We start from the raw sequence: 56,704 nt of genomic DNA, 5'->3' as shown, positions 1-56,704 counted from the left end.
CGTGGTTCAAAGGCTTTAAGATTTCGTACAAATCTTCGCGATGCGCTGCAATTTCGATACCCAATGCGCCTTGTCCGGCGGCAGGCAGGCTGTCGGATTCCGACAAAATCATGCGGATGCGTTCGTCCAATTCCAGACGCTGCAAACCGGCGGCAGCCAAAATAATCGCGTCATATTCACCGTTATCGAGTTTGGACAAACGGGTTTGCACATTGCCGCGCAAAGGTTTGATGACCAAATGCGGATAGCGCGCGCGCAACTGGGCTTCGCGGCGCAGGCTGGATGTGCCGACGATGGCACCTTTGGGCATTTCTTCCAAACGCGCGTATTGGTTGGACACAAACGCGTCAAACGGATTGGCGCGTTCGCCGATGGCCGCAAGCGCGAAACCTTCAGGCAAATCCATCGGTACGTCTTTAATCGAATGCACGGCCAAGTCGGCTCGACCGTCATACAAAGCCTGTTCCAACTCTTTGACAAACAAGCCTTTACCGCCGACTTTTGACAAAGTTCTGTCCAAAATCTGGTCGCCGCGCGTGGTCATGCCCAAAATCTCGACTTCGCAATCGGGATACAGGGCTTTCAGACGGCCTTGGATGTGTTTTGCCTGCCACATGGCAAGCAGGCTTTCGCGACTGGCGATAACGAGTTTTTTCGGGTTCATAATGGTTGCCTGAAAGATGGAAAACGGCATGAAGTCTATCATATTTTGGGCGGTTTTTCAGACGGCATGGGGGTGAATATGTTATATTTACGCCTAAAAACCAAATTTTCTGGACAACATGAAACGCGCCAAACAATATCCTTTTTTATCCTTACAGCGGCAACGTTTTCATCTGAACTTTGAAAACGCTTCTTCCGCCGCCGACCTTCCGAGCGAACGCGACTTCTACCGCTGGGCGTGGTCTGCTTTGAAAAACGAATACCGCCACGCTGACATCAGCCTGATTCTTCTGGACGAAGAAGAAGCCCGCGCCTACAACCGCGACTACCGCGGCAAAGATTACGCCACCAATGTATTGAGTTTTGCGCTCAACGAAGGTGAAATCCTGCCCGACCAGTTTTCAGACGGCCTGTATGGCGATTTAGTAATTTGCCCGCAAGTGGTTTTAAAAGAAGCCGCCGAACAAGGCAAAACACCCGAGCAGCATTTTGCCCACCTGACCATACACGGTACTTTACACCTGATGGGCTACGACCACATCGAAGACGATGAAGCCGAAATAATGGAAGCCGAAGAAATCCGCCTGATGCTGGCGGCAGGCTTCCCCAACCCCTACCAAGAGGACGAATATTAAAATGGACGGTACGCAGTCGAAACCCAAGTTTTTCGAACGCCTAATCTCCCGACTTGCCGGCGAGCCCGATTCCGCCGAAGACGTATTGACCCTGCTGCGCCAAGCGCACGAGCAGGAAGTTTTTGATGCCGACACACTGACCCGGCTGGAAAAAGTATTGGACTTTGCCGAGCTGGAAGTGCGCGATGCCATGATTACGCGCAGCCGCATGAACGTATTGAAAGAAAACGACAGCATCGAGCGCATCACGGCCTACGTCATCGAAACCGCCCATTCGCGTTTCCCCGTCATCGGCGAAGACAAAGACGAAGTTTTGGGCATTTTGCACGCCAAAGACCTGCTCAAATATATGTTTAACCCCGAGCAGTTCCACCTGAAATCCGTCTTGCGCTCTGCCGTTTTCGTCCCCGAAGGCAAATCACTGGCCTCCCTTTTAAAAGAGTTCCGAGAACAGCGCAACCACATGGCGATTGTTATCGACGAATACGGCGGTACATCCGGCCTGGTCACCTTTGAAGACATCATCGAGCAAATCGTCGGTGAAATCGAAGACGAATTTGACGAAGACGACAGCGCCGACAATATCCACGCCGTTTCTTCCGAACGCTGGCGCATTCACGCCGCTACCGAAATCGAAGACATCAACACCTTCTTCGGTACAGAATACAGCAGCGAAGAAGCCGATACCATCGGCGGCCTGGTCATTCAAGAGTTGGGACACCTGCCCGTACGCGGCGAAAAAGTCATCATCGGCAGCCTGCAATTTACCGTCGCACGCGCCGACAACCGCCGTCTGCACACCCTGATGGCCACACGAATTAAAGAAAACACGGATAAACCATGATTATTCTGGATCACGTCTCCAAACACTATCAAACACGCGACAACAAAAACTTTGTCGCCGTCGAGCCGACCAGCCTCGAAATCAAACAGGGAGAAATCTTCGGCCTGATGGGCTATTCCGGCGCAGGCAAATCTACCCTGCTGCGCCTGATTAATTTATTGGAACGTCCGGATACAGGTACCGTCAGCGTATGCGGCCAAGAGCTGACCGCGCTCAACGCCACGCAACTGCGCCACACCAGACAAAACATCGGCATGGTGTTCCAACAGTTCAACCTATTGAGCAACCGTACCGTTGCCGAAAACGTCGCCTTTCCTTTAGAAATTGCCAAATGGCCGTCTAAAAAAATCCAAGCGCGTGTTGAAGAATGTTTGGAAATTGTTGACTTGCAAGACCGTGCCAACCATTACCCGTCCCAACTTTCCGGTGGTCAAAAACAACGTGTCGGCATTGCCCGCGCACTGGCGCCGCAACCTCAAGTCATCCTCGCCGACGAGCCCACTTCCGCCCTCGATCCCGCCACTACGCGCAGCGTTTTGAAGTGTTTGGAAGACATCAACCGACGTTTCAACGTAACCATCGTCATCGTTACCCACGAAATGAGCGTTATCCGCCGCCTGTGCGACCGTGCCGCCCTCTTGGACAAAGGCCGTCTGCTGGAAATCGTTGAAGTACACGGCAACCAAATCCATGCCCAATCCGAAATCGGGCAAGAGCTGATTCGAGAGGACTAATATGACAGATTTAACATTTGAAAGTGCTGTTGAGACCATTGTCAGCATGAAGGGCGAAATTATCTAAGCCTTGGGCGAAACCTTTATTATGGTCGGCCTATCGACTACTTTTGCCGTTATCTTCGGTACGATTTTAGGCGTATTGCTATTTGTGACATCAAGTCATCAGTTGCACTACAACAAACAGCTGAATTTGTTTTTAGACAACCTGGTCAACCTGATGCGTGCATTCCCTTTCGTCATCCTGATGATTGCCATGATTCCTGTTACACGCGCCATCATCGGCACGACCATCGGCCCGGTTGCCGCCTCATTGGTATTGAGCGTATCCGGCCTGTTCTACTTCGCCCGCCTGGTCGAGCAAAACCTGCGCGAAGTACCCAGAGGCGTGATTGAAGCGGCCTCCGCAATGGGTGCCTCACCCATGAGCATCATCTGCAAAGTGCTTTTGAATGAAGCGCGCGCAGGTATGGTTTCCAGCATTACCGTACTGGCTATAGGCCTTTTGTCGTACAGCGCGGCGGCAGGTATGATTGGCGGCGGCGGCTTGGGCGACCTTGCCATCCGTTACGGCTACTACCGCTATCAAATGGAAGTCATCATTTTCATCGTCGCCATCCTGGTTTTACTCGTTATCCTGATTCAAGGTATCGGCAACAGATTGGCGCGCAAACTGGACAAACGTTAAGCAAACAGGCCGTCTGAAATGGACTTACTATTTTTCAGACGGCCTGTTATCTGTTTAGAACATATTAGGATATATATTCCAAATAAATTTACAAAAAACATCCTCATATTTCCAAAATAGATTTACAATCCCTCTTTTTTTGACGGCGGCAGCTTGAGGCCGTCTTAAACCGTTTTATCATCCATCAGGAGCAAAATATGCAAACCAACACATTCTTCAAAACCCTTTCAGCCGCTGCGCTGGCCATCGTACTGGCTGCCTGCGGCGGTCAAAAAGACAGCGCGCCTGCTGCTGCTTCTGCTGCTTCTTCTGCCGACAACGGCGCAGAGAAAAAAGAAATCGTCTTCGGTACAACCGTCGGCGACTTCGGCGATATGGTTAAAGACCAAATCCAACCGGCTTTGGAGAAAAAAGGCTATAAAGTCAAACTGATCGAGTTCACCGACTATGTGCGCCCCAACCTTGCTTTGGCTGAAGGCGAATTGGACATCAACATCTTCCAACACAAACCTTATCTGGACAACTTCAAAAAAGAACACAAACTCGACATCACTGAGGCCTTCCAAGTACCGACTGCACCTTTGGGCCTGTACCCTGGCAAACTAAAATCTTTGGACGAAGTGAAAGACGGCGTCAGCGTTTCTGCACCTAATGACCCATCTAACTTTGCCCGTGCATTGGTTATGTTGAACGAATTGGGCTGGATTAAACTGAAAGCCGACGTTGATCCACTGACTGCTTCTAAAAACGATATTGCCGAAAATCCAAAAAACATCCAAATCGTAGAACTTGAAGCCGCCCAACTGCCACGCAGCCGTGCCGACGTTGACTTTGCCATCGTTAACGGCAACTACGCCATGAGCAGCGGCATGAAACTGACCGAAGCCCTGTTCCAAGAGCCAAGCTTCGCCTACGTTAACTGGTCTGCCGTCCGTACTGCCGACAAAGACAGCCAATGGCTGAAAGATGTAACTGAAGCCTACAACTCTGACGAGTTCAAGGCCTACTCACAAAAACGCTTTGCCGGTTACAAATATCCTGCTGCATGGGGTGAAAACGCAGCTACAGGTGCTCAAGCTGAAGCTGCTTCTACTGCTTCTGCAACCAAATAAGTAACTTTTTGAAAAAAGGCCGTCTGAACATTCAGACGGCCTTTTTCTATTGATTATCTCTTCTCAAAGCTCAAAACAAGTTTTTTGATTAACGCCAAATACTTACGTAATTCCCTTTTTAAAACCAAATCAATATGTTGTAAAAAAGTTCAATAAGAAATCATGTTTTTATTCAATATAATCAATACCTAAATGAATTATTCTACTTTTTTATAATATTCACTAGTAATGTTCCGCTTATCCTGATATTATACCGCTCATCTAAAGACATCCGGTTATCTGCATTACAGACCGTTCATCTGAATTGCTTCAAACCACTTTGTCGGATTTTCCCATATATGTTGTGTTTCTCCGTATCGAAGGGGTTTGAGCGGTCGAAATACCGTTTTGCTTAGATATTAAAGCTTCGTGCTTTGAAATGAGTGAATTTTTGTTTTAAGTGTCGTAATCTCTTGCTAATTACTCCCAGCTGCAAGAGTTTCAGGGTTGCCCCCTTGGGCAGCCCTTCTTTTTTATCTTCCATTTTTTTAGCAATCAAGCCTTCCCTGCCCTATACACATAGGCAAAATCGCAGGCAAGGCCGCCCTTCCCTCAATCTCAAATCTTCTTCAATTCATTATTCGGCATCACCAGCCAAACCTGTGCCTTTTTAACTTGGGCCGCTGCTCGGATGGCCGCTTCATCCATAATAGAAAATGCGGTAGAAAAAGCATCGGCAACTGCCGCACTTTCCGCCATAACGCTCATGCTTTTATAGCGCGGCTGGCTTCCGCCTGTGCGCGGGTCAAACAGATGGGTAAATTTGCCTGCCTCGTCCATTACCGTGCCATAGCCGCCCGATGTGGCAAACGCTTGATTTTTCATGGCAATGGTGGTCAGGATTTGGTCTTCTTGGTCAGGATTGCGGATGCTGACATTCCACTCGCGCTGGTTGGCATTATCAAAGCCGTAAATCTCCCCCATATCAATCAATGCCTGAGAAACGCCTTGCTGCTTCAACAATTCAGCTACTTTGTCGGTGATATAGCCTTGGGCAATGCCGTTAAGCGACAAGCCCATGCCTTTTTGGGCAAAACGGATTTCTTTAGTATCAAAGTCGACTTTATTGAAGTCCACCAATTTAAGCGTATCTTTGATGCTGCGTTCGGACGGCGGCGTTTCGGTTTTCGGATTTCGTCTGAAATGGTCGGCATACAGATTCCACAAAGGCTGAATGCTGGGATCAAATGCACCTTGCGTCAGCTGATGAATATCCCGGCTGATACTGAGCAGCTGCAAAAAATCGGATGGCGGATTTTTCAGACGGCCTTCTCGGTTTAAACGACTAATCAGGCTGTCGTCCCGATACAGGCTGAAGATTTTTTCCAACCGTAAAACTTCCGCCAATACTTTGTTGACCAATATTTCCGCCTGCTTGCGCCCAACGCCGAACAAACGCAACTCCGCGCCCGAACCCAATGCAATGCCTCTCCAGATAACTAGCGGCTCTTCTTGATTCGGACTAGCCGGATGAGTCGGCTGATTGATTTTACGGCTGATGGCAAAAGGAATGCCGACACCAGCGGCTAGTGTGGCGGCTATGGCAAGGAAACGGCGGCGCGTTAAAGGGGGGGACATAAAGTATTCCTTGGATTTTTTATCTTTACATTGAAAGCCGCATTCATTAAATCATCAATCGGCAGCTTCCAACACAAAGGCCGTCTGAAACAGTTTCAGACGGCCTTTATTGGTTGTTTTATTTGAAAATGTATTCGTCGGGCATCTCTGCAAAACCGACTACTCTGCCGCCTTTTTCTTTGGCGAATTTTTCAGCCTGAGCCTTGTCGGCAAACGGAAGCGCATCTTCCGCTCCCATGCCGCCGATAAAGCTGCTTTCAATAACGTAATAGGCCTTTTTCGCATCTATCCATTCAGTGTCGGCATTGGGTTTTTCCCAATCTTTGACTTTACCCATATCGGTAACATAGATGACATGAATGCCTTTAGGCTCTTCGGGCAATTTGGTGTAGCCGAACATCTGCTTGATAGTGGAAAACCAAACCGGTTTGTCAGGTTTGCCGTTCAAGAAGATTTGCGCTTTAGGGCCGTTGTGTTCAGTCAAATTCATGCTGCAGTAATGACCGACCGCGCTGTCGCTGATTTGTTGGGGCGCAGGCGGAGGACTGTTGTCCTGCTTGCTGCAGGCTGCCAATGCGATGAGTGTGAAGGTTGTCAATAATATTTTTCTCATATTTGTCGCTTTCCGAAAATCCAGGCGGCTAAAATCAAAGGAATGATAACCCATAATACCTGAGCCGTCAGCAAAATAGGCATACTCAGGCTGATTTGTTCGCTCAAACCTGCCATGCCGGCATACATGGCTGTATTTTCGTAACCCGTCAGGTTCAGCAGGCGATAAATGTCTGCGGGGTTGAACAAAAGAACGGTTTCCACTACAGGCGCGGTAATGACTTGTTCGGTATCAGCAACCAAAACACCCAAAAGCGCCATATCGAAAATCACCACAAAAAACAGCCATACGCCGATGGCGATACCGGCGGCGGTACCGCGTTCTTTGACTTTCGCACTAATCAAATAACCCATAGACAAAAATGCTGCACCAAGAATCACGCTGGCAACAATCAGGAGGGCAAAAGGTTTCCATGCGGCAAGATCAAAGCCGCCGTTGGCAAGCTGGAGGGTAATGCCCGCCAATCCGTAGCCTGCCGTGGTGGCAAGGGCAAGGATGATGAGATGGCCGATAAATTTGCCGGCAAGGATTTGGTTACGCGAAATCGGATAGCTCAACAACAGTGCCATCGTGCCGCGTTCGATTTCGCCAATCAGCGTGTCATAAGAGAGCAACATCGCAATCAGCGGAATCAGGAAAATCGACAGACTGGAGAGGCTGACAACGGTAACGGTCAACGGATCGACTTTGACTGTGCCGGTGGGCGAGCTGCCCAGGAAACCCAATGACAGGGCAAGCGCAGCAAGCAAAAGTGCGGCGGCGAGTACCCAACGGTTGCGCAGGCTGTCGCGGACTTCTTTGCCGGTAATAATCCAAACGGGGTTCATACGTCTTCCCTTTTTAAGAATTGTGCGTACATATCGTCAAGTGTCGGGGTATGGATATCGATGTAGGCAAGACTGCCCAAATCACCCAATTCGCTCAAAAGAGCCATGCGCTCTTCTGCTTTACATTGCGCTTGGTATGACAGGCCGTCTGAAAGCGGATGCCAACGCTCGCTCAACGGGCGCGCTTCTTTCAAGCGGACGTTGACGGTCAACGGCAGACCGCTTTGAACATGCAACTCATCCATGCTGCCGTCGGCAACTTTCACACCGTTTTTCATGACGATGATGCGGTCGGCGTGTCCGTCCAGCTCGGCCAGTGCGTGGGTGCTGAGCAATACGGTTGCGCCGCGCCCATTGAGTTCGCGCACAACTTCATAAAACATTTGACGCGAAGCCGGATCAAGGCCGGTAGTCGGCTCGTCAAACAGTAAGACTTTAGGTTCGCCCAACAAGGCTTGTGCCAAAGCGAGGCGTTGGCGCATCCCTTTAGAGTAAGTACCGACACGGCGGCGTGCGGCCTGGGAAATGCCGACACGCTCGAGCAATTCGCGGTTTTTACTCAGGGGCTGTTTTTTAAGTTTGGCATAGAAATCCATGGTTTCGATACCGGTCAATGAAGGGTGCAATGCAACAGTTTCAGGCAGGTAACCGATTTGGCTGCGACGCTGCGCGCCTGCTTTACTGCCGGTCGGCTCTCCCAAAAGCATCACTTCGCCCTCGGTCGGCGTAATCAGGCCGAGTATCAGCTTCATAATGGTAGATTTGCCTGCACCGTTGTGTCCTGCCATGCCGACGCTCTCGCCAGCCTTGAGAACCAGATCGACTTGGTTGACGGCCTTTTGGCTGCCAAACTGCTTGGTCACGTTTCTTAATTCAACGTGGTTGGTACTGCTCATGGATATTCCTCTAGTGAATGTTTCAGACGGCCTTTGATATTGGGCCGTCTGAAAGGTTACATATTGGCATTTCCGCCTGTCAGCGCACCGTTTTCGGCATTACCCCATTCGGATTGGTGCGTTTTTGCTTCATGCAGCAATTCGTCCTTCATAGCTTCGTATTTGGTTGTCGTTTTATTGCGGACAGGGTTCATCAAAGGCTTGCTGTCAATTACGCCGCCAGGCAGGATGGCGGGAAATTGCGATTGCGCCCATTTGACAATGCTGATGGCAGGGCTGTTCATCAATAACCGGGCGACGGGTGCGCGCCAGATGATTTGGTCGATAATCCCGTTGGGACGGTAGGCACTGTCGCCGAAGCCGTCGCCGTCAAGGTCAAAGGCGCTGTTATCGCTCCAATAGTTGCCGCGACCACCCTCGCCCCAATCAAGGAAACGGGTGCTGACGTATTTGACTTGGCTTTCGTTGTTGATAAACGAATTATTAAACAGGCTTGTGCCTTCAATGGCCGCGGTAAAGTGAATACCGATTTGACAGTTTTCAAAATGGTTGTCGAAAATTTTATTGTAGTTGGCATTGTAGGCAAACACGCATTTGCCTGCCTTGTTGATCACATTATCGTGAATTTCGGAATAATTGACGTAGTTGAGCATAATGCCTTGGTCGCGGCTGCTAACGGCAATGTTGCCATACACTTTCAGGCGTTCGGAAAACATCAGCACATAACCCATGTTGTTGCCGACGGAGATATTGTTGCTGACTTCGCTATCATTGGTGTACATATAATGGACGGCAAAGCGTAAGTCGCTAAAACGGTTGCCCTTGTAGGTATTATGGGTACTGGTATTTGAAAAAATACCGTCACGGCCTTTGGAAATATCGTTATCGACCACTTGCGCACCGGGCGCATTCCAGACGGTTACGCCGTTGCCGCGTTCGTTGACGCGCAGGGTTGCATCGCCGATGATTTTATTTTCCCGCACCATGGATTCTGCCGCACCGTGAATATACACGCCGACGGAATTGTCGATGATGTTGTTATGCTCCACCAGCGCGCGCGTTGCCGTCTCTTCTAAATAGATACCGGCATCCATTGCCGGCAAACTCATGCCGGAATGGGAAACAGTCAGATTGCGCAAAGTTACATCAGGCGCATGAACGGCAACCGTCCTCCCGCTCCGGTCGCCGACAATCTTGGCGGAACGGTCGGCAGGGCCTTCGATGGTAATGGGTTTATCGATATAGAGTTTGGTTTTGTATGTACCGGAGGCAAGCTTGAGCGTATCGCCGGCTTGGGCGCGCGCCAAAGCATCATTGAGATTGTCTTGTGCGGATACGTTGATGACTGAGGCAAAGGCCGTCTGAACCATGCTGCCAAGCAGCAATACGAGTGCGGCACGTTGCCATTTGGAACGATGGATTTGTGTGTGCGTCATAATCATATCTCTGTTTCAGACGGCCTGCTTGCCGCATGATAAACCGATGCGGAAACAGGTATTTTGGTGTTATAGCAAAGCTGTCTGATGATGGCTTTCATTTTGTGGCCATATCGGCCGACAAACAACTTTGCTATAAAGGCCGTCTGAAAGAATGTTTTTTCAGACGGCCTGAAGAATTAAATCATCAAACCGAAATTATTTTGGTTTAACAATCATTTGGCCAGACATTTCCATGTGCAATGCGTGGCAGAACCATTGGCAGTAGTACCAGTGTACACCTGGACGGACAGCCTTGAAGGTTACAGAAGATGTAGCTTGCGGGCCAATCTCCATAGCAATGCCATAACCTTCCAAAGTAAAGCCGTGAGTCAAGTCTTCAATGGTCTCAACGTTGGTTACATATACGGTAACTTCGTCGCCTTGGTTCACTTCAAATTGAGGAACGCTGTAAGCAGGCGCAACGGCAGTCATGTACACGCGTACTTTGTTGCCTTCACGTACGACTTTGGCAGCTTTTTCCAGCTCAACACCGTCTTTTTGAGCTTGTTCCAAAGCTTCTTGCCAGAACCATGGGTCTTTGCGGTCCCAAGTTTTGCTTGGGTTCACTTTAGACGCAGCAACCAAGCACAAGTCGTGTGGTTCGGCAAAAGTCGGATTGTCATGCACCAGACGCATTTCGTCGCCGGAGATGTCGATCAATTGGTCACACTCAGGTTTCAAAGGACCGGCATTCAAGAAGCGGTCTTTAGAGAACTTGTTCAAAGATACCAACCATTTACCGTCGGCTTCTTTGGTTTCGCCCATGGTAGTGTGGTTGTGGCCAGGTTGATAGTGAACGTCGAGTTTTTGTTTGATCGGATCGATTTTCTCGCCTTTATAGGCTTTAATCGCATCGTCGATGTTCCATTTCACCATTTGGCTGTCGATAAACAATGTAGTATAGGCATTGCCGCGACCGTCAAATGCAGTGTGTAATGGGCCAAGACCCAGTTGAGGCTCGGCTACGACAACATCGCGCTCTTTGATTTTACCTGCAAACAAGTCATCCAGTTTGCTGACATCCAATACGGTAACGGTTGGAGACAGTTTACCGTTAAGCATGATGTATTTGCCGTCAGGGCTTGCATTACAGCCGTGAGGAGAGTTAGGAACCGGGATGTAACGAGTGTATGGAGAGTTGGCTTCCGCACGACCGTCCAACATTTTCACACCGTTAACTTCTTTGAAGTCGCCTTTTTTGATGCCTTCTTCGATAGCGGCCAGGTTAAATACTACACACCAGTCTTGCTCGTTAGAAGAAGCACCTTGTACAGTCAGAGCGCGTTCAGAGTTATAGCAGGTAGAGAAAGAGTATTTACCTTGGTAGTCGGCATCGCCGTTGTCCAAGTTACCGTCTACCAAAACTTGCCATGCGATTTCCATGGTTTCGCCGTCAATTGCGGTATACACGGCATTCCAAGTTTTCGCATCATCCCATTTGCCTACGCCGTCAACTGGAACAATGTGTTCGCCGTTGGCAAAAACGTAACCGGTTTTCGGATAACGTTGCGGACGCAGACCGTGGATACCTGAAGCATTAGGAATATCGATGATTTTATCGGTTTTCATTACATCCAAGCGGACGCGGCAAACACGGGTGTTTGCTTTATCGTTGGCGTAAGCATAACGGCCATCGTAAGTTTGGTCGGTGAAAGACAAGTGCGGGTGGTGCAAGTCGCCGTTAGGGTAGCAACGCAGACCGCTGTCTTGCAGGAATTTACGGGTTTCCGGCGTAATTTTTTCATTCAAAATACGCAGGCTCTCGTTGGTACGACCCCAACCGGTAGCGCTGTCCATATTGAATACAGGGATACGCATCAACTCACGCATAGAAGGTACGCCGATCAAGCGCATTTCGCCTGATTGACCGCCTGACAAGAAACCGTAGTATTGGTCAAGTTCGCCTGGACCGACTTCGGAAGTTTGTTTGCCCGGCTCGGCAGAATGAGCAGCGGCTTTTTCGGCAGGTGCAGCACCGGAAGCAGCAGCTTTATCACCCTCGCCGTTAGAGCAACCGGCCAAGCCCAACAAACCGGCACCGGCAATACCTGCACCGGAAGCAGCGGCAGTACCTAAGAATGAACGACGGCTTAAGCCGTTTTGTTCTAATTTTTCGTCTGACATACGACACTCCTTGGATAAAATCCGGCGGCCGATTTTTCAGACGGCCTGCCGATGAAAAATTTTCTAAGTCGGGCTGCCGATACAGCCTTCTTTTTTTATTGATAAATTACTACTTGTCGACACTGATTGCCGATTCTTTTTTAACAAACTGGACGACTTGTTCTTGGGCATTTTGCGTCGCTGCCGCATCATGCTGTTCAGCTTTTGCCGCCGCTTGTTTTTGTTTTTTCTTATTCGTTGCCACTACTTGAGGACAACGCGTATCGTGATGATACATTACCTGACAATGCAGACATTGGATACATTCGTTCGGATGAATGTCGCCTTCAGGTGCGATTGCCTGTACGGGACATTCGTGTGTACAAATCTGGCATGGGTTACCGCACATTTTATAACGGCGCAGCCAATCAAACACACGGAAGCGACCCGGCAATGCAATACCTGCACCCAAAGGACACAGATAACGGCAGAAGAAACGTTCGATAAACAAGCCTGCAATCAGCAAAGCGGCGGCGAACAGAACAAACCACCATTCACGCATGAATTTCAAAATAATTGCAGTTTTGAAAGGCTCAATTTCAGCAAATTTTTCAGCCGTACCCAAATCGTACAGGGAAATTGCCAACAAAGCGAAGAAAATTACATATTTAATCGCACTCAGACGGGTATGCAACAAGTGTGGCACTGTAATTTGTTTCAGACCCAATTTTTTAGCGATACGGTTGGTTAACTCTTGCAATGCACCGAAAGGGCACAGCCATCCACAGAATGTACCGCGGTTCCACAACAGCATGGTCGCCGCTGTAAAGAGCCACAGAATGAATACCAGCGGATCCATCAGGAAAAATTCCCAGTGGAACTCAGTCAAAACAGCTGAGAACAACGTCAAAGTATTCACTACCGATAATTGTGCCTGAGCATACCAGCCGATATAAAACAGCGTAAAGGTCAGGAAACAAAGACGGAATCGGTCATACCATTTTTCGTAACGGACAATCCAATCTTGGAACAGGAATACCAACAGAAGAATTGTCAAAGCAATACCGACAACCACAATTTGACCTTGTTTGGCTTTCCAAACCTGTTTCCAAAGTTGGTTGGATACGCCTTCCTCAGCCGTTGCATCTTCTGCAATACCTGTACTTTCTTCCGGAGCAGAGGCTGCCACAGCCACCGGCTCAACCGGTGCGCTGATTTCAACCGGCGGTGCTTTAGGATCGTCAACGTAGTAGCCTTTTGGCAATTCATAATCCAAATCGGCAGTTACAAATGCCTTATCATTTACGCTCAATACGCGTTGAATCATCAATTGCAAACGCCATGGTTCGGCACCATCAAATTCCACACCTTCGGGGATGGTGAACCAAGAAACCTCTTTAAATGCGGGCGCACCTTCAGCGGATAAAGCAACTACACGTTCATGTTGCGCATCGGTAAAGCGGAAGCTGGTATCGCCTTGAATCATTTCAATACGGTCAAAGATACCGCCGCGGACATAACCCGAACCTTTCCAAGAATAGCGACCCTCGCCGGCCACCATCACGGCTTCTTGGCCAGGTTTCAAACGTTTTTGCAGGTTGTTCCAACCGGCTTCACCTAAAAGGCTTTTACCGATGGAAGGCTGGCTGACCAAAGCAACATACAGATCAATAAATGTATCGTTACCATCACCCTGCTCCGCATGATCTGCCACACCTGCTTTACCGCTTTTCTCAAACAGTTTATTGATTTCGTCGATAGAAATATGCAGATGACCGACGGCTTTTTGTTCCAAAAGCGCATTCCATGACAGAATATCTTGTTTGTCTTGATTGGCAACACGACGTGGACGGGTTTGAACAGCAGGTTCGGCAGACTGTTCGCCGGAAGCAGCTGCTGTACCGGCTTGAACTGCTTTATCTGTACCCAAATGATATTGATGGATTACTGCTTTAACAGAGCGCTGAATACTGTCATTGATGACCATCAGGGTTACAGTCGCACCACTAATAATATCCCCCGGTGCAACACCTGGCTGAGGCGGGTTTTTAATAAAATTTAAGCCGATATATTTGTCAATGAATTTATCGACACGGGATTGCGGGATACCGATCAGCATAATCGGCTCATGGTGTTCAACCAATTTTGCGCCGGCAATAGTGCCATCATTGGCTAAAGCAACCATCGTATCGATCGGTTTACTCGAATAACCGCGAGTATTAACCACGTCAGTCGTGATATAAACCAAGCCAAGCTGCTCTTCGCCCTTGTATACGCGAGCAACCAAAGGTTTACCTTCAGGCTTACCGTAGCGGTCAGCACCTGGGAAAATTTCAGACGGCTGAACTTTTGCCAAGAAATCAGGCAAGCGTTCCGCGTAAGCAGGCAGGCTTACCATCATCACGAAAAATACAGCAAACAGCATAAGGATTCGTTTCCAAATGCCACTTAAACACTTTACTTCAAGGCAGGACATGGCTATTCCCGATATATCGATACTCTAAACACTGATATTATATGAATCATCCATCGGCAATAATTTGATTAAAATCAAGTTTACAAATCTTAAAACCAAATTCCATATGCTAATAATACTTTAGAACTATATTGAACAATCACATCTTTCGCAGACATGAAACATAGGAAAATCAACCCGATTCAACAAATCTTCTTATATTATTAATTTATTTATAATAATACTCAAAACAATTCCCAAAATTCTATTTGGCATATATTAAAGCAGAATACAAAGATTCGATTTTAATTTCAATAGGCCGTCTGAAAATAATCTCAAAAACTTTAGTCCCCCATTCTTTCAACACAAAATATACTTTCCGTACAAACAAAAAGAGCCTGTATAACACAGGCTCTTTTTCAGACTAATCTTAAGTCAGATTAGAATTTGTGACGCAGGCCAACAGTACCAGCAGTTTTCTCGTATTTATCACTACCTACTTTTTCTTTCAACCAACCGGCTGACAACAAGGCAGAGGTGCGTTTAGAGAAGTCGTAATCAGCACCAACGATAACTTGATCGTAAGTATGGTCAGTTTTGTTGCCATTCACAGTAGGTTTGAAACCGTGAGCGTAAGAAACACGAGGAGTTACATTACCGAAGCGGTAAGCGGCAGTGGCAGCAACTTCAGTATGTTTGTTTTTCTTACCATAGGCAGTATTGCTAGCATTGGCATAACCATTTTTAGATGCATCATGTTGAGCAGCAACAGCAACCAACAGATTGTTTGCATCATAGCCGGCAACTACGCGATGAGTTTGATGATCTTTCAAATCACCAGCAGCAGTGCCATTAGTCAAAGGAGTATTTACAACCTTACCATCAGCATCGGTTGCCAAATCATGTTTAGCAAAACCACCTGCATAGCGAGCAAAGAAACCAGAATTTTCATAATTCAAACCAGCATAGTATGCATCACCATGCACACGCTCATGCTTATATCTATCATCATGATTTGCATTGTCACGAGGTTGGTATTGTACGCTTGCACTAAAACCAGCGAATACAGGAGAGTCATAGCGTACAGATACTTTACGAGAATCTACACGTTTTAATTTACCTAATTGCAAAACATCAGAGTTAGCATCACCAGATTCCCATGGATCGATGCTATCGCTGCTGTCTTTCAGGGTAGTATTCAGGTTACCGGCACGAACTTTACCGAAGCCACCTTCCAAGCCAATGAAAGATTCACGGTTAGCAAAACCAGAGTTACCACCGGCGATAGAAGTATTTTGCTCAACTTGCCAGATAGCATTCAGGTTGTTACCCAAGTGCTCGTGGCCTTTGAAGCCGATACGAGAGCCGTAGTCAGCAATCTCAGTAGCAGTTTTAGATTTAGTAGTTTGACCTGAAACTTTCGTTTTGGTTTGAGAAACTTCTACACCAGCTTTGATTTGACCGTACAGAGTCACATCAGCCATAGCTGCAACAGGCAGAGCTGCCAAAGTCAGAGCAATCAGAGATTTTTTCATTGCTGTATTCCTTTTCTATTGTGAAGAAATAACTTAAGCAGACCGGACAATCCGCTTAGGCTTACATTATCGCTGGAATCAGCGATTCCATGACTGTTACTATAATTGCTCCTCTCTAAAAAAACAAACTTTATTCAAGCCACCCCCACCACCATTGCAACCCAGTAAAGGCAAACACAGCCTAAAAAAAGGAAATTTATTATTTAAAATCAATGATAAATTTCTTATAAAACCAATTGTGCATTTTTACAACACTTTATTAATTTACACATCAATCACGCTATTTTGTTGCTTTTATACCAACAATCCGTCAATTAGGCCGTCTGAAAAACATTACCCGAAACATCCATCCACTCAGGCAGAGGCAGTTTTACCACCCCAAACTCATCAGGATAATCAACGCCTGTCAAATACAGGCCGTCAGACATAAAGGTCGGAGGCGCTTTCAATCTGCTTCTTGCATGAAAGATTGACTGAAATTCATCCACACTGATCCTGCCACTTCCCACATATACCAATGCGCCCATGATATTACGCACCATATGATGCAAGAATGCATTTCCATGCAAATCAAGGCACAAATAATGAGGAGTCCCACTAATACTTACACTATACAGCGTTTTTATAGGCGATTTTGCCTGGCACTCAGCCGCACGAAAACTGGAGAAGTCATGTTCACCCTCCAATAAAGCAGCAGCCTGCCTCATTAGATTTAAATCTAATTTCAAATGCGTCCACCCCACCCTGCCGACCAACAACGGAGAGCGAACCGGAGATGACTCCAGTAAATAACGGTAATGCCGGCCATAAGCATCAAATCGGGCATTGAAATGCGGTGCAACTTTTTGTGCAAGCAATACAGCCACACCGTCAGGCAAATGCGCATTGACTCCACGCACCCACGCCTGCTCCGGACGGCTTACAGATGTATCAAAGTGTACAACCTGAGCTGTCGCATGCACACCCGTATCCGTCCTTCCTGCAACAATCGTATTAATCCGCTCTCCTGCTATTGAAGTTAATGCCTGCTCTAAGGCCGTCTGAACAGTCGGCAGGTCTCCGACCTGTTTTTGCCAACCATAAAAACGGCTTCCGTCATAAGAGAGGGTTAAAGCCCAACGCTGAACGGAACGTCCTGTTGTATTCGTTTGTTCGGTCATTTTTGATACTTCTTATAAATTGATATTGTTATCCACGCTCAAATAACAAATATTAAAAGGCGTGATCATCACACGCCTCTCATCATATATTTCAGACGGCCTTTATCTTCGCCCACCATATAGAACTGCCATGCAATACTGTCATATCTAAAAATGGATTCGGCCCAAATCTCATCTTTTAATTTACCATAAAAAAGATGCCGTCTGAAACGGCATCTTCATTTGATTGACACTTATGCACCAAGTTCTTTCATCAGTTTTTGGGCTTTATATAGAATATCGCCTTCAGCTTCTTCAATCAGTCCTTGCAATGTTTCGCGAGCTGCCTCAGGATCACCGATCTCGATGTACATCTTGGCCAAATCATATTTAGCCTCGAGCGGAGCAGTCATACCGACTGATTCTGAAACAAAGCCTCTTTCGCTATTGCTTTTATCGGCAGCCACTGAAACATCTTCAGCCTCCCATTCCAATGCACCTTCTTCAATCACAAACTCGGAAGCAGCTTCTTCTTTCTCTGCTTCTTCTTTGGTTTCTTGAATTTGCACGTCCTGATCTTGCTTGACATCAAATGGCAGCACATGGTCGTCTGAATTTTCAGGCGTTTCTACTGTAAACTCTAGCGGCTCTTCATTTCGCTCAGGCATAACAACAGATACCGGCTGATACGGATTTTCCGGCTCAGGTTCGTACACGCTTTCTGTCGACTCGATATTGTCCCAATCCGCATGACGACGTTGCTCTGTTTCTGCATCATGCGTTACCGCACTGGAAAGAATACCTGCCTGACTATGGTCAATCTTGCCCAAGTCGAGTTTGACATCGTCAACATTGGAAGATTCTTCTACTTCATTGATAACGACATCATCTTCAAAATCATCTTCGACAAGCAAACCTTCTTGAGTTTTTTCAGACGGCATTACTTTGCTTGCGGCAACCGCAGCAGCGGCTGAAGCAGCAGCACTTTTCTGTACAGGCTTTTCTTCATCCTTACGGCTTGCAGACGCGGCTTTCGGCTCGTCTTTACGTTTACCGGCAGCTCTCAACAACAACCAAGCAGCAATAAGGGCTGCGCCGCCTGCCAACAACCATTTCCACAAATTGCCGTCTGATTCACTCTCTGCCGGCTCTGCAGCAGAATCAGTCGTAGCAACAGGTTCTGAAGCCAATACATTCTCTTGATTATCGGAAGCCATAACATCTTGAACATCGGAAGCAGGAGCTGCTGATGCCGCATTTTCATTGACAGCCGCAGATGCTGCTTGCTCTGTTTGCGCAGCTGAAGCTTGTTTCACTTCTTCCTGTTGCGGAGGGTTTGCGCCGGCATCTTTAACCTGAGTTTCAGGCTGAGTAACAGGTTTTTCTGTTTTAGCTTCTGTTGTATTGGTGGCTTCATTGCCTTTTTCCGGCGCCGTATCGGCTTTAACAGGCGAAGAAGCGGCCAAGCGTTGCAATTCGCTACGGCTCGGGATATTCAGCACTTTACCTGCCAACATACGGTTGGCATTGTTATCAATAAACACATCCGGATTGGCATTAACCAACGCTTGAATGGTTTGATCCAAGGTCATACCTTGCGGACGGATGCTGGACGCAATGGCAATCAGGGTTTCACCCGTACGCACCAAATGCTGTCTGCCTGAACGTACGGCCATATCGTTTTTAGCAGAGGCCGTCTGAACTTGTTTTTTCTCAGCCTTACGTTGCACATCTTTACGCACTTGAGCTACCTGATTGCCTGCTGCTTTATTATTTTTTGTTGCAGGCTGTTGGGCATTGCGTGTCGGCTCGAAGGATTGGGATTCGGCAGCCTGACGGGTGCGGACGGGTGCCGCATCTTTAGCGTCGTATCCGGCCGGATCAATGATGGCAGTGTATTCACGCGATTGCGCGCCGACACCTACTTGGAAAACCAAAACAGGATCTTTAATGGCTTTGGAAGAACGAATCGTAACGACTGCCTTATCGCCTGATTTGCGTACTGCCGCGCGTAAATTGCCATTTGAAATAGTGGCCTTGCCGCCGTTAAGCAGAGCCTGGGCTTCCTCGCCTGTTACGGTAATACTGCCTGTAAAAGGTTCGCCCAGATGAGATTGGACATTCAAGCCGCCCAAACCTGCTGAAGCACCGAGCGATGTCATTAAAGCGATAGAAGCTGTAATTAATTTAATATTGTGATGTTTTTTCAAAACTGATCCCCTGTTCGGAAATTATGGTACTGACCAATGTGCGCGCATTTAACCATATATTTACTAGATATTACGTCATGATATATTTTTAACCCATTTCTGCCAAGCAATACAGGCCATTCAGCCTGAAATTCCTTAGTAAATCTATTACTTTTGCATGCTTGTGTTTCTTTTTTACAAATTTCTCCGACCCAAAACAAATATTTTATATAAATATATGCGGCATTAAAGTCATGAGGGAAGGTGCAAAAAAACACATCTGCCTGTATGATTAGCATTTACTCAATTAGTTTCATCATTAACATATGAAAGTTTTGAGCGACTTATTCGCCGTATTCTTATTTTTTATCACATACATCATCACCAAAGACATGATTGCCGCAACAACTGTTGCGGTTATCGTCGGCATTGCCCAAGCTGCGCTGACCTTTTGGAAGCACCGCAAACTGGACACCATGCAATGGGTCAGCCTGATTTTGATTGTCTTTTTTGGCGGCGCAACAATTCTGCTGAAAGACAACCGCTTTATCATGTGGAAACCGACCGTTCTGTTTTGGATCGGCGCAATCGTCATGCTGTTCAGCCATCTTGCCGGTAAAAACGGGCTTAAAGCCGTCATGGGCAAAGAAATGCAGCTCCCTGATTTTGTATGGACACGCCTGACTTATGCATGGATTGGCTTCCTGATTTTTATGGGTGCGGCCAACCTCTTTGTCTTTACGTATTTTCCAGACCAATGGGTCAATTACAAACTGTTCGGCACATTGGGTTTCACAATCATTTTTTCCATCGCACAGGGTATGTATCTGATGCGTTTCCAGCCTAAGGAGGATCAATAATGGAATATTTCATGCTTTTGGCCACTGATGCCGAAGATGTCCACGAAGCACGCATGGCGGCCCGCCCTGCTCATTTGGCACGCTTGGAAGAATTGAAAGCGCAAGGCCGTCTGCTGACTGCAGGCCCCAATCCTTTACCAGATAATCCGGAACGCGTTTCCGGCAGCCTGATTGTGGCTCAATTTGAGTCTTTAGACGCCGCACAAGAATGGGCCGAACAAGACCCTTACGTCGATGCCGGCGTATACGCCGAAGTCTTGATCAAACCCTTTAAAGCCGTGTTCAAATGAGCAATATGAGTCAAATGATTGAAGAACGCCTGCAAGCACTTGAACCTGAGTTCTTCGATTTTGAAGATGAGAGCCATCTGCACGCCGGCCATGCCGGCAATAAAGGCGGCGGGCATTATGCGATATTGGTGGTCAGCAACGCATTTGAAAATATCGGCCGCCTCCAACGGCAACGTATGATTAAGCAGCTTTTACAAGACTTGTTTTCAGACGGCCTGATTCATGCACTCAGCATCAGAGCAACCACGCCGGATGAATACTTCCATTAAGATTACCGCCCAAACTTTGATTTCCAATCATTAATTTAGAAGAGAAATACGATGAAAAAAACCTACTTTGCTTCAGCCTTGATGCTCGCCCTGACTTCCGGCACTCTGTTTGCCCAAACTTTGGTTACCGTCAACGGCCAAGCCATCGACAGCAGCGTTATCGATGACCAAGTTGCTTCCGTACGCGCCAGCAACCCGAACGTTCAAGACACTCCCGAATTGCGTCAAATGCTGACTGAACGCCAAGTTATCAGCACTGTTGTGACCCAAGAAACCAAAAAATTAAAACTGGATCAAAGCGCTGAATTCAAAGCTGCATTGGAGCAAGCGCGTGCCGATGCCGCCAAGCAAGGTGCAGATAAAAAAGCCACATTCAAAACCGAATGGGCAGTTTTTGAAAATGATTTGTTAGGCCAAGCTTTCGCGGCGCATATCGTCCGTCAATATCCTGTTCAAGAAAAAGATGTCAAAGCCGCTTACAACGACTTTAGCAACTTCTATAAAGGTACTCAGGAAGTCCAACTGGGCGAAATCGTAACCGACAGCAGCAGCAATGCCCAAAAAGCCATTGCCGATTTGGACGCGAAAAAAAGCTTTGTTTCGGTATTGAACCAATACTCAATTGACGAAGCAGCCAAAAAAGCCGGCGGCATCCCTAAAGCTTATGTTCCGCTCAAAGATTTGCAAGAATCAGCGCCTCCACTTTACGCTGCTGTCAAAGACCTGAAAAAAGGTGCACACACTACAACGCCACTGCAAAACGGTAATCTGTACGCCGTTTTCTACGTCAATGACCGTCGTAACGTTACCGTACCTTCTTACGAAGCCGCTAAAAACGAGATTGGCAGCGACTTACAGGCAGCCCGTGTTGATGCGTCCATTCAATCATTACTGAAAAAAGCCAGCATCAAAGTCAACAAATAATATAACGTGCCCGCTGTGATAGCGGCGGGCAATAAGGAACTCACATGAACATCAAGCCCAAAACTGCCGTTTTGGCTATCCTCGCCTTGTCAACCGTGAGCTTGGCAACCGCCAAAGCACCTGAAATCGATCCTGCCCGTATCGACAGCATGGTCGCCGAAGTATTGAGACAAGCCGATCAGCATCCCAACCAGACTGCCAAACCCGATGGTCAGGCAATCCGCAAAGATGTGGTTACACGTTTGCAGACTTTGGAAATTTTGAAAAATGAAGCCATTAAAGCTGGTTTGGACAAAGATGCAGAAGTACAGAATCAATTCAAAAACGTTGAAGCTGAGTTCTATGCTAACCAATACGCTGCTTATCTAGAACGCCAAACCGCGGTTGACGATGCCGAGTTACGCCGTTTCTACGACCATCAAACACGCATTATCAAGCTGCAACAAGTCAGCTTTGCTTCAGCCGACGAAGTACGCGCAGCGCAAGAACTGCTGCTCAAAGGCTTGTCATTTGAAGAACTGATGAAACGTTATCCCAACCCCGAACAAGAGTTCGATGGCTTCATCTCTCCACAGCAGCTTCCTCCTCAACTGGCTACCGCTTTTGCCGACATGAATCGAGGCGATGTAACACATGAGCCGATTCAGATGGAAAACCGTTTTTATCTGTTTAAACTCAGCGCCGTAGAGCGTAATCCTAATGCCGAACCTTTTGAACTGGTGCGCAATCAGATTGCACAAGCTGTCAAACGAGAAAAAGTCGAGAATCAGATCGAACGCATCTTAAAAGAAAACGGCATTAATCCGTAAATTAATTCAATGGTTTCAGGCCGTCTGAAACCATACTCCAACCCAAAGGGCGTGTCTTTTACGCCCTTTTTTACAAACTTCTTTTATTCAAAAACATCATGCGCGCTGTTATCCAAAAAGTTACCCAAGCTAAAGTTGACGTTTTTTCCGAAAACTCCTGCGAAACCTGCGGCGAAATCAACAACGGATTTGTGATATTGCTCGGCGTTACCCACACCGATACAGAAGCGGACGCCAAATACATTGCGGATAAAACCGCCAACCTGCGTATCTTTGAAGACGAAAACGGCAAATTAAATTTATCGCTCAAAGATGTCGGCGGCTCGATATTACTGGTTTCTCAGTTTACCCTTTACGCCGATGCGCGCAGCGGCCGCCGTCCGTCCTTCTCCAATGCTGCCCCTGCCGAACAAGCGGATAAGCTTTATCAATATACCGCGCAACTTTTGCGCGAACATGGATTGATTGTCGAAACCGGCAGATTCCAAACCCATATGCAGGTTTCCCTTTGCAATGACGGGCCGGTTACCTTATTGCTTGACTCGCAAAAAACATTCTAAATCCCATCAAAAAAGGCCGTCTGAAATATTTCAGACGGCCTTTCCATTTCTGATCATTACTAAATCAAGCCTTGTGCGCTTTCACCCAGTTCACAATATCTGCCTCAACGGCTTCAGGCGAACCCGGATTGTCAATTTTAACGCCGTACTCATCCGCACCCAGCTCTTCCAAAATCTCCAGCTGCGAATCCAGCATTCCGGCTTTCATATAATGCCCCTGACGCGACAACATACGCTCGAGATTAATTGCTTGAGGCGGAGTCAAATGGATAAAAGCCACCTTCCCTTCTGCACCACGCAGAATATCGCGATAGTGATGCTTGAGTGCGGAACAAGTAACAATGGAATATTTTTCCCCATTTTTTGCCTGCTCTGTCATCCAGTCACGCAAATTGCCCAGCCAAGGATAGCGGTCTTCGTCCGTCAACGGAATACCGGCACCCATTTTGTCGCGGTTGGCTTGAGTATGGAAATCATCGCCTTCGGCATATGGGCATTGGTTGAGATGTTTTTGCAAAGACAATGCGGCAGTGGTTTTACCGCAACCGCACACGCCCATCATGACAAAATGTGTCGTCATTTTTCTACTCCTTGTTTATCTAGATTTTAACGGTATTTGAAAACAGGCGGATTGTGTTATCTCAAAAACACTATCCGCCGGCCATTTTCGATTAAACCAAGATAAACAACACTGACGATAAAGCAAAACCGATGAGTGCGATAAGTGTTTGGTTGACCGTCCATGTCTTCAAGGTCGTCGGCACATCCATATCCAACAGACGGCCGACAAGCCAGAAACCTGAGTCGTTAAAGTGGCTGCAACCGACGGAACCTGCCGCCGTCGCCAATACCACGCAAGTAATCTGCCAATCGCTGAAACCTGCCGCCGCAACGGCCGGTGCCATCAATGCGGCAGCGGTAGTCAGGGCAACAGTCGCAGAACCTTGCGCAATACGCAAAGCCAAAGCTACCAAGAAACAGCCCAGTAAAACAGGAATACCCAAGTCAGCCATGCTGTCAGCCAAAGCCTTACCAATACCGGAAGCACGCAACACGCCGCCGAACATACCGCCTGCACCGGTAATCAAAATGACCGAGCAAACCGGGCCCAATGCGCCATCAATGGTTTTCTCCAAAGCGCTAGCTTTTTCGCCACGTTTGCTGCCCAATACATACAGGGCTACCAAAACAGAAATCAGCAAAGCAATCGGTGTCGAACCGAGCATTCGTGCAAACTGCACCCAGCCTTCATCCGCACTGACCATTTTCTCGCTGATCAGGGTAGACAAACCAGTATTCAAAAAAATCAACAACATAGGAATCAGCATAATGCCGATGACCGTAGATGCCTTTGCAGGCGCTTTTGGTTGGTCGTTATCTTGCGTACCGCCGCTGAGCAGATCAGGAACAGGTACATGAATGCTGCGACCCAAAACTTTACCCAATAAATAGCCGCTGAAATACCAAGTAATCAAGGTAACAGGCAAACCTAAAATCAGCAGTTGACCAATATTTGCACCATAAAATTCAGAAGCAGCAATCGGGCCCGGATGAGGCGGCAGGAAGACGTGCATGACCGAAAATGCGCCAATAGACGACAGCGCGTATGGCAGAACGGTCTGCTTCATACGGCGTGCCGTTGCAAACACAATCGGCAACATCACCACCAAGCCGGCATCAAAGAAAATCGGGAAACCAAAAATCAAAGAAGCCACGCCTAAAGCAAATGGTGCACGATTCTCACCAAAAATCCGAATCAGCGCATCTGCCAAAGACTGAGCGCCACCGGAAGTTTCCACCAAACGGCCGAGCATTGCGCCCAAACCGACCAGCAACGCCACGCTGCCGAGCGTGCCGCCAAAGTTTTTGACCAACACATCATTGACGATACTGCCCATAGGCAGGCCTGTTACGATAGCAGTCAGTAGGCTGACCAATACCAACGTCAGCAAGGCATGAACGCGCAGTTTTACAATCAAAATCAAGATCAGCAAAATCGCTGCCGCGGCGATACCGAGCAAAGTACCGGCACTCAGCGTTTGAGTCCATCCATCCATTTTGAAGCCTTTCTCTGTAAGAAAAATACAAATTTATTAATGTTTCTTAACATACGTAGATAAGATAACACATTTCACTATGGATTCATACGGCTGGATTTAGTCAAAATATAAACTTCTCTTTTTCAAAATCCTTTTTGCAAGATGCTTGATAACTAAGGATTACAAAGAAAAACAAGGGTAACAAAAAGGCCGTCTGAAACGTAGTTAATTTTCAGACAGCCTGACATCATACTTTTTAATAAAATAGAAACGAATATTTTTTCAATTGCCTAAAATCAAGTATTTTCAGCTTATGTATTGGTAAAAATCACCCCATTCCCAAACTTAATTCCGGAAGTTTGGTATTAAAATCCAGCCCATTGAGGCATGAGGGACTGTTACGCATTACTGCTTCGATTTCGGCAAATCCTCGGTCAAAAATTTTAGCCGAATCAAAAGAATCTGGGCAGTAATGTTTTACGACTCCCCAAACATCCATCATGCTTTTTCTTAAAAACTGAAAGTGCCATGATACAAAGGCCGTCTGAAAAATTCTTCAGACGGCCTTGATTCTTAAACTTCTGCCGGTGGTTGCGGTGTATCCTCATCTTCCTGCTGCGTTTTCGCTTTGGCAAAACGGCTGAACCAAATGCCTGCCTCGTAGAGCAAAATCAGCGGAACAGCAAGCAGGGTTTGAGAAATTACGTCCGGCGGCGTGATGATTGCAGCCACGACAAACGCACCGACAATCACATACGGACGCGCATTCTTAAGCTGTGCAGTCGAAACAATACCCATTTTGGCAAGCAACACCACAACGACGGGAACTTCAAACGTCGTACCGAATGCCACAAACATGCCCAAAATAAAGGACAGGTATTTGTCGATATCGGTTGCCATATTGACACCGACAGGGGTTACCCCGGCCAAAAATTTGAAAATAACGGGAAACACCAAAAAATAGGCAAACGCCATACCGACGAAGAAAAGCGTCACGCTGGACAACACCAGCGGCGTAATCAAGCGTTTTTCGTTTTGGTATAAAGCCGGGGCGACAAACGCCCAGACTTGATACAGCGTGTGCGGCAACGACAGCAGAAACGCCGCCATCAGAGTAACCTTGACCGGCACAAAAAACGGCGCAATCACATCGGTCGCAATCATGCTGGTATCTTTAGGCAGATTGGCCATCAATGGTTCGGCAACAAAGGTATAGAGCTGCTGGGCAAACGGCATCATACCCAAAAAGCAGACAACAATACCGATGACGATCCACATCATACGGCGGCGCAGCTCGAGAAGATGCTCGATAAGCGGTTGGATGGGTTGTTCGTGTTGAGGTTCGGACACCGGTTGACTCACTTTTTACTTACGGACGCGCAGTTTGGGCTTGGCGTGGAATTTCGGGCGCATATCGCGTTTGCGGCTCATCGCCTGCTTACGCAAAGAAGTCGTATGCAGCGGAGGAACATCGGCAACAGGAGATTCGATATAGCTGACTTCTACCGCAGGGGCAGGCGAAACCGATGCGGTCAAATACTCACGCCAAGCGCGGTCTTGCTCGGATTCGGCATTTTCAGCTTCGACAAGCTCTTGGGTTTGCACTGCCCCACCCTGCTCAGAAGCTTGGATTGCGCTTTCATTCTCAGTGCTGTTTGAAGCCAGATCAGGCAAAGGATTGCCCAACTCATCTACACCAAAATCGGCAGGCGTTTTCTGCTCAGGCAGGCGTTCCCACGGCTTGAGGCCGTCTGAAATATCATTCAGATTTTTTTGTGCATCGTTGCCCAAGTCTTTGATACCGTCGCGAAACTCAGATGCGGCGGTTTCAAATTCCTGCTTCACCTTGCGCAATTCGTCCAATTCAGCCTGAGTGTTGAGCTCCTGCTTGACGTTGTTGACGAAGCCTTGCAATTTACCGACCAAACGCCCGGCCGTGCGCGCGGCTTGCGGCAAACGTTCGGGGCCAAGCACTATCAGGGCGACAACGCCGACCAGCAGCAATTCGCCCAAACCGAAATCAAACATGGATTATGCTTTGTCTTCGTCTTTTTTGTGTTCGATGACTTCGTCTTTTTTGGCATCTTTGCCGTCTGTACCTTCATTCAGGCCTTGTTTGAAGTCATGCACTGCGCCGCCGAGGTCTTTGCCGACGTTGCGCAATTTTTTGGTACCGAATACCAAAACGACGATAATCAGTACGATAATCCAGTGCCAAAGAGAGAAGCTACCCATGATAAATCCTTGAATTTGTTTAATTTAAAAAGAGATAATAATTATGCGGGCGTACCCATGATATGGATATGCAGGTGGAAGACTTCCTGTCCACCGCCTTTACCTGTGTTGATCAGGGTTTTAAAACCGTCGGTCAAACCTGCCTCATGGGCAATTTGAGGAACTTTCAACATCATTTTACCCAACAGGGTTTGATGTTCGGCAGTGGCGTGTGCCAGTGAATCGAAGTGTACTTTCGGAATCAGCAGCAGATGCACCGGCGCGGCAGGACGGATGTCTTTGAAACAAAGCATCTCATCGTCTTCGTAAACAGTTTGTGCCGGAATATCTTTGGTTGCGATTTTGCAGAAAATACAATTATCCATAATGGCTCCAATGGCCGTCTGAAAACGGGCGTAACGGGTTTCGACCAAAAAAGGGAAATCGTTTTACCCCAAGAGACGGATTCTGAAACAGGTCAAATACGGGATTGTAATATAAATTCAAGATTCTTTGCGAGAAGCTTTTTCCACTAATCCCGACAAACCTTGACGGCGCGCAAGCTCGTTTACTACATCTTCGGCGCGCAATCCATGATGCGCCAATAAAACCATGGTGTGAAACCACAAATCCGCCACTTCGTAAACCAAATGTTCGCCACCGCCATCTTTAGAGGCCATCAAGGTTTCACCCGCTTCCTCAATGACTTTTTTCAAAATCTTGTCTTCGCCTTTGTGTAGCAGTTGGGCGACATAAGAAGCATCGGGATCGCCGCCTTTACGCGAATCGATGACGTTTTGAATTTGGGTAAGAATAGTATCGGTCATGGTCGGTTTCTCTTATTTTCTTTCAGACGGCCTTAAGGATGTTTATGTCCGTAAATCGCCTCTTCGTCTTTCAACACGGCATCAACTGCCTGCCATGCGCCCTCTTGCCAAACTTTGTAAAAACAGCTTTCGCGCCCTGTATGACAGGCAATGCCGCCGTTTTGTTCAATCAGCATGACCACAGCGTCGCCATCGCAATCCAGGCGTAATTCGTGTACTTTTTGCGTATGTCCGGACTCTTCGCCCTTCATCCATTGTTTTTGGCGGGAACGGCTGTAATAGTGGGCAAAACCGGTTTCTACAGTTTTTTGCAGGGCCTCGGCGTTCATCCAGGCAACCATCAGCACACGGCGTGTCTGCCAATCTTGGGCAATCGCGCAAACCAAACCTTTTTCATCAAATTTTACGGCATTCAGCAGCGTTTCGTTTATGTTCGACATTCGCGTCTTTCTCCCATATTTTCAGACAGCCTTTGGATAGCAATCATAAACGCACTTCGATTCCTTCTTCGCGCATGGCCAGTTTCGCTTCACGGATACTCGCTTCGCCAAAGTGGAAAATACTGGCGGCCAATACCGCATCTGCCTTCCCGTCCTTAATGCCGTCCACCAAGTGTTGAACAGAACCGACGCCGCCGGAAGCAATGACCGGAATATCGACCGCTTCGCTGACTGCGCGTGTCAAAGGCAGGTTGAAACCTTGCTTGGTACCGTCCCGGTCCATACTGGTTAGCAAAATTTCGCCAGCACCGCGTCGCTGCATTTCGACAGCCCATTCTACCGCATCCAAACCGGTCGGATTACGTCCGCCGTGGGTAAAGATTTCCCAACGGGTGTTTTCAGGGTTGACCGCTTTGGCATCGACGGCAACAACAATCGCTTGCGAACCAAAAAAACCGGCCGCTTCGTTTACCAAATCAGGATTGGTTACAGCGGCCGTATTGATGCTGGCCTTATCGGCACCGGCATTAAGCAGACGACGGATATCGGCAACTGTGCGCACGCCGCCGCCGACTGTCAATGGAATAAAAACTTGCGAAGCGACCGCCTCGATAACGTGCAAAATAGTATCGCGATTGTCGCTGGAGGCAGTGATGTCCAAAAAGGTCAACTCATCTGCGCCTTCATCGTTGTAGCGTTTAGCAACGTCAACCGGATTGCCTGCATCGCGCAAACCCAAAAAGTTGACGCCTTTTACTACGCGACCGTCTTTTACATCCAGACAAGGAATAATTCGTTTTGCCAATGCCATACTCAATACCTCTTATCCGTTATCAGGCCGTCTGAAACTGTCAGGCCAAAAATTTGCCCAACCAATCCGGCAAATGTTGCAACAGCTGAAAATAACCAATGCCGGCCATCATAGCCAAGACGCAGGAAATAATGAAATTGCTGTCAATGCGGCCGACAATGGAAAAAATCAAACCGGCAAATGCCCATATTATCCCGTTGAAAATCATCCAATAGGTATCGATAATCGGCAAATCAAACGCCGTCAGCTGCCGCAGTATCACTGCAATCAGTGTAAACCACAAACTTTCGCTTAGCGGATACACTTCACGATCGGATGACCAGATAATCCAAAAACCCAAAACAAACGCTTCAAGCATACCAATCCCTTAATAAAATAAGATATTGAGTGAGTTGTTTTTTATAATTATTTCAGACAGATTTTAAGTCTAAGGACTTTGCAAAATGCCGCTTTTGAAATACGCCAACTCCTGCGCTGTTACACCTTGCAAAGCCCTAATCTGCATAATTAAACGCACTTAAGGTCAGGCCAAAGAATCGGCCAGTTTTTGTGCCTGTGCAAAATCAATACTTCCCTCATAAATTGCGCGGCCGGTAATCGCACCGCTCACACCCTCTTTTTCAACGGCACACAATGCGCGGATATCGTCCAAATTCGTCAAGCCGCCGGAAGCGATAATCGGGATATTCACTGATTGAGCCAATTTGACGGTAGCCTCGATATTCACGCCGCTCATCATGCCGTCGCGGCCGATATCGGTATAAATAATGCTGTTGACGCCATCGTCTTCAAAACGCTTGGCCAAATCGACGACATGATGCTCCGTTACCGTTGCCCAACCGTCTATCGCCACCATACCGTCTTTGGCATCCAAGCCGACGATAATCTGACCCGGAAAGGCCTTACATGCTTCGCGCACAAATTCAGGATTTTTTACCGCGGCCGTACCGATAATCACATCGGTCAGACCCAAATCCAAATACTTTTCGATGGTGCCCAAATCACGGATACCGCCGCCAAGCTGTACCGGAATATCTTTGGCTACGGCGGCCAAAATTTCTTTAATCGCCGGAAAATTTTGAGGAACGCCTGCGAATGCGCCGTTCAAATCAACCAAATGCAAACGGCGTGCGCCTTGATTGCGCCAATGCAAAGCCATCTCTGCCGGTGAATCGGAAAACACCGTCGCCTGCTCCATCAAGCCTTGTTTTAAGCGAACACAGCGTCCTTCTTTCAAATCAATGGCAGGTATCAACAGCATTTTCTTCTCCTCTATTCAATTTCAGTATATTTTACACAAATTAGCGATTTTTAGCAGATTTATGTTAAAAACCTCAAATCTGCCAATTTAAAAAATTACGTAGCAGCAGCAATCCTGCCTGATGGCTTTTCTCCGTGTGGAACTGTGTGGCAAACACATTGTCCTTACCGACAATGCAGGCAAATTCATTCGGATATTCGCTGACGCCTAAAACAATCTCTTCATTTTTCGGTGCAAAATAATAGCTGTGAACAAAATAAAAATACTCGTTCTGCCCAATGTCTTGAAATAAAGGATGAGGACGGGTTTGGCGCACTGTATTCCACCCCATATGCGGCACTTTCAGACGGCCTCCTTGCTCATCGGTTTGATTGGGCAAAAACCGTTTTACTTGACCTTCAAACCAACCCAAACCATCTGTATCGCCTTCTTCGCTGTGTTCAAACAATAATTGCGCACCTACGCAAATTCCAAAAAACGGCTTGTTTTTCAGGCCGTCTGAAACAGCCTCGCCCAAACCGCTTGCCTTCAGCGCCGACATGCAATCCGGCATGGCACCCTGCCCCGGAAAGATAACCTTATCCGCCGCCATCACCTCTTCAGGCCGCGAAGTCAGATAAACCTCGGCATTTTGATTGGACAAAACCTGCGCCGCCTGAACAGATTTCAATACTGAGTGCAGGTTTCCCATTCCATAATCAACAATCGCTACTTTCATTGCTTCTCCTCAGGCCGTCTGAAAACATTTAATGATTAATATAATAATAAGAATGATTGTAGCAAAAGATGGTTTAAAACAAAATATTGTCGATATACAAGACAAATAATAAAAGGCCGTCTGAAATCCCAATTGGTTTCAGACGGCCTTTATTCACTCAAACGATTCCTTATTCTTCAGATGCGGCTTCTGCTTCTTCCTGAACAGACTCTTCGCTCAGCGTGCCTTTGGTAGAAGGCGTTTGACCCATCATGCGCGGATCGTATTCGACCGCCATGCGCAATGCGCGGCCGAAGGCTTTGAAAACAGTCTCGGCTTGATGATGTGCATTACGGCCGCTCAAGTTATCGATGTGCAAGGTCATCATGCTGTGGTTCACAAGGCCGTGGAAAAACTCTTCAAACAAATCAACATCAAAGCGGCCGATCAGGGCGCGGGTAAAGTCGATGTTGTACACCAAACCAGGGCGGCCGGAAAGGTCGATGACTACACGGCTCAACGCTTCATCCAGTGGAACATAGGCATGGCCATAACGGGTAATGCCGGCTTTATTGCCAAGCGCTTGTTTCAGGGCCTGACCCACCACGATACCGATGTCTTCAACCGTGTGATGGTCGTCAATGTGCAAATCGCCTTTGCAGGTAATATCCAAGTCAATCAAACCATGACGCGCCACTTGGGCAAGCATGTGTTCAAGGAAAGGAACGCCGGTATCCAGACGATATTTGCCGGTACCGTCAAGATTGAGGCTGACGGTGATTTGGGTTTCGCAGGTATTGCGGGTAACGGTAACAAAACGGCCTTCGGTTGAAACACCAGCTTCAACTGCTTCGACAGTTTGTTTTTCCAAACGCGCGGCTTCAACCGCTGCTGCTTTTTCTTGGTCTTTGCTGTGGTCACGGTTCAGCCAGCCTTTGCGTTTGTGCATGCCGGATTCCAACTTAGCAGCCAAGCTCGGACGAATGCCGCGTGCAGACTCATCGCCTGCTTGTTGTTCCAAACGGCGTTTGAGCTGAGACAAAGAGGCGGAATTTTCATAACCGCAAGCACGTGCAAGCTTGGTTAATGAGCCGGCTTCTTCAACCAGTAACAGAAAATTGGTCAAATGCAGTTGAGCTTTGTTCATAATGGTAGTTTCCTTGGAATCAAAGATTGGGGTAAAGGTTTCTAATAACCGCCAAGACAGCATCATTTTGCGCTGCCGAGCCTATGGTTATGCGGACACACTGATCCAAAAGCGGATGGCTGCCATGCAGTTTTTTAATCAGTATGCGGTTTTGCTTCAATGTTTCAAACAGCTCGTTCGCATCAGGAACGCGAACGGTAATAAAGTTGGCTTCGCTCGGAAAAACTTCCAAACGGTTTAATTTCAACAATTCATTCATCACGCGCGAGCGCTCATTTTTTAATGTATCAATGTTTTGCTGAATGATTTGATGATGTTTCAATGAGAATTTTGCCGCCGCCAAGCTTAATTGATTCATATTGTAAGGCGGAAGGATTTTGGCCAGTTCACCCATAATGCTTGGGCTTGCCGCTGCATATCCCATCCGTAAGCCGGCAAAGCCGATTTTACTGATGGTGCGCATTACGACCAGGTTTTCGACTTCGCCCGCCCACGGAAGGAAGCTGTCATGATGAAACGCGCCATATGCCTCATCGACAACCACAATGCCGGTAGCGGCATGAATAACTGCCTCCACTTCTTCTCGCTTAAAGCACACGCCGGTAGGATTATTGGGATAAGCAATAAAAATTAATGACGGCTGATGTTGCTCAATCGCGGACAAAACGGCAGGGAGATTTAAAGAGAAATCCGGATTTAAGGGAACACCGACATATTCCATGCCATAAAGCGCGGCATTATGACGATACATAACGAAACTTGGCTCAATACCCAATACACGCGCATTTGGTTTGGCAACCAACATGGTCAAAAATTGGATAAGCTCATCGGAGCCGTTACCCAACGCGATTTCCGCTTTATTGGGAATACCGAAAACTTCCCTCAATTCTTCATAAATACCGCTCTTGGCAGTATGGGGATACAAATGAATCGGTGCCTGCTTTGCCAAGTCCGCCCATTCTGACAATAAAGATTCATACCCGGCGAAAGGATGATGCGGACACTCCATAGCGTCCAACTTAATAAAACCTTCCGGCAAATCAGCAACCTGATAGGCTGTCATTACTTTAATATCATCACGGATAACTTCAGCAACGCGATTCATGGTTTTCTATCCTCCTGAGATAAAGTATTTATAATAGTAGCACAATCTTTATTAGATATATATATTAATAAGACTATAAAACGAGATAAATTTTCATTTATTTGAAGAAAAAACAATAAATCCTTTCTTCAGTACCTTTAAGCAATATTCTTGGCTTATCCCGCCTTTTTAGCGGTATAATTTCAAGTTTTCCAGTACGGCTTTACACTCTCAATATTGTGAACAATACACGCTCCCCATTACCTTATCTTGCAACTTCCATAAGCCTTATCCTGCTGATCCTGCTTTCCTTATCATGGGAATTATGGATCGCGCCATTGCGCGAAGGCGGCTCATGGTTGGCACTGAAAGCCCTGCCTTTGTGCTTGCCGTTGACCGGCATTTTGAAAAAACGCATCTACACTTACCAATACAGCTCCATGCTGATTCTGATTTACTTTGCCGAAGCCTGTATGCGCCTGGCAGACACGGCTCTCGCCAGCCGTATTTGCGCCGCCGTTTCCGTATTATTGTGCATTGCCTTTTTCCTCGGCTGCCTTGCATTTATCAAACAACAAAAACACACATCAAAATGACCTACCACACACTTTCAGACGGCCTGACTGAATCTTCAGTAAAAACCTTTTGGCCTTTATGGCTCAGTTTTCTTTGGATTTGCGCCGTCCCTTTTCTCTCGCTCTACCGAGTCGGTCCACTGCCCAGCTTTTATTTGGAAGCCATCTCACTGAGCGGCTCGTTGGTACTAACATTGATTAGCGCACACAAAGGTCTGCTGAATATCCGCCTTCCTGCACTCAGTATCGGCTTGTTTGCCATGGCCGCATTTTGGTCGCTCCAAGCGCGCCTCATGTATTCCACCTACCCCGGCATGAGCGATATTACCGCCTGGACCTTTGTTATTTTGGCACTGGGCGCATGGTCGGTGCGGGGTTGGGTAGCAGCTTACGGACAGGAACGCGTCGTCAGCATCTTTGCTTGGTCTTTATTGATAGGTGCAACCATACAGGCCGTCATCGTCTGGCTGCAATTTAAAGGCTGGTCTAACGTAGAGTGGTTGAACGGCATCATTGCCCGAAGCAGCGGTACCGTAAACGGCCAACTCGGCCAGCGCAATCATTTGGGACATTATTTAATGTGGGGCATTTTGGCGGCATCCTATTTATGGACGGCGCGCAAAATGTCCAATACAGCAGGTTTTCTGTTTGTATTGGCATTGACTGCGGCCCTCGGCCTTGTCAACTCGCGCACCATCTTAGGCTACATTGCCGCCCTATTCCTGATTACGCCATTATGGTTTTGGCGTACCCATTTCCAATACAAACGCGCACTGTGCATTTTCCTTCTGACCGCAATCCTGGCCGCCGCTTTCCAATTCGGCATGGGCAGCCTGTTGGATTTGTTTGGCAACATCAAATACGAAACCGCTGTCGAACGCGCAGGCACCAGCGGTTTTGAAGGTTCCATGCGCCAAATCGAATGGAGCAAGGCATGGATTGCCTTTCAATCCGCACCTTGGTTCGGCCATGGCTGGAACAGCTTTGCCCAGCAAACCTTCCTGATCAATGCCCAACAACAATACTTCCCTAACAATATCCTCGGCGTACTGTTTACCCATTCGCACAATATCGTCATGCAGTTATTGTCCGAAATGGGCATTGCCGGCACCTTGCTCGCAACCTTAACCCTGCTTGCAGCCGTATGGCGACTATCGGGCCGCAACCAAACGCCGGCATCCCTGTTTTTACTGACTGCCGCCGCCGTCAGCCTCTGCCACAGCATGCTCGAATATCCGCTTTGGTATATCTACTTCCTCACCGTATTTAGCCTGATTCTGTCGTTGACACCCTCTTATCCGAAAGATGTTTCAGACGGCCCTTTATCTACCCTAATCAGACAATGGGCAGGCGGTATAGCTGCTTTATCGATTTTAATCGGCATAGCAAACCTCAGCTGGGAATATCAAAATCTGACCCAATATAGCCGTGTAGGGAAAACCGATGATCAGCAAACGGTTCAAAACAAAATCGACGGCTTGCAACGACTTTCCAAAGAAAGCCCCATGCTTGCCTATTACGCCGATTTGAGCTTGAGCAAACGTGCAGACCCGACCGATGCCTACATCCGCCCGTGGGCGGAAGAAGCCGCACTCAAAGCCCTGACCTACCGGCCCTACTCCAGCGCCTATCAAGTCGGCCTCTACCTCTACCGACAAGGCAAAAAAGAAGAAGGTGCGCAATGGATGCAGGCAGTGCAATATTATTACCCCTATATGATGTATTTCTACGCCGACAAAATACGCAGCCACCCGGCATTCGCCCCCTTGCTGCCCAAACTTTTATCCGATTGCAAAGATTTCATCAACGCACCGAAACACCAAACCGCCCAATCATGCGACAAACCCTAAACAAAACACGCCCAATTGTCAGTTTGTCCTTACAGGCCGTCTGAAAATGTAAAGAGCGACAAGTTTCTATGCAAAAAAGCGCAAAAGCACAGAAAATTACGCTATCAACAAAAGCAGATTGCATGTTAAGATTGAACACAACTCTATTTTAAGCGCCGTACTGCCATTTAGTACCGCAGCGCATACAATCACGAAAAGGAAATTCCATGAGTCGCGTATTACTCGTAGATGACGATGCTCTCTTGACCGAATTGCTGACCGAATACCTGACTGCCGAAGGCCTCAACGTTCATAGCGTTCCCGACGGCGAAGCCGGCGTTCAAGAAATTCTGACCGGACAATACGATGTCGTCGTATTAGACTCCATGATGCCTAAAATGAACGGTTTGGACGTACTGAAAAACGTACGCACCCAAAGCACAGTACCCATCATCATGCTGACTGCAAAAGGTGATGACATCGACCGCATCATCGGTTTGGAAATGGGTGCGGACGATTACGTACCGAAACCATGCACACCGCGCGAACTCTTGGCGCGTATCAACGCCATCCTGCGCCGCGCGCAACACAGCAACGAACAAAACAACGCGCCTAACAGCATTTCTGTCAGCGACGTTGTCCTCTACCCTGCCAAACGCCAAGCCAGCATCAAAGATACTCCGCTTGAATTGACCAGCACCGAGTTCAATCTGCTCGAAGTTTTGATGCGCCACGCCGGACAAGTTGTCAGCAAAGAGACCTTGTCTATCGAAGCACTCGACCGCAAACTGGCTAAATTTGACCGCAGCATCGACGTACACATCTCCAGCATCCGACACAAATTGGGCGATGCTTCCCTGATTCAAACTGTACGCGGCTTAGGCTACCTGTTTGTTAAAAACTAAAGATTAAACAGATCAATGAAACTGTTTCAACGCATTTTCGCCACATTTTGCGCAGTCATCGTCTGCGCAATCTTTGTGGCGAGTTTTTCATTTTGGCTGGTACAAAACACCCTCGCCGAAAACCAATTCAACCAACGCCGCACCATCGAAACCACATTGATGAGCAGCATCATCTCCGCATTTAACTCGCGCGGAGACAGCGGTGCGCGTGAAATTCTTTCGGAATGGAAAAACAATCCTGTTTCCAATGCCGTTTATGTGATTACCGGCGACGATAAAAAAGATATTTTAGGCCGCAATATCGACAGCCTGTCCATCGAACGCGCCCGCATCTTTGCCATCAACAATCCCGAATCTGATTTGGCACACATCGAATACGACCGTTTTGGCGAAGAATACCTCTTCTTCATTAAAGGCTGGGACAACCATCAAGCCCAGCGCCTGCCCAGCCCGCTTTTCATTCCCGGCCTGCCGCTCTCGCCGATTTGGCACGAATTTATCATTCTGTCTTTCATCATCATCGTCGGCCTCTTGATGGCATATATCCTTGCCAACAACATCACCAAGCCCATTAAAATTCTTGGCGGCGGCATGGACAGAGTAGCCAATGGCGAACTCGAAACCCGCATTTCCCAACAAGTTGACGATCGTGACGACGAATTGTCCCACCTTGCCGTGCAGTTCGACAAAATGGCCGAGAAACTTGAAAAACTTGTTGCCAAAGAGCGCCACCTACTGCACCACGTTTCTCATGAAATGCGTTCGCCGCTGGCACGCATGCAGGCAATTGTCGGCCTGATTCAATCTCAGCCGCAAAAACAAGAGCAATACCTCAAGCGGCTTGAAGGCGAATTGGTGCGCATGGATACTTTGGTAGGTGAATTATTGACCCTCTCACGCCTGGAAACTTCCAATATTCCTTTGGAAAAAGAAAACCTCAAACTCGTTCCGTTCTTAACCAACTTGATTGAGGACAACCAAAGCATTGCCCACCAAAACAACCAAAGCGTTACCCTGCGCATTGATCCCAAAATCCCTGAAAATGCCGTGGTCAGTGCCAACGAGGGCTATCTATACCGCGCCTTCGACAACGTTATCCGTAATGCCATCAATTACAGTCCGGAAGGCAGCACCATTCAAGCCCATATCGGACAAGACGGCAAAAACTGGATTATCGATGTGACCGACAACGGGCCTGGCGTAGACGAAATGCAGCTTCCGCATATTTTCACTGCCTTTTATCGCGCCGACTCCAGCGCGCACAAGCCCGGTACAGGTTTAGGGCTTGCCTTGACGCAGCACATTATGGAACAGCACTGCGGTAAAATCATTGCTGAAAATGTCAAACCCAACGGCCTGAGGATGCGCTTCATCCTTCCCAAAAAGAAAGCCGGAGACAAAAAAGAAGTCTAAAAATAAGGCCGTCTGAAACTTTTCAGACGGCCAAAAACACAAATAAGGAACCATCATGAGCGCAACTGCCCAAACCGGCTACTTCTTCATGCCTGAACACATCATCCTAGTCGGCGCCAGCGAACGTCCGCACAGCCTTGGCGAGCGCATTTTCAGCCACCTGCTCGGTTCCTCATATCAAGGCAAAATTACCCCCGTCAATCTTCGACACAGCAGTGTCGCAGGCATTCCCTCCTACTCCAGCCTCAGCAAAATCCCGGGCCAAGCCGATTTGGTTGTTGCCGTTATCCCGCCCGATCATTACGACTCGCTGTTCAAAGCCTGCCGTAAAAAAAACCTACGCCACATTATCCTGATTCAAAATTGGGAAAACCTGCCGCCCGAATCCTGCAAAAACGCCCGTTCCATCATTCAAAAACATCACGGCGACGAATTGAACATCACCGTGTGCAACAGCGCAGGCATCCAACTCCCCTCGCTCAACCTCAATATCGGCACCCAAGCCGACTATCCGGCCGGCCATATCGCGTTACTGACCGGCCACAGCACTGTCAGCCGCAACATCAACCACCTGCTGAACACACTGCACCAAGGCGTATCGCGCCACATCAGCCTCAACTATGATCTAAGCCCTACCACATCGGCCGACTGGCTCAACCGCTTCGGCCACAACCGCCATACCAAAGTTGCCGTCATCCACTGCAATCCGGCCGAAAACCAACGCGAACTGTTCAGCGCCATCCGACACTTTGCACGCCACACCCCGCTTATCCTGTTGTCCACACACTACACCGACGACACAGACAAAGCCATCCTACGCAGCCTCAGCCGCCATTGCAATTTCCAACCGGTATTCAATAACGCCGAACTGGAAGCAGCCCTAAAAGCCCACCTTTCTGGCATTCCCGTCATTACCAACCCCACCATTCTGTCCGATACGCCGATAGAATGGCTGCGCACTACCGCCGATGCCTGCGAATTGACCCTCGACCTCCCAACCGAAGTACCATCCATCCGACAAGGCTGCATCGGCAGCAACCCCACGCCTGCACGCATCCACCGTCTGGTGCTCGAACAATTACAAAATCCACATACTCAAGCCCTGCTCGGCATTATTTCGCCAGATACGCCGGATGCGTACAGCATTCATCAAACTCTAGATAATTTGGCACAAAAAACCAGCAAGCCCATTCTCGTCAGCTATCGTTTTTCAGACGGCCTGACTCGGTTTAACACGCCGGAAGAAGCCTTGCTGACACTTTATTTCCGCAATCAAACCGCCTATTTGCAACAGGTGCAAAATACCCCTGCGCCAGCCAAAACAGGCCGTCTGAAAACACCAAAAAGCAAAAGCATCGATAAAGCCATTGCATCCGGTCAAACCGACCTGATGGCAGAGGCCCTATACCTGCCTCCGTGCCAAACCCAAAAGCATGATGCCGTTCAATTCCGATTCAGCCGACATGCCATTTACGGCAACATCCTTACCGCCCATTACAACGGCCAAACCGAAGCCGCATTACCTCCTTTTACCACACTTGATATCCAGCATTTAAGCCAATTTGCAGAACTTGACAACACGTCCGTTCTCAATCAATTCCTACATTCCCTAAACACGCTTATCCACAACAACCAGCATATCGGCGACATTGTCCTCAACTATAACGGCAGCCAATACAGCAGCGCCATCATTCCAGAAATCGTGGAAAAACCTGTTGCACCAACAACCAAAATTCCTAAAAAAGCCGTCCAAACCTTAGAACAGGCCGCTGCTAAAATGCAAAGTGCCGCCGCCTACCTCCAACAAAAAAATCCGGCCGCAGCCGAATTCCTACGCAACACCGGCGAAGCCGCGTCCGAACTGCTGCACCCTAAAACCGAAACGCCCGAGATACAAAACGTACTCGCACCCTATCCGAGCCAAACAGATACCTTTACCCTGCCCGACGGCAACACACTGCACATCCGCGCACTAGAACCTGAAGATGCCGAAGCCAAACAAAAATTTGTCCGCCAATTACCCGCGGCCGACCGCTATACGCGCTTTATGACCCATACCAACGAGTTACCGCTGCCCACACTCGCACGGCTGACCCGTCCCGATTTTCATACCGAATGCGCGTGGGCAGCCTTCGCTTCAGACGGCCGTATCGTCGCAGTCAGCCGTTACAGCCGCATCAATCGTAATGAGTGCGAGTTCGGCATTACTTTGGCACCTGAAGCACGCAAAACCGGCTTGGCAGGCAAAATGATGAGCCTCATTATCCAAACTGCCACACAGCAAGGTTACCAAACCATGAATGCGGAAATCCTCAAAGAAAACACACCAATGCTCAAACTCGCTGAAAAATCAGGATTTACCGTTACCCCGTCGGAAACCGACCGCGGCCTGTATCAAGCCAGCCTCGATTTGAACGAATGGCAAAACAGCAACAAAAACAAATAAAAACTTGCATAACCCGTGTGAAATATCCTAAAATTAGCGGTTTCTATATATCCGCATTTTTCAAAAGGACTCAAAATGGTAGTTATCCGTTTGGCTCGCGGCGGCTCAAAACACCGCCCTTTCTTCAACGTAGTCGTAACTGACTCTCGCAACCGTCGTGACGGCCGCTTCATTGAGCGCGTAGGTTTCTACAACCCCGTTGCCAACGAAAAACAAGAACGCGTACGTTTTGACGCAGACCGCATCAACCACTGGGTTGCTCAAGGCGCGAAAGTTAGCGACGCAGTTGCCAAACTGATTAAAGAGCAAAAAATCGCTGCTTAATCAGCCGAAACGACCATGACAGACACTCAAAAACGGGTAGCCATGGGCTACATCAAAGGCGTATTCGGCATTAAAGGCTGGCTTAAAATTGCTGCCAATACCGAATATACCGACAGCCTGCTGGACTACCCCGAGTGGCAGTTGTGCAAGGATGGCAAAACCCTGAATGTTGTGCTTGAGGCAGGTAAAATTGTCAATGGCGAACTTCAGGTCAAATTTGAAGGTATAGACGATCGCGATCAAGCATTTGCCTTGCGCGGCTATACCATCGAAATTCCCAGAGAGTCATTCGCCCCTACTGAAGAAGACGAATACTACTGGGCAGATTTAGTCGGCATGACCGTCATCAACAAAGAAAACATCATCCTCGGCAAAGTCAGCAACCTGATGGAAACCGGTGCAAACGATGTTTTGATGATTAAAGGCGAACACGGACAAATCCTGATTCCCTTCGTCTCCAACTATATCGAATCTGTCGATACCGACAGCAAAACCATTATTGCCGACTGGGGTTTGGACTACTGATGCTGATTCAAGCCATCACCATTTTCCCAGAGATGTTCGACAGTATTGTCGAATACGGCGTTACAGGCAGAGCAAGAAAACAAAATCTTTGGCAGTTTCAAGCCATCAATCCCCGAAAATTTGCCGACAACAAACTTGGCTATATCGATGATCGCCCCTTCGGAGGTGGTCCGGGAATGATTATGATGGCGCCGCCGCTTCAAGCGGCAATTGAAGAAGCCAAAGCAAACTCGCAAAAACCTGCCAAAGTAATTTATCTCAGTCCGCAAGGTCAGCCGCTGACACATAAAAAAGCTGCAGAACTTGCCGAACTGCCCCATCTTATTCTTCTATGCGGACGCTATGAAGGCATAGATGAAAGACTACTGCAAAGCAGTGTGGACGAAGAAATCAGCATTGGCGACTTTGTCGTCTCAGGTGGCGAATTACCCGCCATGATGTTGATGGATGCTGTCTTAAGATTGGTTCCGGGCGTATTGGGCGATATACAGTCAGCCGAACAAGACTCGTTTTCAGACGGCCTTTTAGACTGTCCTCATTACACCAAACCCGTAGAATTCCAAGGCATGATGGTTCCTGATGTCTTACGCTCAGGAAATCATGGCTTGATTGCCGAGTGGCGATTGAAACAATCACTGCGACGCACTTTAGAGCGCCGACCTGATTTATTGGAAAAGCGCAGTTTAATCCCAAAGGAATCCCGCCTCTTAAAAGAAATCTTGCAAGAGCAACAGGAAATCCAATCATAACTTAGGAAAAACAAATGAACTTGATTCAACAATTAGAGCAAGAAGAAATCGCTCGCTTGAACAAAGAAATCCCTGAATTCGCTCCAGGCGACACCGTTGTCGTATCTGTACGCGTAGTTGAGGGTTCTCGCAGCCGTCTGCAAGCATACGAAGGTGTTGTTATCGCTCGCCGCAACCGTGGCCTGAACAGCAACTTCATCGTTCGCAAAATCTCTAGCGGCGAAGGTGTAGAACGTACTTTCCAACTGTACTCTCCTACCGTAGAAAAAATCGAAGTTAAACGCCGTGGTGACGTACGTCGCGCCAAACTGTACTACTTGCGCGGCCTGACCGGTAAAGCAGCTCGCATTAAAGAAAAATTGCCTGCTCGCAAAGGTTAATAGCTTTCATCAAAAACCCACTTCAATGAAGTGGGTTTTTTGTTTTTATACAAGATCTCCTCGTCTTTCTTACACCAATCCTGCAAGCCAACCACAATCTCCATTTTACATATAAACTTAAACAGAATCGTAACTTACCTACCTCTTTTAACCTTTATAAAAAAGGCCGTCTGAAACAAAAGATTCAGACGGCCTTTAATAACATCGGACGGTTATTTAAACCATCTTGCCAATGCTGGGATACGTGATAACAACAATGTATCCAAAATCCAAATAACAGCGATTGCGGCAATGGCTGTTGGGAAAATCACGGCCAAAATCAGAAGTGGCGCAGCCATTGCCCACCATACCGGCAATTTGATTTTCTGTGCAGGAGGAACCAAACCACGTGCTTCCGAAGGACGGCGTTTCCACCACATTACACAGCCGCTGACACAGATAAAGATAATCGCCAGACAGAACAAGACATTTGCCAATACGCTCCACCAGCCCAGTGTACCCATATGCAAAGCAATGCTTGCCGCCATGAATTTACCAAACCAGTTGTAATCATCGAAATGAATATCAGCCAGGATTTTGCCACTGTATTGATCAATGTGTACCGTACGATCCGCAGTCGGACTAATCATATCGTAGCTCATTGAGTCTTGCGACAGCGTCCATACGCCGGTTTCACCTTTAGGCAGGTTCAACTGATAGCGGCCTTTAAAGCCAATTTCGCGCGCAAAGCGGTCAACCGTCTCCAACGTCATCGGCTCACTCGGATTAATGCCATTTTCGCCCATTGTCGTACCGGAAACCGGCATAGGCGTCAGCTCCAAAATCCACGGAACTTCTTTAGATTTACCGTCATTCAGCACATCACCATGGGTTGGTACGGAAGATACCGGATTAGGCTCCACGCCCCATTTACCCGCAGGAAATTGGCTCCACGCCTGAACCACTTTACCGCCCCAAATACCTGCCCAAGCAATACCTGACAGACAGAACAGCAATAAAATCAAAGAAATCCAAGAGCCAAATGCACCGTGCAGGTTGCGCCACCAAGAACGACCTTTGCCTGCTTTAGGTAAAAAAACAGCCTTCAGACTACGCTGTTTTACCCACCACAAATAAATACCGGTCACAATCATGATGATGGTTAGCGACGCAGCGGTTTCCAACAGGTAGTCCCCTGTCGCCCCAATCATAATATCGCCGTGGATTTCATCCATCGTGTGATACCAGCCTTGACCGCGCGGCATCGTGTTCACGACTTTTGCCGTATAGGGATCAACGGCAACCATAGTGGCTTTATCGTCATTGTTCACGCGGAATACGGCAACCATATCATCTGTGCGCGGCGCAATATACTGCACCACAGAGGAAGTTTCCGGATTCACAAACTGTCTGGCAGCTTCAGCCTGAGCCGACAAAGGCTGAACCACTGCCTGAGGCGTAACATGTATGCGCTCGCCTTCTTTACCGGTAATATTGGCAAATAGCAGCATTCCCAACCCTGTAACAGCCAGCAGGGTTAAAAACGGCGCAACCAAAAGTCCGGCATAAAAATGCCATCGCCAAACAGTCAAATAACGGCGGTTAGCCTGTTGTTCATTTTGGGAAGTTGGTTTTGTTTCCATATATTCTCTTTATATAGTCAAAGCAGACTAATTATTACGAATTAGTATCAGGCATTTTAATCAAAAACATTCATTTAAGAAACCGTTTTTCCGATGCAGCTTTGAAATACTTCAATATTTAGTTTTCAGGCCGTCTGAAAAACAAAATAGACAGAAAACAACACTTTACTGAAAATCCGTTTTAATTATTGCGGTTTCGGCAGAATTTGGTAGAATACAGGCATTACTTATTTATTCATCAAGCCGCCAAGCTTTGGCGGCTTGTATTTTTATTTCCAATCCGGCTACCGCGCGTGGCCGGATAAAATTTTAAAAGCATCATCATGCTTTCATGGAGAACTCAATGCAAAAAATCCCTTTGACCGTCCGTGGTGCAGAATTGTTGAAACAAGAACTTCAACACCTCAAAAGCGTAGCACGCCCAGAAGTCATTGAAGCCATCGCCGAAGCACGTTCACACGGCGACTTGTCTGAAAACGCAGAATACGAAGCCGCCAAAGAGCGTCAAGGCTTTATCGAAGGCCGCATTGCCGAGTTGGAACACAAACTCTCTATGGCGCACATCATCAACCCTGCCGAAATCCATGCAGAAGGCAAAATTGTGTTCGGCACAACTGTGACACTGGAAGATTTGGAAACCGAAGAACAAGTTACCTACCAAATCGTCGGTGAAGATGAAGCAGACATCAAAGAACACAAAATCTACGTTGGCTCCCCCATTGCCCGAGCCCTGATCGGCAAAGAAGAAGGCGACGTTGCAGAAGTTCAAGCACCCGGCGGCGTGCGTGAATATGACATCATTGCCGTGCAATATATTTAAATAAACAAAAGGCCGTCTGAAAACATTTTCAGACGGCCTTTTGCTGTACCTAAAAACACCATAATCAAAGAAAATAAAATCTTCACAGGAGAAGCATAATGAATCTACTATACAAAATTATCCAAACCGCTGCCGCCATGTGGCTTGGTATGCAGCTGACAGCAGGCTATGTTACTGCCCCTATCCTATTCCGCATCCTGCCCAAAATGCTGGCAGGAGAAATTGCCGGCATTTTATTTGCTATTACAGCACTTTGTGGCTTAGTTATTTTTGGCGCAGCCTATGCCTTTTTCAGACGGCAGCTGGCCTTACTTTCTTGGTGGATATTGGTACTTTGGCTACTCTTAGCCTGTAATCATCTTTTGGTTACGCCGGTTATCGAGGCACACAAGTACGGACTAGATAACTGGTTACTGTCCCTAGTAGGTGGAACATTCGGCGTTTGGCACGGCTTATCCAGTATCATCTTTTTGATTTGTACAATACTCGCCGCTGTTTGCGTATGGAAATGGCCCAAGTCAAACTAATCTGTCTTAATAAAAGGCCGTCTGAAAATAAGTCTTTCAGACGGCCTTTTATTTTGAATCATGAATTCCCCGACTCTTCAAATATAAACCATAAAAAAATGCCCTGCAATATGCAGGGCATTTTTCAAAAACCGATTAAGGTTTAGCGTAACCGTGAACGCCATTGTAAGGAGCTGGGATCCAACCTTCATCAGTAGCAGGCAATTCGCCTTGACCTTCGATAGTTTGACCTGGAGCAACTTGACGAGTAACAACGCTGCGGATTTTAACATCAACGCGACGGTCAGGTTCGATACAAGCGATAAGAGCAGCACGTTTCTTAGCTTTAGAAACTTTTTTGCCCAGTTTAGCAACTTCAGCTTCACAAGTAGCAGTCATGCGAGCTTGAGATTCGCCCAGACCTACTGCAGAGATTTTGCTAGAAGCAACGCCATGGCCTACCAAGTAGTTAGCAACTACGTTAGCACGACGCTCAGACAGAGCTTGGTTGTATTCTTCAGAACCCATGAAGTCAGTGTGACCTTCAACACGTACAGTTTGTACGTCTTTGTTGCTCAGGCGTTGAGCCAAAGAGTCCAGGTTTTCTTGAGCTTCAGGACGCAGGTTGTCTTTGTCGAAGCCGAACAGAGTTTTAGTAGACAGAGAAACAGTTTCATCAACATACTCAGGAGCTTGTTGTACAGGAGCAACTGCTTCGCGGTCACCACATTCAACACGGCCTTGGGTAGCTTTGTCGAAGTAGCTGTTTTTCCAGCATTCGCCGTAGTTATTACGAACGATTTCTTGAGATTGGCTGCTTACGGTGTAACCGTGTTTGGTATGCGCTTCGCTGGCCATTGCGGTGCCAGAGGCAACCAAGGCAACGAACAATGCGCTTAATTTCAGCTGTTTGGTCATTTTATTCCCTCATCAAATTGTTATGCGGCGGACTAGGAAAGCAACCGCTGCAAAGTACCAATATACAGGCCGCAGTATCAAAACAGCGGCAAATCGGATATATCAGGTTGCACTATAAAGAAGCGCAAGGCAAACTGTCAATACTCGATGCCTTCAAACAATTATGAAGTGCCTGCTTCCTAGTAGTTAATCATGCCGAAAAATCAATCTTGTGTCATTAATTTAGGGCAAAATCAGACAATTCACCTACCTAAAGTTGTACAAAAACAACAAAACCCCTTTCCCTCTTCTTTCCTGAATTTCCTGTTTTCATATCATTAAAAGATATTTTCATTAAAAACAACCATTTTCAAAACTCGGGGCAAAACTGGGCAAAATATGTTAAATTACATGCCGTTTGTCGCACAAAATCCACAATAACAACGTATCCGATACTGCCACCATGAAACTGCAACAATTACGTTACGCCCTTGAAGTTTACCGGCACAATCTGAATGTCTCCGAGGCTGCCGATGCGCTTTTTACATCCCAGCCCGGCATTTCCAAACAAATCCGCCTGCTTGAAGAAGAATTGGGTATCCAAATTTTTATCCGCAGCGGCAAACGTGTGGTTTCCGTTTCGCAACCGGGCAAAGCCGTATTAGAGATTTCGGAACGGATTTTGCGTGATGTACAAAACATTAAAAATATCGGCAGCGAGTTTACCGATCACGACAGCGGCTCGCTAACCATCGCGACAACGCATACCCAGGCGCGCTATGCTTTGCCCAAAATCGTTGCGGAATTTGTCAAAAACTACCCTAAAGTCAATTTGACCATCAAACAAGGCAGCCCTTCTGCCATTGCCCAAATGGTCAGCAGCGGAGAAGCAGATTTGGCAATTATTACCGAACGCATTGACGATCACCCCGAGTTGGGCAAACTACCCTGCTACGAATGGAACCATGCCGTGATTGTTCCGCACGATCACCCTCTTTTGGACTGCCGCAATCCTTTAAGCCTTGAAGATTTAGCTTCTTTTCCGCTGGTTACTTACGAATTTGCTTTTAATTCCGGCAGCAGCATTGCGCGTACATTTAATAAAGCGCATATTGAGCAACCTGATGTTGCCTTATCGGCTGCCGATACGGATGTATTGAAGACGTATGTACGCTTAGGCTTAGGCGTAGGTTTGATGGCCAAAATGGCGTACGATCCCGCGGTCGATCAAGATTTACAGCTTATTGATGCGGCACACTTATTTGAACCGTCGCCCACTTGGATAGCCTTACGCTCGGATACCTACCTGCGCGGTTACGCGTATGACTTTATCCAGATGTTTGCACCGAAACTGACCAGAGAAGTAGTCGACCGCATTCTGTACACGCCGGTTGTTGAAGATTTTTCAATTTAATATCTGACTATCACTTGCGTAACTTAACAATTATTCTTTAATTCTTGTTAAAAAGGCCGTCTGAAATATTTCAGACGGCCTAAGATTCAGATAGCGTGCGAACAACCGGAAACCATTTTCTTCAAGGTTGTCGCATCTAAGATTTTGATGTGCTTATGTTCAACCGAAATCAAGCCTTCATGATGAAATTTAGACAAGGTGCGGCTGACTGTTTCCAGCTTCAGCCCCAAATAGCTGCCGATTTCCTCACGCGACATCCGCAAGATAAAATCATTGGCGGCGAATCCTCGTGAATAGAGACGCTGAGACAGGTTGAGCAAGAATGCCGCCAATCGCTCTTCAGCGCGCATATTGCCCAAAAGCAGCATAACGCCCTGATCTCGGACAATTTCACGGCTCATCAAGCGGAAAAAGTGAGAACGGAGGCTGGGAATATCCTGACCAAGTTCTTCAATATGTGTAAACGGAAGCTCGCATACCTCGCTGTCTTCCAAAGCCACAGCATCACAGCTGTGAATATGGGAACAAATCCCATCCATACCGATCAGCTCGCCCGACATAAAAAAGCCGGTTACCTGATCTCGTCCATCTTGGCTGGCGACTGTTGTCTTAAAGAAGCCCGCACGAATGGCAAACAAAGAGGTAAACGGCTCGCCGGCACGGAACAGGTATTCACCTTTTTTCAGACGGCGGCTTTGACGAATAACCGCGTCTAATTGTGAAAATTCGTTAGGCATCAGTCCGACAGGCAAACACAGCTCGCGTAAAGAACATGTGGAACACAAGGTTTTCATTTGATGTGTTGCATTGTGTGTGGCCATAACGCACCTTTAATTTGCTTAGTTCTCTCAATCCCTGATTAAGCCGAATAACTATTGACCCATGTCAAAGTCGGCATATCATTATGAGGCATTCTACCAAACTATCGAAATTTTGACTAAAATTTTCCCTAATTTCCTTACTTCATACTACAAGCCCCGACCATGAAAATCATCCCCATCTCAAATAACACCAACATAAACAATGAATTACCGGAATTCGACCGTGAGTTAATTGCCAATTTGCCATCAAGCGGTCCACGTTATACATCCTATCCGACCGCCGACCGCTTCCATGAAGGCTTTAAAGAAGCCGAATATATCCAAGCTTTAAACCTGCGCAATATGGGCGCGCTCAACAAACCCCTTTCACTCTACATCCACATTCCCTTCTGCAATACCATCTGCTACTACTGCGGCTGCAACAAAATTATTACCAAAGACAAAAGCCGTGCCGATGCCTATATCCAGTATCTGGAAAAAGAAATGGAATTGCTGGCACCGCATTTGGGCGGAAGACACCAGCTTGCGCAACTCCACTTCGGCGGCGGCACGCCGACATTCCTAAGCGACGACCAACTCGAACGCGTCTTCGAAATGATCCGCAAATACTTCCAGCTTATCCCCAACGGCGAATACTCCATCGAAATCGACCCGCGCAAAGTCAGCCGCGAAACCGTCCTCAAACTGGGCAAACTCGGTTTCAACCGCATGAGTGTCGGCATTCAAGACTTCGATCCTAAAGTGCAGGCAGCCGTCAACCGTATCCAAAGTTACGAAGAAACCAAAGAAGTCATCGATGCCGCCCGCGAAGCCGGGTTCAAATCCGTCAGCGTCGATTTGATTTACGGCCTGCCGCACCAAAACACCGAAAGCATCAAAACCACCATTGACACGGTCTTGTCCCTCGACCCCGACCGCCTCGCCCTCTACCACTACGCCCACCTGCCGCATATCTTCAAACCGCAACGCCGTATCGACACCAATGTCGTTCCCGGCAGCGAAGAAAAACTCGATATGCTGCAATATTGCGTCCAAACCCTGACTGAGCGCGGCTACGTTTTCATCGGCATGGACCACTTTGCCAAACCTGACGACGAGCTCTCCATCGCCCTCAAAGAAGGCTTCCTGCAACGAAACTTCCAAGGCTACTCGACCTATGCCGACTGCGACTTGGTGGCAATCGGCGTATCCTCTATCGGCAAAATCGGTAGCACCTACTCCCAAAACGAGCGCGACATCGATGCCTATTACGCCGCACTCGATGCCGGACATCTGCCGATTATGCGCGGCTACCAGCTCAATCAAGACGATATTTTGCGCCGCAACATCATTCAGGATTTAATGTGCCGCTTCTCACTTGATTATCAAATTTACGAAAGCGTGTTCGGCATTCCGTTTAGCCGCTATTTTGTAGCGGAACTGGAAGATATGAAGCAACTGGAAACCCTCGGTCTGGTTCGTCTCAAACCGTACGGCCTGACCGTTACGCCGAAGGGCCGTTTCTTGATCCGCAACATCGCCATGGTGTTCGACTACCATTTGCGCCATAAAGAAACCAAAGCCAAATACTCGCAAACCGTATAAACAGCAATGGTAAAGGTCGTCTGAAAATTTTCAGACGACCTTTGTTTTTATTTTCAATACTTTCGGGTAACATAAAACCATATTTTCCGCTTTATCAGAATTCAAAGTTAATTTGTATAGGCGCGTATCCTATGGTTACCGAACAGCAAAACGATATCCTCAGCATCAATCAAGTGCAGCTTCTCCTTGCTGAAAAACGCACGGCACTTGCTATCATGCGTACGGGCATTGCCGTTTTCGCACTCCCTTTGTCTATTTTCAGTGCGCTGATTGCGACATCGAAATGGTACGAGGCCGTTGATGTTTGGCCTTTGCTCGTACTGGTCAGTCTGATGAACATCAGCTTGATTATTTTCTCGGTCTATCTGATTACCCGCTCGCTCCGTAGAATGCACCAATATGACCAGCTGATTGCCGATATCAAATACAACAATCAGTCTTTGCGCAAACTGATTAAGTCATAAAATGCAGATAGTTGAGGCTACACATAGGTCGTCTGAAAATCAAAATATAGCGGAACTCCAAATATGTATTAAAACATGATTCTGCCAAACATACCGTAATTATTCTTGGTGACGTTACTGTATACTTTGCTCCCCCATTTGAATGGATACGATACCATTGCAGTAATTGAGATTAAAATGAACAACAAATATAAAGAATGGATAAAAATCATACTGCTCCCTCATTTAATAACGGCTATTTTTTTAGGGCCGGCAATAATTGTTTTTTGGTCAGGTGGATTTATCGGTCTCTATTCTGTTATAAACGTGTTCAGTGAATTAGGTTCGCTTAAATATTATATTTATATTGGAATTCCTTTAATTTTTATAATGTTCTTACTTAGGTTTTATTGGGAAAATCTGACGATAGGGAAGATACTGACTTCTTCTGTGATATATTTATGGTTTCTCTTAGGTTTTTTATGCCTAGGGTGGCAGATATAAACTTATTGAAACGATCAACTCAATTGGATATTAGGAACCCTGCTGGATACACCGATCGTGTTTAGACAAATACGAATGTAGTCTACAATTTTGGTTTGTCCGGTCTCTTGTCTCAAACGCTTTTAAAATATGGAACAACCCGATTTTTTCCCCATCCCCAGTCCCTGTATAGGTGTCTGCGAAGCCAATGCCAAAGGTTATTGCAAAGGCTGCCTGCGCAGCCGGGAAGAGCGCTTGTACTGGCTCCAGATGACTGACAGCCAAAAGCATCAAGTCATGCACCTTCTGTCCCTCAGGAAAGCCAAAATCCGCAATCGCAAAATGGAAAAACCCGAAACGGGCGAACATCCAGTTCAAAACCTACTCGATTTCTAACTTGCCCTTGCCTACCGCACACCACAATAAGGAAAAACATGAAAAAACTGCTTGCCTGCCTGCTGATACCATTTACCGCCCTTGCCTTGGGCGCCTGCAAACCCGCTGCAACTTTACCCGAAAGCAAACCTGCCGAACTTAACTTGCATCAGCCTAAACTGACCAGCAATGTTTGGAAAATCAGCAAAGAAGGCCAACCAGACTCCTATCTGCTCGGCACCATCCACATGGGGCAAACCAATCAAACCTTGTCTTCCGATGCTGTCAAACTATTGCAATCCACCGACCAACTGACCACAGAAGTCGATCCACTGCCGGACAGCAGCCCGGAAACGGCAAAAATGTATCAAAAATACTTCAAAGAAGTCATGAGTACCGAACCACTCAGCCGCAAGCTTGGCAAAGCAGATTTCCGTCTTTTACAAGAAATCTATTCACAAAATGAAGAAAGCCGACCCATCGCCCAAATTGCCGACAAGCTCCATCCGTGGGCAGCATTGGTTTTTGCCGGCAGCGCATTTCCCCAAGGATATAGCGCAGAAACCGGTGCAGATATGTTGCTGACCAACGCAGCAGTCAATATCAACAAACCGCGTGGTTCATTAGAAAGCTTGGACGAAGTTTCCGCAATCTTCAAAGCACAGCCTGAAGAAACCATGCTCAACTTTCTGAAAGCCAGCATTAAAACCAATAAAGAAGAAACCGAAGATGTCAAAAAACTCCATCAAGCCTATTCAAACGGCCGCTTTGAAGAACTCATCCCACTTTTGGAAGAAACCGAACAACGCACCCTCAAACTTGTTGATACCAAATACGCCAAAGCCATGTCCGATTGGCTGAAAAACGATCTCCTGATTCGGCGCAACTTGGCATGGCTGCCTGAAATCCGCAAGCAATCCGCCAAACAAAGCACCCTCTTTGCTGTCGGCATTGCCCATTTACCCAGCGAAAAAGGCCTAATCGAACTATTGCGTCAAGAAGGCTATCAAGTAACGCCCGAACCCAAAGTCCTGATTTGGCAATAAACCCAATCAAACAACAAGGCCGTCTGAAAGTCTTTCTTTCAGACGGCCTTTATTTAATCTCTATTAAATGAAGCGGTAAGCAGCGTTGAGCGCAAAACTCAATCGCCCAATGCCGCTACCATCACCGCTTTAATCGTGTGCATCCGGTTTTCTGCCTGATCAAACACAATACTGGCTTCGCTTTCAAAGACTTCTTCCGTTACTTCCACACCATTCAGACCGAATGTCTCATAAATCCATTCACCGACTTTGGTTTCACGATTATGGAAAGCAGGCAGGCAATGCATAAACTTGACTTGCGGATTTTCCGCCGCCGCCATCAATTCGGGGGTAACGCGGTAACCTTTCAGCAAATCAATACGTTCCTGCCAAGCCTCTTTAGGCTCACCCATGCTGACCCACACATCGGTATGGATAAAATCTACGCCTTTCACGGCTTCTTTCACATTCTCCATCAACAGAATCCGTCCGCCGGTCTCTTTGGCAACAGCCTGCACCGTCTCGATAATGTTTTCAGACGGCCACAAACTTTTCGGCGCACCGATACGCACATCCATGCCCAGTTTCGCAGCCAACACCAGCAACGAATTGGCCATGTTGTAACGCGCATCGCCGACGTAGGCAAACGCAATTTGGTTCAAAGGCTTGTCGCTATGCTCGCGCATCGTCAGCGCATCAGCAAGCATTTGAGTCGGGTGGAACTCGTTGGTCAAACCATTGAACACAGGCACGCCTGCATACTTGGCCAGCTCTTCCACCACATCCTGTCCAAAACCGCGATATTCGATACCGTCAAACATCCGCCCCAAAACACGCGCCGTATCCTTAATGCTTTCCTTATGCCCGATTTGGCTGGCAGAAGGCTCCAGATAAGTTACCCCTGCCCCTTGGTCGCGTGCGGCCACTTCAAACGCGCAACGGGTGCGAGTCGATGTTTTCTCAAAAATCAAGGCGATGTTTTTTCCCCTCATCCGCTGCACCTCGCGCCCTGCTTTTTTAGCGGCCTTCAATTCGGCGGCAAGGTCGAGATAGGTGGTAATTTCTTCCGGCGTAAAATCCAAAAGTTTTAAAAAATGGCGGTTTTTCAGGCTCATGTCTTATTTCTCTTTTTCTAGCGTGGGCATTGCCCAACATTTTTCTCCATGCAGATTTTTCCGGGCTTCCCCGACCTTCTGCTACTCAATTTTTCAGCGTGCGAAGCCTGCCCCTAATGCAGATCCTCTCAAAACAAGGCCGTCTGAACCTCGCCTCGCTCCAAGGCAAGCAACGATTGTTTGCGGTTCAAACCGCCTGCGTAGCCGGTCAGTTTGCCGTCACTACCGATAACACGGTGGCAGGGAATCAGGATAGACACCTTGTTCTGCCCGTTTGCAGCGGCAACGGCGCGAATGGCTTTAGGATTACCCAACTGTTGCGCCTGCTCCTTGTAGCTGCGCGTTTCACCGTAAGGAATAGTCAGCAGCGCATTCCACACCTGCTGCTGAAAGACCGTGCCTATCGTTTCCAAAGGCGTCGCAAAAACTTTCAGACGACCTTGAAAGTATAAATCCAATTCTTGGCGCAAAAGTTGCGTTTGCTCATTTTCTTGGAAAATAAACTGCCCGCGCAAAGCTTTTTGGACAGCCATGATTTCCTGTTCCATATGTTTCTGCCCGACAAATTCCAGCAGACACAAACCCTTACTGCCGAACACCGCCAATATCTCGCCCAACGGCGTGGCAACCGCGGCCGCAGTCAGTTCGTTCGGACTATCAGGATAACGCGTTTCCAACAGTCGGATAGCTCGGCGGATACGGACATATTCTTCAGGTGTACAACCAATACAGTCAATAAAATCCTGCTCAAACTGCTTGGCTTCATGTTCGGTAAGACGCTCGTGCAGCAAGGCTTCGAGCGTAGCGGGAAAGTCAGTTTCCAACTGCTCTCGGATTTCATTCCACTTTGATGGAAGCGCATTTAAAGAAGGCAGAGTAATCATATTTTGCCTTGTCCAATTATCGATAACTTAAGAGAAAACAAAAAGAACAAAAGAATCGTATCGCCCTATCGTTTTTTAAAGCCTATACAGCCTTTTCACTTCAACAAACGTTTCAACATACCTTCATACACTGCCGACAGCTTCGGAATATCTTCCAAACATACGTTTTCGTTGATTTGGTGGATGGTCGCATTGGACGGGCCTAATTCGATGAGTTCTTTAGCAATGGCTTTAATAAAGCGTCCGTCCGAAGTGCCGCCGGTGGTGGACAATTCAGCCTCAACGCCACAAATCTCGGCAATGGCTTCGCGTGCCACGTCAGTCAGTTTTCCTGCCTGAGTCAGGAAAGGTTGGCCTGAGCAAGACCACTGCAAATCGTATTGCACGCCGTGTTTGTCTAAAATGGCGTGGACACGTTGTTTCAGACCTTCTTCGGGGGACTCGGTAGAGAAACGGAAATTGAATTTGACATTCAGCTCGCCCGGAATGACGTTGGTCGCGCCTGTGCCGCCGTTGATATTGGAAATTTGGAAACTGGTCGGCGGAAAGTATTCGTTGCCTTCGTCCCAGACTTCTTGTGTCAGCTCCAGCAAGGCCGGGGCAAAAGTATGCACAGGATTGATGGCCAAATGCGGATAGGCAATATGGCCTTGCTTGCCTTTGATGGTCAGATTGCCCGACAGCGAGCCACGGCGGCCGTTTTTCAACATATCGCCTAATTTATCCACGGCAGTCGGTTCACCGACGATACAGTAATCAATCAACTCGCCGCGCGCTTTCAACACATCGACGACTTTGGTCGTACCGTCCAGCGCATCACCCTCTTCGTCCGAAGTAATCAGGAGCGCGATGCTGCCTTGATGATTGGGATTTTCGGCAACGAATCGCTCGCAGGCGGTAACGAAACAGGCAATGCTGGTTTTCATATCCGCCGCGCCGCGGCCATACAGACGGCCTTCACGCTCGGTCGGTTCAAACGGTGGCGAATCCCATTTTTCAACAGGGCCTGTCGGCACGACGTCGGTATGTCCGGCAAAGCAGAACACCGGAGCCTGCGTACCGCGTCGTAACCAAATGTTTTTGGTGTCGCCAAAATGAAGCTCCTCTACGGCAAAACCGATTTTTTGCAGGCGTTCGGCCAGCAGTTGTTGGCAGTTTTGGTCATCCGGCGTAACGGACGGGCGGGAAATCAGCTCTTTGGCAAGCTCTAGGGATTGGATTTCGGTCATTGTGTTCACTTTGAGAAACAGGCCGTCTGAAACGTTCTGAATATAATTTTCAGACGGCCTTGAGTTTATTTGAAGATACTGAATAGGCAGTCTGCCTTTCAGTATTCTGAGTTATTTTCCATGACAAGCTTCATACAGCGGCAGTAAGTCTTCCACTGTTTCCACTATCCATTTCACGACATCCTGCTTGCCTAAATCATCGCGTTCGATGTGTTTCCCGATACAGAAGAAATCTTTGTCGTCTCGAAGCTTTCTATCGCCGTCGCTTTGTTGGGCGACGGTACGATAATCGTCATATTCGCTTTCCGCACCGTGCCACATATCGAAGGAAGCGTATTTTTCAGTGTCAAAATTATCCAGCCAGCGGTTGTAATCAGGCAACGCAATGGGGGAAACATCAGCTTTATAGCAATGCCAGTCCAAGCTGACGCTCAAACGGCGGCGGTTGAGCAAAATCGATAAAATCGCTGCGGAATTTTTATATTGTTCGTATTTGAAATACGCAAAGAAATGAGCGCGAACCTGCCAGCCGTTACACCAGCGTTCGATATGCGGCGGCGCGAACGGTGCACCCAATTCG

Annotated in this window: 60 protein-coding genes (2 of these 60 only partly in view); 27 read left to right on the top strand and 33 right to left on the bottom strand. The window is 47.6% G+C overall.

What is annotated here, in order from left to right:
• Positions 1 to 664: the 5' portion of a hydroxymethylbilane synthase gene (gene hemC / locus ACTHR2_RS07795; RefSeq protein WP_263341831.1), read on the bottom strand. 272 nt of this gene lie to the left of the window's left edge; the window shows 664 of its 936 coding nt (coding positions 1–664); its start codon is at positions 662 to 664; the stop codon falls past the left edge of the window.
• Between the two features lie 118 nt (positions 665 to 782).
• On the opposite strand from hemC, the gene ybeY reads away from it, so the two are divergent.
• The 5 genes from ybeY (at position 783) to ACTHR2_RS07770 (ending at position 4,676) form a co-directional block, all read left to right on the top strand.
• Complete coding sequence (gene ybeY, locus ACTHR2_RS07790; RefSeq protein ID WP_263337787.1) at positions 783 to 1,298, top strand: rRNA maturation RNase YbeY; 516 nt, start codon at positions 783 to 785, stop codon at positions 1,296 to 1,298.
• Position 1,299: 1 nt separating this feature from the next.
• Positions 1,300 to 2,142 (top strand): HlyC/CorC family transporter, encoded by an 843-nt coding sequence (locus ACTHR2_RS07785; RefSeq protein ID WP_263337789.1) that lies wholly within the window; start codon positions 1,300 to 1,302, stop codon positions 2,140 to 2,142.
• Positions 2,139 to 2,876, top strand: a complete 738-nt coding sequence (locus tag ACTHR2_RS07780; protein WP_263337792.1) for a methionine ABC transporter ATP-binding protein — start codon at positions 2,139 to 2,141, stop codon at positions 2,874 to 2,876. Before ACTHR2_RS07785 ends, ACTHR2_RS07780 begins: the two co-directional genes overlap by 4 nt.
• Before the next feature lie 88 nt (positions 2,877 to 2,964).
• Positions 2,965 to 3,564: a methionine ABC transporter permease gene (locus tag ACTHR2_RS07775; protein WP_440375590.1), complete on the top strand. Its 600-nt coding sequence runs from the start codon at positions 2,965 to 2,967 to the stop codon at positions 3,562 to 3,564.
• Positions 3,565 to 3,761: 197 nt separating this feature from the next.
• Positions 3,762 to 4,676 carry a MetQ/NlpA family ABC transporter substrate-binding protein gene (locus tag ACTHR2_RS07770; protein WP_263337798.1) on the top strand — a complete coding sequence of 305 codons (915 nt, stop codon included), beginning with the start codon at positions 3,762 to 3,764 and terminating at the stop codon, positions 4,674 to 4,676.
• A 597-nt stretch (positions 4,677 to 5,273) separates the two neighbouring features.
• On the opposite strand, the gene ACTHR2_RS07765 is transcribed toward ACTHR2_RS07770, so the two are convergent.
• The 10 genes from ACTHR2_RS07765 to ACTHR2_RS07720 form a co-directional block, all read right to left on the bottom strand.
• The gene (locus tag ACTHR2_RS07765; RefSeq protein WP_263337801.1) at positions 5,274 to 6,293 is read right to left on the bottom strand and encodes an FAD:protein FMN transferase; all 1,020 of its coding nucleotides are present in this window, start codon (positions 6,291 to 6,293) and stop codon (positions 5,274 to 5,276) included.
• A 118-nt stretch (positions 6,294 to 6,411) separates the two neighbouring features.
• Positions 6,412 to 6,906, bottom strand: a complete 495-nt coding sequence (locus ACTHR2_RS07760) for a nitrous oxide reductase accessory protein NosL (RefSeq protein WP_150537305.1) — start codon at positions 6,904 to 6,906, stop codon at positions 6,412 to 6,414.
• A complete protein-coding gene (locus tag ACTHR2_RS07755; RefSeq protein ID WP_263337807.1) occupies positions 6,903 to 7,733 on the bottom strand; it encodes an ABC transporter permease in 831 nt (276 codons plus the stop codon). The genes ACTHR2_RS07760 and ACTHR2_RS07755 overlap by 4 nt, the downstream gene beginning before the upstream one ends.
• The gene (locus tag ACTHR2_RS07750) at positions 7,730 to 8,629 is read right to left on the bottom strand and encodes an ABC transporter ATP-binding protein (RefSeq protein WP_003748608.1); all 900 of its coding nucleotides are present in this window, start codon (positions 8,627 to 8,629) and stop codon (positions 7,730 to 7,732) included. The genes ACTHR2_RS07755 and ACTHR2_RS07750 overlap by 4 nt, the downstream gene beginning before the upstream one ends.
• A gap of 56 nt (positions 8,630 to 8,685) precedes the next feature.
• Positions 8,686 to 10,065, bottom strand: a complete 1,380-nt coding sequence (locus ACTHR2_RS07745; protein ID WP_440375579.1) for a nitrous oxide reductase family maturation protein NosD — start codon at positions 10,063 to 10,065, stop codon at positions 8,686 to 8,688.
• 198 nt (positions 10,066 to 10,263) lie between these two features.
• Positions 10,264 to 12,231 (bottom strand): TAT-dependent nitrous-oxide reductase, encoded by a 1,968-nt coding sequence (gene nosZ, locus ACTHR2_RS07740; protein WP_070646250.1) that lies wholly within the window; start codon positions 12,229 to 12,231, stop codon positions 10,264 to 10,266.
• 109 nt (positions 12,232 to 12,340) lie between these two features.
• Positions 12,341 to 14,635, bottom strand: coding sequence for a 4Fe-4S binding protein (locus ACTHR2_RS07735; protein WP_440375578.1), 2,295 nt, complete (start codon positions 14,633 to 14,635; stop codon positions 12,341 to 12,343).
• Positions 14,636 to 15,105: 470 nt separating this feature from the next.
• Complete coding sequence (gene porB, locus ACTHR2_RS07730; protein WP_070850065.1) at positions 15,106 to 16,200, bottom strand: trimeric porin PorB; 1,095 nt, start codon at positions 16,198 to 16,200, stop codon at positions 15,106 to 15,108.
• Between the two features lie 314 nt (positions 16,201 to 16,514).
• Positions 16,515 to 17,360 (bottom strand): tRNA pseudouridine(38-40) synthase TruA, encoded by an 846-nt coding sequence (gene truA, locus ACTHR2_RS07725; RefSeq protein ID WP_440375577.1) that lies wholly within the window; start codon positions 17,358 to 17,360, stop codon positions 16,515 to 16,517.
• A gap of 233 nt (positions 17,361 to 17,593) precedes the next feature.
• Positions 17,594 to 19,501 (bottom strand): FimV/HubP family polar landmark protein, encoded by a 1,908-nt coding sequence (locus ACTHR2_RS07720; RefSeq protein ID WP_440375589.1) that lies wholly within the window; start codon positions 19,499 to 19,501, stop codon positions 17,594 to 17,596.
• Between the two features lie 353 nt (positions 19,502 to 19,854).
• Between ACTHR2_RS07720 and ACTHR2_RS07715 the strand changes: the two genes are divergently transcribed.
• The 6 genes from ACTHR2_RS07715 to dtd all read left to right on the top strand — a co-directional run bounded on the left by ACTHR2_RS07715 (position 19,855) and on the right by dtd (position 23,240).
• Entirely contained in the window at positions 19,855 to 20,388 is a 534-nt protein-coding gene (locus tag ACTHR2_RS07715; protein ID WP_107724141.1) for a septation protein A, read from the top strand.
• On the top strand, positions 20,388 to 20,678 hold the full coding sequence (locus ACTHR2_RS07710) for a YciI family protein (protein WP_004519663.1): 291 nt from the start codon (positions 20,388 to 20,390) through the stop codon (positions 20,676 to 20,678). Before ACTHR2_RS07715 ends, ACTHR2_RS07710 begins: the two co-directional genes overlap by 1 nt.
• A complete protein-coding gene (locus ACTHR2_RS07705; protein ID WP_440375576.1) occupies positions 20,675 to 20,947 on the top strand; it encodes a BolA family protein in 273 nt (90 codons plus the stop codon). The genes ACTHR2_RS07710 and ACTHR2_RS07705 overlap by 4 nt, the downstream gene beginning before the upstream one ends.
• 51 nt (positions 20,948 to 20,998) lie before the next feature.
• Positions 20,999 to 21,871 (top strand): peptidylprolyl isomerase, encoded by an 873-nt coding sequence (locus ACTHR2_RS07700; protein WP_440375575.1) that lies wholly within the window; start codon positions 20,999 to 21,001, stop codon positions 21,869 to 21,871.
• Positions 21,872 to 21,915: 44 nt separating this feature from the next.
• Positions 21,916 to 22,680 carry a peptidyl-prolyl cis-trans isomerase gene (locus tag ACTHR2_RS07695; protein ID WP_263337838.1) on the top strand — a complete coding sequence of 255 codons (765 nt, stop codon included), beginning with the start codon at positions 21,916 to 21,918 and terminating at the stop codon, positions 22,678 to 22,680.
• A gap of 98 nt (positions 22,681 to 22,778) precedes the next feature.
• Complete coding sequence (gene dtd / locus ACTHR2_RS07690; RefSeq protein WP_263337841.1) at positions 22,779 to 23,240, top strand: D-aminoacyl-tRNA deacylase; 462 nt, start codon at positions 22,779 to 22,781, stop codon at positions 23,238 to 23,240.
• 64 nt (positions 23,241 to 23,304) lie between these two features.
• On the opposite strand, the gene ACTHR2_RS07685 is transcribed toward dtd, so the two are convergent.
• The 15 genes from ACTHR2_RS07685 to hisC form a co-directional block, all read right to left on the bottom strand.
• On the bottom strand, positions 23,305 to 23,820 hold the full coding sequence (locus ACTHR2_RS07685; protein WP_440375574.1) for a gluconokinase, GntK/IdnK-type: 516 nt from the start codon (positions 23,818 to 23,820) through the stop codon (positions 23,305 to 23,307).
• A gap of 91 nt (positions 23,821 to 23,911) precedes the next feature.
• Entirely contained in the window at positions 23,912 to 25,297 is a 1,386-nt protein-coding gene (locus tag ACTHR2_RS07680) for a GntP family permease (protein ID WP_263337846.1), read from the bottom strand.
• A 310-nt stretch (positions 25,298 to 25,607) separates the two neighbouring features.
• Positions 25,608 to 25,781 (bottom strand): hypothetical protein, encoded by a 174-nt coding sequence (locus ACTHR2_RS07675; protein WP_263337848.1) that lies wholly within the window; start codon positions 25,779 to 25,781, stop codon positions 25,608 to 25,610.
• A 71-nt stretch (positions 25,782 to 25,852) separates the two neighbouring features.
• The gene (gene tatC / locus ACTHR2_RS07670; protein ID WP_263337850.1) at positions 25,853 to 26,629 is read right to left on the bottom strand and encodes a twin-arginine translocase subunit TatC; all 777 of its coding nucleotides are present in this window, start codon (positions 26,627 to 26,629) and stop codon (positions 25,853 to 25,855) included.
• Between the two features lie 15 nt (positions 26,630 to 26,644).
• A complete protein-coding gene (gene tatB, locus ACTHR2_RS07665) occupies positions 26,645 to 27,307 on the bottom strand; it encodes a Sec-independent protein translocase protein TatB (protein ID WP_263337853.1) in 663 nt (220 codons plus the stop codon).
• A 3-nt stretch (positions 27,308 to 27,310) separates the two neighbouring features.
• Complete coding sequence (gene tatA / locus ACTHR2_RS07660; RefSeq protein WP_003679438.1) at positions 27,311 to 27,514, bottom strand: Sec-independent protein translocase subunit TatA; 204 nt, start codon at positions 27,512 to 27,514, stop codon at positions 27,311 to 27,313.
• A 41-nt stretch (positions 27,515 to 27,555) separates the two neighbouring features.
• On the bottom strand, positions 27,556 to 27,879 hold the full coding sequence (locus ACTHR2_RS07655) for a histidine triad nucleotide-binding protein (RefSeq protein ID WP_049329536.1): 324 nt from the start codon (positions 27,877 to 27,879) through the stop codon (positions 27,556 to 27,558).
• Between the two features lie 117 nt (positions 27,880 to 27,996).
• A complete protein-coding gene (locus tag ACTHR2_RS07650) occupies positions 27,997 to 28,320 on the bottom strand; it encodes a phosphoribosyl-ATP diphosphatase (protein WP_003679440.1) in 324 nt (107 codons plus the stop codon).
• A 32-nt stretch (positions 28,321 to 28,352) separates the two neighbouring features.
• Positions 28,353 to 28,760, bottom strand: a complete 408-nt coding sequence (hisI, locus tag ACTHR2_RS07645; RefSeq protein ID WP_070646206.1) for a phosphoribosyl-AMP cyclohydrolase — start codon at positions 28,758 to 28,760, stop codon at positions 28,353 to 28,355.
• 43 nt (positions 28,761 to 28,803) lie between these two features.
• Positions 28,804 to 29,571, bottom strand: coding sequence for an imidazole glycerol phosphate synthase subunit HisF (gene hisF / locus ACTHR2_RS07640; RefSeq protein ID WP_263337876.1), 768 nt, complete (start codon positions 29,569 to 29,571; stop codon positions 28,804 to 28,806).
• Between the two features lie 40 nt (positions 29,572 to 29,611).
• On the bottom strand, positions 29,612 to 29,929 hold the full coding sequence (locus ACTHR2_RS07635) for a hypothetical protein (protein ID WP_063069197.1): 318 nt from the start codon (positions 29,927 to 29,929) through the stop codon (positions 29,612 to 29,614).
• A 165-nt stretch (positions 29,930 to 30,094) separates the two neighbouring features.
• Positions 30,095 to 30,832, bottom strand: coding sequence for a 1-(5-phosphoribosyl)-5-[(5-phosphoribosylamino)methylideneamino]imidazole-4-carboxamide isomerase (gene hisA, locus ACTHR2_RS07630; RefSeq protein ID WP_070589522.1), 738 nt, complete (start codon positions 30,830 to 30,832; stop codon positions 30,095 to 30,097).
• Positions 30,833 to 30,905: 73 nt separating this feature from the next.
• Positions 30,906 to 31,550, bottom strand: a complete 645-nt coding sequence (hisH, locus tag ACTHR2_RS07625; RefSeq protein ID WP_101755912.1) for an imidazole glycerol phosphate synthase subunit HisH — start codon at positions 31,548 to 31,550, stop codon at positions 30,906 to 30,908.
• Positions 31,551 to 31,719: 169 nt separating this feature from the next.
• Positions 31,720 to 32,676 carry an imidazoleglycerol-phosphate dehydratase HisB gene (gene hisB / locus ACTHR2_RS07620; RefSeq protein WP_263337885.1) on the bottom strand — a complete coding sequence of 319 codons (957 nt, stop codon included), beginning with the start codon at positions 32,674 to 32,676 and terminating at the stop codon, positions 31,720 to 31,722.
• Positions 32,677 to 32,695: 19 nt separating this feature from the next.
• Positions 32,696 to 33,781, bottom strand: coding sequence for a histidinol-phosphate transaminase (gene hisC, locus ACTHR2_RS07615; protein WP_263337888.1), 1,086 nt, complete (start codon positions 33,779 to 33,781; stop codon positions 32,696 to 32,698).
• A gap of 218 nt (positions 33,782 to 33,999) precedes the next feature.
• On the opposite strand from hisC, the gene ACTHR2_RS07610 reads away from it, so the two are divergent.
• The 9 genes from ACTHR2_RS07610 to rplS all read left to right on the top strand — a co-directional run bounded on the left by ACTHR2_RS07610 (position 34,000) and on the right by rplS (position 42,906).
• Positions 34,000 to 34,356: a DUF2069 domain-containing protein gene (locus ACTHR2_RS07610; RefSeq protein ID WP_039862096.1), complete on the top strand. Its 357-nt coding sequence runs from the start codon at positions 34,000 to 34,002 to the stop codon at positions 34,354 to 34,356.
• On the top strand, positions 34,353 to 36,185 hold the full coding sequence (locus tag ACTHR2_RS07605) for a PglL family O-oligosaccharyltransferase (RefSeq protein ID WP_263337892.1): 1,833 nt from the start codon (positions 34,353 to 34,355) through the stop codon (positions 36,183 to 36,185). The genes ACTHR2_RS07610 and ACTHR2_RS07605 overlap by 4 nt, the downstream gene beginning before the upstream one ends.
• Positions 36,186 to 36,391: 206 nt before the next feature.
• A complete protein-coding gene (misR, locus tag ACTHR2_RS07600) occupies positions 36,392 to 37,069 on the top strand; it encodes a two-component system response regulator MisR (protein WP_003748666.1) in 678 nt (225 codons plus the stop codon).
• A 15-nt stretch (positions 37,070 to 37,084) separates the two neighbouring features.
• Positions 37,085 to 38,482, top strand: coding sequence for a HAMP domain-containing sensor histidine kinase (locus ACTHR2_RS07595; RefSeq protein WP_263337896.1), 1,398 nt, complete (start codon positions 37,085 to 37,087; stop codon positions 38,480 to 38,482).
• 55 nt (positions 38,483 to 38,537) lie between these two features.
• Complete coding sequence (locus ACTHR2_RS07590) at positions 38,538 to 40,928, top strand: GNAT family N-acetyltransferase (protein WP_440375573.1); 2,391 nt, start codon at positions 38,538 to 38,540, stop codon at positions 40,926 to 40,928.
• 75 nt (positions 40,929 to 41,003) lie between these two features.
• On the top strand, positions 41,004 to 41,252 hold the full coding sequence (gene rpsP / locus ACTHR2_RS07585; RefSeq protein ID WP_003684452.1) for a 30S ribosomal protein S16: 249 nt from the start codon (positions 41,004 to 41,006) through the stop codon (positions 41,250 to 41,252).
• A 15-nt stretch (positions 41,253 to 41,267) separates the two neighbouring features.
• Positions 41,268 to 41,777 carry a ribosome maturation factor RimM gene (rimM, locus tag ACTHR2_RS07580; protein ID WP_070826643.1) on the top strand — a complete coding sequence of 170 codons (510 nt, stop codon included), beginning with the start codon at positions 41,268 to 41,270 and terminating at the stop codon, positions 41,775 to 41,777.
• A complete protein-coding gene (gene trmD, locus ACTHR2_RS07575) occupies positions 41,777 to 42,526 on the top strand; it encodes a tRNA (guanosine(37)-N1)-methyltransferase TrmD (RefSeq protein ID WP_003684316.1) in 750 nt (249 codons plus the stop codon). The genes rimM and trmD overlap by 1 nt, the downstream gene beginning before the upstream one ends.
• A 14-nt stretch (positions 42,527 to 42,540) precedes the next feature.
• Positions 42,541 to 42,906 carry a 50S ribosomal protein L19 gene (gene rplS, locus ACTHR2_RS07570; RefSeq protein WP_003679470.1) on the top strand — a complete coding sequence of 122 codons (366 nt, stop codon included), beginning with the start codon at positions 42,541 to 42,543 and terminating at the stop codon, positions 42,904 to 42,906.
• 212 nt (positions 42,907 to 43,118) lie between these two features.
• Here the strand turns inward: rplS and ACTHR2_RS07565 are convergent, their stop codons facing one another.
• Entirely contained in the window at positions 43,119 to 44,528 is a 1,410-nt protein-coding gene (locus ACTHR2_RS07565) for a PepSY-associated TM helix domain-containing protein (protein WP_440375572.1), read from the bottom strand.
• A gap of 343 nt (positions 44,529 to 44,871) precedes the next feature.
• On the opposite strand from ACTHR2_RS07565, the gene greA reads away from it, so the two are divergent.
• Positions 44,872 to 45,348, top strand: coding sequence for a transcription elongation factor GreA (greA, locus tag ACTHR2_RS07560; RefSeq protein ID WP_039862094.1), 477 nt, complete (start codon positions 44,872 to 44,874; stop codon positions 45,346 to 45,348).
• A gap of 98 nt (positions 45,349 to 45,446) precedes the next feature.
• Positions 45,447 to 45,875, top strand: coding sequence for a DUF4149 domain-containing protein (locus tag ACTHR2_RS07555; protein WP_004519635.1), 429 nt, complete (start codon positions 45,447 to 45,449; stop codon positions 45,873 to 45,875).
• A gap of 135 nt (positions 45,876 to 46,010) precedes the next feature.
• Here the strand turns inward: ACTHR2_RS07555 and ACTHR2_RS07550 are convergent, their stop codons facing one another.
• Positions 46,011 to 46,772, bottom strand: a complete 762-nt coding sequence (locus ACTHR2_RS07550; RefSeq protein WP_049344881.1) for an OmpA family protein — start codon at positions 46,770 to 46,772, stop codon at positions 46,011 to 46,013.
• Positions 46,773 to 47,214: 442 nt separating this feature from the next.
• Between ACTHR2_RS07550 and ACTHR2_RS07545 the strand changes: the two genes are divergently transcribed.
• Positions 47,215 to 48,165, top strand: coding sequence for a CysB family HTH-type transcriptional regulator (locus tag ACTHR2_RS07545; RefSeq protein WP_070607370.1), 951 nt, complete (start codon positions 47,215 to 47,217; stop codon positions 48,163 to 48,165).
• 86 nt (positions 48,166 to 48,251) lie between these two features.
• Here the strand turns inward: ACTHR2_RS07545 and fnr are convergent, their stop codons facing one another.
• Complete coding sequence (gene fnr, locus ACTHR2_RS07540) at positions 48,252 to 48,986, bottom strand: fumarate/nitrate reduction transcriptional regulator Fnr (RefSeq protein WP_039862092.1); 735 nt, start codon at positions 48,984 to 48,986, stop codon at positions 48,252 to 48,254.
• Positions 48,987 to 49,148: 162 nt separating this feature from the next.
• Here fnr and hemN point away from each other — a divergent pair, with 162 nt between their 5' ends.
• The 4 genes from hemN (at position 49,149) to ACTHR2_RS07520 (ending at position 52,917) form a co-directional block, all read left to right on the top strand.
• Entirely contained in the window at positions 49,149 to 50,570 is a 1,422-nt protein-coding gene (gene hemN / locus ACTHR2_RS07535) for an oxygen-independent coproporphyrinogen III oxidase (protein WP_440375571.1), read from the top strand.
• Positions 50,571 to 50,701: 131 nt separating this feature from the next.
• A complete protein-coding gene (locus ACTHR2_RS07530) occupies positions 50,702 to 51,034 on the top strand; it encodes a hypothetical protein (RefSeq protein ID WP_004519629.1) in 333 nt (110 codons plus the stop codon).
• Between the two features lie 612 nt (positions 51,035 to 51,646).
• Entirely contained in the window at positions 51,647 to 51,892 is a 246-nt protein-coding gene (locus tag ACTHR2_RS07525; RefSeq protein ID WP_049329517.1) for a DUF1289 domain-containing protein, read from the top strand.
• A 38-nt stretch (positions 51,893 to 51,930) separates the two neighbouring features.
• Positions 51,931 to 52,917: a TraB/GumN family protein gene (locus ACTHR2_RS07520; RefSeq protein WP_263337945.1), complete on the top strand. Its 987-nt coding sequence runs from the start codon at positions 51,931 to 51,933 to the stop codon at positions 52,915 to 52,917.
• Between the two features lie 98 nt (positions 52,918 to 53,015).
• On the opposite strand, the gene argF is transcribed toward ACTHR2_RS07520, so the two are convergent.
• The 4 genes from argF to ACTHR2_RS07500 all read right to left on the bottom strand — a co-directional run.
• Positions 53,016 to 54,011 carry an ornithine carbamoyltransferase gene (gene argF, locus ACTHR2_RS07515; protein ID WP_263337947.1) on the bottom strand — a complete coding sequence of 332 codons (996 nt, stop codon included), beginning with the start codon at positions 54,009 to 54,011 and terminating at the stop codon, positions 53,016 to 53,018.
• Between the two features lie 128 nt (positions 54,012 to 54,139).
• The gene (locus tag ACTHR2_RS07510) at positions 54,140 to 54,895 is read right to left on the bottom strand and encodes a methylated-DNA--[protein]-cysteine S-methyltransferase (protein ID WP_263337952.1); all 756 of its coding nucleotides are present in this window, start codon (positions 54,893 to 54,895) and stop codon (positions 54,140 to 54,142) included.
• Between the two features lie 95 nt (positions 54,896 to 54,990).
• Entirely contained in the window at positions 54,991 to 56,124 is a 1,134-nt protein-coding gene (gene dapE, locus ACTHR2_RS07505; protein ID WP_440375570.1) for a succinyl-diaminopimelate desuccinylase, read from the bottom strand.
• Between the two features lie 111 nt (positions 56,125 to 56,235).
• Positions 56,236 to 56,704, bottom strand: the 3' portion of a protein-coding gene (locus ACTHR2_RS07500) for a glucose-6-phosphate 1-dehydrogenase family protein (protein WP_063075616.1). The gene runs 152 nt beyond the window's last position; 469 of the gene's 621 nt are visible here — the last part of the coding sequence; its start codon lies off the right edge, out of view; it ends in the stop codon at positions 56,236 to 56,238.

Origin of the sequence: Neisseria sp. P0006.S004 (genome assembly GCF_051963015.1) — a bacterium.
Taxonomy (GTDB): domain Bacteria; phylum Pseudomonadota; class Gammaproteobacteria; order Burkholderiales; family Neisseriaceae; genus Neisseria.
This window is presented reverse-complemented; position numbering and strand designations above follow the sequence as displayed.

Excerpts from the sequence above, each read along its gene's own strand:
- ybeY (WP_263337787.1), top strand. The coding sequence starts at position 783 with ATGAAACGCGCCAAACAATATCCTTTTTTATCCTTACAGCGGCAACGT.
- ACTHR2_RS07785 (WP_263337789.1), top strand. The coding sequence starts at position 1,300 with ATGGACGGTACGCAGTCGAAACCCAAGTTTTTCGAACGCCTAATCTCC.
- ACTHR2_RS07780 (WP_263337792.1), top strand. The coding sequence starts at position 2,139 with ATGATTATTCTGGATCACGTCTCCAAACACTATCAAACACGCGACAAC.
- ACTHR2_RS07775 (WP_440375590.1), top strand. The coding sequence starts at position 2,965 with ATGGTCGGCCTATCGACTACTTTTGCCGTTATCTTCGGTACGATTTTA.
- ACTHR2_RS07770 (WP_263337798.1), top strand. The coding sequence starts at position 3,762 with ATGCAAACCAACACATTCTTCAAAACCCTTTCAGCCGCTGCGCTGGCC.
- ACTHR2_RS07765 (WP_263337801.1), bottom strand. The coding sequence starts at position 6,293 with ATGTCCCCCCCTTTAACGCGCCGCCGTTTCCTTGCCATAGCCGCCACA.
- ACTHR2_RS07760 (WP_150537305.1), bottom strand. The coding sequence starts at position 6,906 with ATGAGAAAAATATTATTGACAACCTTCACACTCATCGCATTGGCAGCC.
- ACTHR2_RS07755 (WP_263337807.1), bottom strand. The coding sequence starts at position 7,733 with ATGAACCCCGTTTGGATTATTACCGGCAAAGAAGTCCGCGACAGCCTG.
- ACTHR2_RS07750 (WP_003748608.1), bottom strand. The coding sequence starts at position 8,629 with ATGAGCAGTACCAACCACGTTGAATTAAGAAACGTGACCAAGCAGTTT.
- ACTHR2_RS07745 (WP_440375579.1), bottom strand. The coding sequence starts at position 10,065 with ATGACGCACACACAAATCCATCGTTCCAAATGGCAACGTGCCGCACTC.
- nosZ (WP_070646250.1), bottom strand. The coding sequence starts at position 12,231 with ATGTCAGACGAAAAATTAGAACAAAACGGCTTAAGCCGTCGTTCATTC.
- ACTHR2_RS07735 (WP_440375578.1), bottom strand. The coding sequence starts at position 14,635 with ATGCTGTTTGCTGTATTTTTCGTGATGATGGTAAGCCTGCCTGCTTAC.
- porB (WP_070850065.1), bottom strand. The coding sequence starts at position 16,200 with ATGAAAAAATCTCTGATTGCTCTGACTTTGGCAGCTCTGCCTGTTGCA.
- truA (WP_440375577.1), bottom strand. The coding sequence starts at position 17,360 with ATGACCGAACAAACGAATACAACAGGACGTTCCGTTCAGCGTTGGGCT.
- ACTHR2_RS07720 (WP_440375589.1), bottom strand. The coding sequence starts at position 19,501 with ATGACATCGCTCGGTGCTTCAGCAGGTTTGGGCGGCTTGAATGTCCAA.
- ACTHR2_RS07715 (WP_107724141.1), top strand. The coding sequence starts at position 19,855 with ATGAAAGTTTTGAGCGACTTATTCGCCGTATTCTTATTTTTTATCACA.
- ACTHR2_RS07710 (WP_004519663.1), top strand. The coding sequence starts at position 20,388 with ATGGAATATTTCATGCTTTTGGCCACTGATGCCGAAGATGTCCACGAA.
- ACTHR2_RS07705 (WP_440375576.1), top strand. The coding sequence starts at position 20,675 with ATGAGCAATATGAGTCAAATGATTGAAGAACGCCTGCAAGCACTTGAA.
- ACTHR2_RS07700 (WP_440375575.1), top strand. The coding sequence starts at position 20,999 with ATGAAAAAAACCTACTTTGCTTCAGCCTTGATGCTCGCCCTGACTTCC.
- ACTHR2_RS07695 (WP_263337838.1), top strand. The coding sequence starts at position 21,916 with ATGAACATCAAGCCCAAAACTGCCGTTTTGGCTATCCTCGCCTTGTCA.
- dtd (WP_263337841.1), top strand. The coding sequence starts at position 22,779 with ATGCGCGCTGTTATCCAAAAAGTTACCCAAGCTAAAGTTGACGTTTTT.
- ACTHR2_RS07685 (WP_440375574.1), bottom strand. The coding sequence starts at position 23,820 with ATGACGACACATTTTGTCATGATGGGCGTGTGCGGTTGCGGTAAAACC.
- ACTHR2_RS07680 (WP_263337846.1), bottom strand. The coding sequence starts at position 25,297 with ATGGATGGATGGACTCAAACGCTGAGTGCCGGTACTTTGCTCGGTATC.
- ACTHR2_RS07675 (WP_263337848.1), bottom strand. The coding sequence starts at position 25,781 with ATGATGGATGTTTGGGGAGTCGTAAAACATTACTGCCCAGATTCTTTT.
- tatB (WP_263337853.1), bottom strand. The coding sequence starts at position 27,307 with ATGTTTGATTTCGGTTTGGGCGAATTGCTGCTGGTCGGCGTTGTCGCC.
- tatA (WP_003679438.1), bottom strand. The coding sequence starts at position 27,514 with ATGGGTAGCTTCTCTCTTTGGCACTGGATTATCGTACTGATTATCGTC.
- ACTHR2_RS07655 (WP_049329536.1), bottom strand. The coding sequence starts at position 27,879 with ATGGATAATTGTATTTTCTGCAAAATCGCAACCAAAGATATTCCGGCA.
- ACTHR2_RS07650 (WP_003679440.1), bottom strand. The coding sequence starts at position 28,320 with ATGACCGATACTATTCTTACCCAAATTCAAAACGTCATCGATTCGCGT.
- hisI (WP_070646206.1), bottom strand. The coding sequence starts at position 28,760 with ATGTCGAACATAAACGAAACGCTGCTGAATGCCGTAAAATTTGATGAA.
- hisF (WP_263337876.1), bottom strand. The coding sequence starts at position 29,571 with ATGGCATTGGCAAAACGAATTATTCCTTGTCTGGATGTAAAAGACGGT.
- ACTHR2_RS07635 (WP_063069197.1), bottom strand. The coding sequence starts at position 29,929 with ATGCTTGAAGCGTTTGTTTTGGGTTTTTGGATTATCTGGTCATCCGAT.
- hisA (WP_070589522.1), bottom strand. The coding sequence starts at position 30,832 with ATGCTGTTGATACCTGCCATTGATTTGAAAGAAGGACGCTGTGTTCGC.
- hisH (WP_101755912.1), bottom strand. The coding sequence starts at position 31,550 with ATGAAAGTAGCGATTGTTGATTATGGAATGGGAAACCTGCACTCAGTA.
- hisB (WP_263337885.1), bottom strand. The coding sequence starts at position 32,676 with ATGAACAAAGCTCAACTGCATTTGACCAATTTTCTGTTACTGGTTGAA.
- hisC (WP_263337888.1), bottom strand. The coding sequence starts at position 33,781 with ATGAATCGCGTTGCTGAAGTTATCCGTGATGATATTAAAGTAATGACA.
- ACTHR2_RS07605 (WP_263337892.1), top strand. The coding sequence starts at position 34,353 with ATGACCTACCACACACTTTCAGACGGCCTGACTGAATCTTCAGTAAAA.
- misR (WP_003748666.1), top strand. The coding sequence starts at position 36,392 with ATGAGTCGCGTATTACTCGTAGATGACGATGCTCTCTTGACCGAATTG.
- ACTHR2_RS07595 (WP_263337896.1), top strand. The coding sequence starts at position 37,085 with ATGAAACTGTTTCAACGCATTTTCGCCACATTTTGCGCAGTCATCGTC.
- ACTHR2_RS07590 (WP_440375573.1), top strand. The coding sequence starts at position 38,538 with ATGAGCGCAACTGCCCAAACCGGCTACTTCTTCATGCCTGAACACATC.
- rpsP (WP_003684452.1), top strand. The coding sequence starts at position 41,004 with ATGGTAGTTATCCGTTTGGCTCGCGGCGGCTCAAAACACCGCCCTTTC.
- rimM (WP_070826643.1), top strand. The coding sequence starts at position 41,268 with ATGACAGACACTCAAAAACGGGTAGCCATGGGCTACATCAAAGGCGTA.
- trmD (WP_003684316.1), top strand. The coding sequence starts at position 41,777 with ATGCTGATTCAAGCCATCACCATTTTCCCAGAGATGTTCGACAGTATT.
- rplS (WP_003679470.1), top strand. The coding sequence starts at position 42,541 with ATGAACTTGATTCAACAATTAGAGCAAGAAGAAATCGCTCGCTTGAAC.
- ACTHR2_RS07565 (WP_440375572.1), bottom strand. The coding sequence starts at position 44,528 with ATGGAAACAAAACCAACTTCCCAAAATGAACAACAGGCTAACCGCCGT.
- greA (WP_039862094.1), top strand. The coding sequence starts at position 44,872 with ATGCAAAAAATCCCTTTGACCGTCCGTGGTGCAGAATTGTTGAAACAA.
- ACTHR2_RS07555 (WP_004519635.1), top strand. The coding sequence starts at position 45,447 with ATGAATCTACTATACAAAATTATCCAAACCGCTGCCGCCATGTGGCTT.
- ACTHR2_RS07550 (WP_049344881.1), bottom strand. The coding sequence starts at position 46,772 with ATGACCAAACAGCTGAAATTAAGCGCATTGTTCGTTGCCTTGGTTGCC.
- ACTHR2_RS07545 (WP_070607370.1), top strand. The coding sequence starts at position 47,215 with ATGAAACTGCAACAATTACGTTACGCCCTTGAAGTTTACCGGCACAAT.
- fnr (WP_039862092.1), bottom strand. The coding sequence starts at position 48,986 with ATGGCCACACACAATGCAACACATCAAATGAAAACCTTGTGTTCCACA.
- hemN (WP_440375571.1), top strand. The coding sequence starts at position 49,149 with ATGAAAATCATCCCCATCTCAAATAACACCAACATAAACAATGAATTA.
- ACTHR2_RS07530 (WP_004519629.1), top strand. The coding sequence starts at position 50,702 with ATGGTTACCGAACAGCAAAACGATATCCTCAGCATCAATCAAGTGCAG.
- ACTHR2_RS07525 (WP_049329517.1), top strand. The coding sequence starts at position 51,647 with ATGGAACAACCCGATTTTTTCCCCATCCCCAGTCCCTGTATAGGTGTC.
- ACTHR2_RS07520 (WP_263337945.1), top strand. The coding sequence starts at position 51,931 with ATGAAAAAACTGCTTGCCTGCCTGCTGATACCATTTACCGCCCTTGCC.
- argF (WP_263337947.1), bottom strand. The coding sequence starts at position 54,011 with ATGAGCCTGAAAAACCGCCATTTTTTAAAACTTTTGGATTTTACGCCG.
- ACTHR2_RS07510 (WP_263337952.1), bottom strand. The coding sequence starts at position 54,895 with ATGATTACTCTGCCTTCTTTAAATGCGCTTCCATCAAAGTGGAATGAA.
- dapE (WP_440375570.1), bottom strand. The coding sequence starts at position 56,124 with ATGACCGAAATCCAATCCCTAGAGCTTGCCAAAGAGCTGATTTCCCGC.